The following is a 57,671-nucleotide window of genomic DNA, read 5'->3' as shown; positions in this document are numbered from 1 at the left end:
TACGAATCACACCGTCTTTTGTCAACTGTGTACGAGTAGTCACTCCTTCAGTACCATTTGCTTCTATCGAGAAATTTTCACCATTATCAGTACCCCAAGATTCAGGACGTTGTGGTAATCTGATCACTTCTCGCCATGTGACTTCACCTTTGTAGTCTTTCATTTGAATACGCCACCCGTATTTGTTTCCTTCCTCTAGATGCACTTTAGTTGTCGGAATAAAGGTGGTTTTACCATTCTTGTCAACCCGGAAAACCCCGAACTCAGCTTTACTGACAGCGATCGCTCGTCTTGATGCTATAGTAGTACTGACGTAGTTAGAAGCAACATTAACAACTGAATTCGCCTTGAGTGGAGTGATAAGTAGAGAAAATAGCACAACTGTGGTAGCCCAAATCGAGAATTGCATAATATTTCAGCTAAATGTTGCGCTCTTATTGATATCTAATCCAACTCCTTTTTTCAGATACACAAATAACATTTCTCCCTCAGTTAGAGGTCTAGAATTGTTAAGATGAAATGAGAAAGTAGCGAATAAATAGACTCTGGACTAAACAGCGAGTTATAGGATCATGCCCGTAGAAATAGCAGTAGAGAAAAAAAAGTTAAAAAACCCACCCTTAAAACTTCATTATTTGGGCGATCGCGCCCTACGTCAACCTGCTAAGCGCATTGCTAAAGTGGACGATGAAATTCGCCAACTAGTGCGCGATATGCTACAAACCATGTACAGTCAAGATGGCATAGGTTTGGCTGCTCCTCAAGTGGGAATTAACAAACAACTAATTGTGATCGACTGTGAACCAGATAACCCAGCTAACCCCCCACTGGTGTTAATTAATCCTACCATCAAACAGTTTAGCCGAGAAATCTGCGTTGCTCAAGAAGGTTGCTTAAGTATTCCAGGGGTTTACCTAGATGTGAAACGTCCTGTAGTCGTGGAGGTAACATATAAAGATGAGAATGGGCGTCCTAAAACCTTAAAAGCAGGAGATTTACTTGGTCGATGCATTCAGCATGAGATGGATCACCTCAATGGAGTAGTATTTGTAGACAGAGTAGAAAATTCTTTAGTTTTGACGGAAGAGCTATCTAAGCATGGCTTCTCCCATCAAACAGTCAAGCCAATAGTATAGGATGATTTATCGGTGTATACAATAACTCCAAAAAGTGGTTTGTTTCTGCTATGCTCCTGTGTCGCAGCAATAGCAGCGGTTGGATCGGTTTTTGAACTCTCCTACGGACACCCAGATTTAGGTACTCAAACAACTGCGATTATACTAGCACTAAGTATTCCCCTCACAGCATTCTTTTTCTTTGCCGCAGTGAAGGATACTAGAGCTAATATGAAATAAGCATCAGGTGCTAGTAAGGAAAAGGAAAAAGGGCTGATGTGTCCTTTTCCCTTTTACCTTTTTCCCGCTTTTTGGGGGACGGGGAGTCAGAAGAGGGAAATCTGATTGAAAAATTGTAGATTCCCGACTTCTTTAAGAAGTCGGGAATCTGGAGATAGGGGATAGCTCCTAGCTGATTTTTTCCTCAATTAATCCGAAATACTTGATTCAGCTACTGTATTCAAAAAAAGATCTTGCATAAAGAGCAGCAAATAGTTCCTCATCTCGTGAGTGCAGTTGACAGATGTACAAGTCACAAACAATTTGTTTACCTCATTAAATGAAAGCAACTTAAAGCAATAGATAGCTATAGTCGCACTTAAAGATGAAAGCTACAAAAATTACATTTCATCTATCGGCAAAAGCGACTAATGCTGTTAAGATGAATAATTTCGTGCAGGAATTTGAATACAAGTAGAGGGAAAAATGAGACACGAAAAACTATCTCCAGGAATACTATTAGCATATGAAGACTATCAAACAGAAGGAGAACCAGCATTACTCATCCAAAAGCGATCGCTTGGTATAGTCACACCTCAAAGTACACTCAAATCACCCAGAACAGTTGTTTTTATCTACTGCGATCCACAAGCTGACTTGAGTCACCTGTCTCAATACGATATTAGAATCAATCAAGCCACAGGTAGTGTACGCACAGCTTACTTACCCATAGAAAGTTTAGATCCCTTATCTGAAGATCCAGCAGTACAGCGCATCAAACCATCACGTAAACTGCAACTGCGGATGGATGTTGCTACCAAAGCAGTACATGTGCCAGAGTTTAAAAACAACACCGGACTAACAGGCAAAGGAGTAATCATCGGGATTGTAGACAGCGGTATCGATGCAAAACATCCCTCCTTTGCTGGACGCATTTTACGTATTTGGGATCAAACCTTACCTGGTTCTGGAGTACCAGAAGGCGGCTATGGAATAGAATTAACCGGAGAACAACTAAAAACTTCCACCGACACAGTAGGTCATGGAACCCATGTTGCCGGAATTGCCACTGGGGTAGATACTACCTATGGAGGTATTGCACCAGAAGCCCAAATACTAATTATTAAATCAGACTTGCAAGATGCCCACATCGCTGATGGCGTCCGTTACGTTTTCCGCATCGCCAGAGAAATGGGACTTCCTGCTGTAGTAAATTTGAGCTTAGGTGGACATGCCGATGCTCACGATGGTAGCGACTCTTTATCTAAAATTATCGACGCCGAAAGTGGTCCTGGACGAATTGTTTGCTGTGCTGCTGGCAATGAGGGTAATGATAACATTCATGGTCAAATCATTGTCCCTGCTGGTAAAATGGATACCATGCGCTTTCGTGTGCCATCTAACCAAGTGAGCATAGCATGGTTAAACGGTTGGTATCCAGGCAATTCTCAGTTAGAAGTATCACTGCAAAGTCCTAACAGATACGTCACACCCTGGCAAAAAATTGTTACTAATGGCAATCCTGCACAAAATTACACTTTACCAGATGCACGAGTACAGATAGTCACACCAGGACCAGATAAAGCTAACGGCGATTATAACTTCTTCGTGCAAATTCGTAGTAGTGGACCAATGCAAGTAACGGGAGGAGTGTGGCAACTACGGGTAAAAAACACTTCCTCAACTGAAGCACGCCTGGATGTGTGGACTTTAGACGATGCACAAGCAGTATTTTTCAGCGGCAAGAGTATCCAAGACGCAGTTAAAATTGGTTCGCCCGGAGCAGCAAAGAATGCTGTGACAGTTGCTTCCTACACTACCAAAGTCAAGTATACAGATATTGACAACAAGCCGCGAGAATTAGGCTTAAAATTAAATGATATATCTGAGTTCAGCAGTGAAGGTCCTCTGCGCAATAATGCTCAAAAGCCAGATGTAGCAGCACCTGGTGCGATGATTGTTTCCGCCCTCTCTAGTGATGCAGGTTACGATCGTTCCAAAATTGTTAATTCCCAGTTCGTGGTGTTAGCTGGTACAAGTATGGCAGCACCCTTCATCACTGGCTTAGTAGCATTGCTGTTGCAGCGCGATCCAAAACTCGATCCCTCTGGTGTCAAAGACCTACTTCGCAAAAATAGTACCATTCCCGGAAAACCAGCAGGAACTTTTGATAACAAATGGGGCTTTGGACTGATTGATGCACTAAAACTTTAACAAGACTTCAACTCTACACAAGGATAGGTAACAGCATCTAGCAAAATTTGATAAGTTGATTCTATCAAAGGTACACAAGTCTGTGTCACTAGGACTACTTATGAATTATCAAAAGCTAGACGCTGCCCTTGCAATGGCGATGAATGACGTTGAAAACCCTGAAGAACGTAATCTAACCGTCTTCATTCACACCAAAGATGCCAAATCTGTTCAAGAAGCTGAATTTTTGACTAATTTAGGTGTCAGTGGTGTCACTAATGGAAAAGATGTATTTACGGCAACGCTGTCGCCTAATGCAATTTCCCAGTTGTCAGAGCAGCCTTGGGTAGAGCAGCTTAACTTATCACAAAAATTGCGTTTAGTCAATACTAGATGAGGAAAAACCCGGTAACTGTGCCACCGGGTTTTTCTGTTCATTTGAGAGAAACCTGAATGTTTTAAAGCAATAAGTTAGTTTTTGTAAGTTAGTAATTTTCGGTACTTGTAACAATTTAAAGTTATGCAAAACACATTAGTTGACAAAATATTCCGTGACAGCAATGGCGAAATTGTCATAGCTCAGCCGCCAAATCTACCAATTATTGTCTGGGTAACAGCTACTTTACTTAAACTAGTTTTTACAACAGGCGAAATTAATACAGGGTTAGACTTAGTGGCTTTTGGCTCTTTATTTACTTGGGCGTGGCTGGAATTATTTCAAGGCGTTAATTATTTTCGTAGAGCGCTAGGTTTTGTTGTACTGATTGGTGTTATATTATCCAGAACTGTGGGTACTGATTTACTTAACGTTCTGTAATGTGAAGGGCGATCGCATTACACAAATGCTAACTGGAGTCCATACCGAAATGCAAATTGAACCATACGAAGATAGTCAACTTGATGCCATCAAGAACCTTTCAATTCGGGCATGGACTCCCGTATTTGATTCGATTCAGAAAGCGATAGACTTGGACGTGTACCGCTCATTCTATCCAGACGGTTGGCGTGTAAGCCAGCTTCAAGCTGTTGAGTCCGTATGTAATGCAGCAGATACAAAAGTGTGGGTGGCGCGAGACTCTGGTTCAACCGTAGGTTTTGTCGCCGTGAAACTCCACTCAGAAAGCAGTATGGGAGAAGTTTACATGATCGCCGTCGATCCAGACTATCAACGTCGAGGCATTGGCACAGCTCTGATGGAATTTGCTCTTGATTGGATGAAAGTTGCTGGGATGTCTGTGGCGATGGTAGAAACCGGCGGTGATCCCGGTCATGCCCCGGCACGTTATACTTATGAAAAGCTGGGTTTCGGGTTGTTACCGATCGCCAGATACTTCAAGAAGTTGTAGATTAACCTTTAAATCGCAAACTTCAATAATACAAGACACAACATTATTCACAAGAGTTTCCATCGTATCTTGACTGATTGAAGGCTGAGAAAAAACAAAATTCAACAGCATCTTTCCCTGAAAAGTGGAAACATTCGTAGCGAAAACACCTGCATACAAAGAATTAGAACCAGCGTAACTGATTTCTTCTAGTTCAAAAGAGCCGTAAACTTTTGGTATATTTACTTTGCCAATATTAGAGACAGATACAGTGGCAGGAACTTGATTGGGAAAAGCGAGACAAAATTCGATCAACTCCTTCGACACCAATATCATCTTAAAAATATCGCTGTGTTTTGTCACAGCTTCAAGATGTTGTTTCACATTCCGAGCTAATTCCCAGAATGATGTATTAGCATATACGGTGTGAAAACCCATTATAGACGAAGCAAACACACCCATGTGTTCATCGGTGATCGCAGGTTCAAGACGTTTCCTCAAATCAAAATATGACAGGCAAGTCATTCGGACATCTTTTCTCTTACATGGCGCTATTTTTCTTGCTACTGTCAACATCAATGCAGCACACAAAGCACTCTGCACTGTAGTATTTTCTTGCCTGCAACAATTTACTAGCTGTTGAGTTAACTCTGGGTCAAGTTGTCTGTGAACCAAGCCACAACTACGCTTTATAATGGGTGCATACTTTTCAAAACCTAGTGTTTGCGATCGATGCCAAATTTTGTAAAACCCAAGCCGTAACAACAGAAGCACCCCACTTAACCTACCTCTAAAACCCTTTGTCCATTTGGGTAGTAGTTCCTCAATAGGTGGAAGCGCTTTTAAGCTATCCACTGAATTGATTAACTCACCAGAGGCAATTTGATCACAGTAAACCAATATTTCCGAGTGAAGTCGAACGCACGATAATGCATCCGAAACCGCGTGGTGCGCTGTTGTAATCAAGTAACTTACATAGTCTTCACTTGATATTTGAACAAGCACAGCTCGCAGCAAACCAATACTTGTATCAATTTGCTCGTTCAGTTCTTCACGAGCAACTTCTTGCCAATGGCAATTGTGTTTCACCACACGCAAAGCAATCTTGGGTGTCCCTTCAGTTTGAAAGCGGAGATGATTAGGAGAGCCAACAATCAGAGAATTAAGACGGGGGTGACGTTGTTGAATTATATCTAGGGACTGTCTGACCATTTTCTCATTCAGAGGTCCCTTGATCCGACTAATAGTGACTACATTCCAGGTTTTAGCACAGCGATTTAAGATTTCCATCGCTTGCTCGACACGTCCTAGTTTTCTGTTAGCAATCATGAAGTTATCTTTGCCTTAAGAGAAGCAAAATGTTTTCCACCTAGTTCAATTTCTCCTTTTTGACAACCAGTCTTTACTCTTTCAATTAAATATTCCATATCATTGGCGATGATATTCGTGCCATGATCTGGTTCTATCAAACTAGCTAAAGTAATATTTTTGCCTTGTTGTACCAAGTTATAAATACTCAAAAAATTGAATACTCCTGATTCATAGGTTCCACAAGGCACTGAAGGATTATTAACTCCAGCATAATGTTCATTCTCCTGAAACCACTGAACATTTGGGTATCCGTGGAAATGGATCATTGGTAAACCATTTCTAATTAAATCTGGTGCATATAAAGCTGTAGATAAAGCTATTCCCAACATAACATACACATCATAGGAAGGCTTGATATCTACTACTTGAGGATCGACTAAGAGCGGTAACTGTAACAATAACCTCTCTGTTAAACCAATTCTCACTATGTCGTCCAGACTCAAGTTGGTTTTATTTGAGCCAGAACGAGCACTTAAAATCCAGATATCGGGAATTTGCTTAAATCTATATTCAGTTCCGATCTTAGTTTTTAAATACCGTCTACCTATGACATTTTGGCGTACTTCATCACGATTAAATCCTTCAACAGGAGATAGCTCTTCCCAATCCCTATCAGTTATCTCCACTTCTCCAACGTAATGTGGTGGCTCTGCATAAGCAACAAAACCATAAGAGACACCTGTTCTACCATTTACGATGACGTTGACGATATCTCTATAGGACTTTCTTTTAATCAACTCGCTGAGCGAAGTACCAGAAGGAAAGAGATTGGTTTCGGCAAGCTGATTACCCAAGCTAACTAGTTTTTGTGCATAACTGGATTGGCGAGAGTCGAATTGTTCTATTTTAAATTTGCTCAATGGCAAAGGTAATATGGGAACGTAAACCTTGGGAATAAGTGAATTTAAAACAAAACTATCTATCTCATTTCTAGAAAATACAGAATCGGAAAGATTCATATTCAGAATAGAAAAATTGGTATGAGACACTCCAATCACAATTTCGGAAAATGTCCTGATGAGAGTATTCAAACCAATCTTTATCTTCTGTTGATAGGAATCGGAATTAACAAACTCGTTATCTAATTCCGTGAGTACAATTACTTGAGTATTTGTTAGATTTTCAATATATTTTACAGCACAATCTTCAGCCCAACCAATTAACTGACCAATTCTCGCAACTGAGACTTTTTGATTTTTTCCAATAAAAAAGGAATAGATTTGATATAATCTCTCGGCTATAAATTGATTAAATTGAGTAACTATAGAAGGTACTCTATCTACATCTATGACAGCGTTTATACTAGATTTTACTACTCTGGTTTTGATTCCTTTTTTCCAATTTAAAAACGGAATATTAATTTCATAACGAAATTCTGTTGTAGCTTGTTCCCATGGTAAAATTTTCACTCCATATGAGAGGAGCTTCTGTTTTAGTTCTTCTCTAAATGTGAGTATTTCTTCATTTTTGTATTTATTTGGTACAGGTCTAAAGGTGACAGCAAGCCTTTGCGCCATCAGTTTAGGATCGATAATTGGTTGCTTACATTCTGAATTTAATTGATCGCCTACTTCCCCAATTAAACGACCGATTGTTTGTAAACTTAATTCGTGATTTGGCGATGGTGGATGAGAACTTATGGTCACATTACTCTGACGTAGAAATGCCATAATTTCTGGCTTGTGTGCAACTATTTCTGCCTGTATATCTGGTGTTAATATTCCTTTGGGAGAACGGATATTTAGTGTGTCATTCTCAACCCAAATCTGTACAGACTGTTGCGTGAGAGTTGCCAAAATTTCCGATGTATTCATACTTTTTGCAATCTCTTTGTATTGGGGACTGGGGACTGGGGACTGGGAACTGGGAACTGGGAACTGGATCTTCCCAATCCCCAATACCTAATCCCTAATCTCTAATCCCTGTTGTTAAATTTGAAAAAGTTCTGTTTCCACACCCAATTCTTCGGCTAAACGCTGAGAAAGCGATTCAATAGTGGGATAATGCCATACTAGCAGGGGAGACAACTGAAATCCTAGCAAATTCCCTACTTTATGAGCCACGATCATAATCTGTGCTGAATCCAAACCGTAGCTGTCAAAAGGTGCTTGAATGTCTATCTCCACTGGTTGGAGTCCGAGTACTTCAGCAAGAAAAGACGCCAGCCATACTTGAAGATCTTTTGCAGTGTAAGAATGCTGTGGAGTTGAAGCGGGATTGGATAAACTCATAGAGACTCCGAGAATTTAGCAGAAATTCCTTGATAAAGGTGCAGCAAACATGAAGATAGGCAGATATGACGGCAGTAGAGAAAGCTAATCTCACAACCCTTCATCAAAGCTAATTTCCTCATAAGGTAAATATATTTTCACCCAGTTGTGTTGCCAAATTGGCATCTTATTAGCCGAGCGAGAATAGGGCTATATATATCGCAAGTTAGATGACAATTTGACACTTATAATAATGATATATATATGTAAAATTGAGCAAGCGCTACCAGAAAGCGCGATCGCCACTGCTATACAAAAAGCATATTCCCAACTGATCTGGGCAAAATCTACCCTCCCCCCCTAGAAAGCGATCTCACACAGTCCTAAACTTGTAGGTGAGAGCTGAAAGGCAGTAGGGAGAAATTGTTGTGAAAAATGTTCTAGGAATCATTCTTGGTGGCGGTGCAGGAACTCGGCTTTATCCGTTAACCAAGTTACGCGCTAAACCAGCAGTACCAGTGGCGGGAAAGTATCGCCTCATCGATATCCCCGTCAGTAACTGTATTAACTCCGAAATATTCAAAATATACGTTCTCACCCAATTTAACTCAGCTTCTCTGAATCGTCACATTGCTCGTACCTACAGCTTTGCTGGCTTTACAGAAGGTTTTGTCGAAGTCCTAGCTGCACAGCAAACCCCAGAAAACCTCAGTTGGTTCCAAGGTACAGCTGATGCAGTTCGCCAGTACCTGTGGCTGTTGGAAGAATGGGATGTAGAAGAATATCTGATCCTTTCTGGAGATCACTTGTACCGCATGGACTACCGTGATTTTATCCGTCGCCACCGGGAAACAGGGGCAGATATGACTCTCTCGGTGATCCCGATTGACGAACGCCGCGCTTCTGACTTTGGTTTAATGAAAATTGATGGCGAAGGTAGGGTGATCGACTTCAGCGAAAAGCCGAAAGGTGAAGCTTTAAAGAAAATGGCTGTCGATACTACTGTACTGGGATTGTCACCAGAACAAGCCCAAGAGCAGCCCTATATTGCCTCAATGGGGATTTATGTCTTTAAAAAAGATGTTTTGATTAAGTTGCTGAAAGAATCTTCACACAGAACTGATTTTGGTAAAGAAATTATTCCCGAATCAGCAAAGGATTACAACGTTCAAGCCTACCTATTTAATGATTACTGGGAAGATATTGGAACAATCGAGGCATTTTATCATGCAAATTTGGCATTAACTCAGCAACCTACACCACCTTTTAGTTTCTATAACGAAGATGCGCCAATTTATACTCGCGCTCGTTACTTACCTCCCAGCAAACTGCTAGATTGTGAAATTAAAGAATCAATGATTGGTGAAGGTTGTATTCTGAAGAAATGCCGCATTGAACATTCTGTGTTGGGTGTGCGATCGCGTGTTGAGGCAGGCTGCGTCATTCAGGATTCTCTAGTCATGGGCGCAGATTACTATCAACCATTTGCTGAACGTCAATCTGACTGTACACACAAGGACGTACCCTTAGGTATCGGTGCTAATACTACCATTCGTGGTGCAATAGTTGACAAAAACGCCCATATAGGCTGTGATGTGAAAATTATCAATAAAGATAATGTTCAAGAAGCCGAGCGCGAAAGTCAAGGCTTTTACATCCGCAGTGGTATTGTCGTCGTGTTAAAAAATGCTGTCATTAATGATGGAACGATAATTTAGAACTAGATTCCCGACAACTTTTACGAAGTCGGGGATCTGATGGTCAATAAAATGACTAAACTGATTCTCTTAATTGGACTTCCTGGTAGTGGTAAGACAACATTAGCAAAAAAATTGCTGGCAGAATGTCCCCAGCTACGGTTAATTTCTACCGATACTATCCGGGGACAACTGTTTGGCAATGAAGCGATTAAAGGATCGTGGCTGCTGATTGGGCAGGAAGTTGAACGGCAATTTCAGCAAGCCATTTTATCAGGTAATGGAGTAATATATGATGCCACCAACACTCGGCGGGATTATCGTCGTGAAACAATTGCTCTAGCCCGCGAATCAGGTTTTACAGAAATTATTGCCCTTTGGCTAAATACTCCTATATGGTTGTGTTTGGCACGCAACAAAAAGCGAAAACGTCAAGTGCCAGAGGACGTTATTTTTCGGATGCACCGTCAACTACGTGATGCTCCTCCTAGAATAGAAGAAGGAATAGACCTAATCATCTGTAGTTCAGAACAGGAGTACGGAAATTGCGCTGACAGCATCAGCAATAACCGCACACTTATTTAATTTCTTATTTGATAACTTAAGATCAGAGTTTATATGTACAAGTAGGATGTTAATTGCTAACGGCTAATTTTGATTAACCATTAGCTATTATCTTTAATGTAATTTATAGAGGAGGCTGGTAGATGGCTACAACCGACTTCAAAGACTACTACGCAATATTGGGAGTTACTAAGACTGCCACTCCAGAAGAAATTAAACAAGCTTTTCGTAAACTAGCGCGTAAGTATCACCCTGACGTTAACCCCAACAATAAACAAGCAGAAGCACGTTTTAAGGAAGTTAACGAAGCATATGAAGTCTTATCAGATCCTGATAAGCGGAAAAAATACGACCAATTTGGTCAATACTGGAAACAGGCATCTGAAGGCTTTCCGGGGAGTGCTGGTGTCAATGTGGGTGGTTTTGATTTCAGTGAGTATGGTAGTTTTGATGAATTTATCAATGAATTACTAGGACGTTTTGGCGGAAATACTAAAGGTACAAGACAAACTTACTCTTACCGTACAAATACAGGTGCAACAGGTAATTTTAGTAACTTTAGTGATTTTGGTTTTCAAGATGTCGCTGCTGGTGCTGCCCAAGATAGCGAAGCCACAATTACTCTCACTTATGCTGAAGCATTTAATGGTGTACAAAAACACCTTAATTTAGGGAACGAAGTAATTGATGTTCGCATCCCTGCGGGTGCAAAAACCGGAAGTCGTTTGCGGGTGCGCGGTAAAGGACAACTAAATCCTTTGACGAAACAACGGGGTGATTTGTATTTAAAGGTTGAACTTCAACCTCACTCATTTTTCCAATTTGAAGGCGATAACTTAGTTTGTGAAGTAGCGATCGCACCAGATGAAGCAGTGTTAGGAGCCACTATTGATGTACCTACACCTGATGGTATGGTTAATGTGAAAATCCCGGTTGGTGTACGTTCTGGTCAATCTTTACGCTTACGTGGTAAAGGATGGCCTCAAGCTAGAGGGGGACGCGGCGATCAGTTAGTCAAGATCGCGATCGCACCACCAAAAGATCTCAGTCCCGAAGAACGGGAATACTATGAAAAAATTCGCGCTATACGTACTTTTAATCCCCGCAGTAATTTACAGCAAATTAAGTTGTAATTATGAGAAACCCGGTTTCGTAAAAGTTACCGGGTTTCTCATCGCCAGCGTTTGTAACTCAAATATGATTGCTATATAATCTATTAAATTGTTCTAAAAGTGTTTCAACGCTGGCGTTATGGTCGAGGAAAGAAAATAAATGTTTATAACGAAGTTTGCCTTCTTGATCTAATACAAATTGTCCTGGCAAAGGCGCTCCTAGTGCCTGTCCTACTTCATAGGCGCGAAAAGTACGACAACTTGGATCGCTAAGCAAAGGCATTTTTAAATTTAAATCCCTCGCCACTATTTTACTTTGCCTTTCGTCAGTACTAGTAATCATCAAAACTTCAATTCCCCGATTTTTAAACTGCTCGTAGTTCTCATTCAAAGCTTTAATATGAGGAAAGCAGAAGGGGCAGTATTGCTTTTCTGTAAAAATCCGCGTCAAGGCAAGTAACACAGGTTGCTTGCCTTGATAATCAGATAATTTTACTTTTGTTCCAGTCTTAATCTCTGGGAGGTTAAAACCCGGTGTTACCTCTCCCAAACGCAACATATTTGTTGCTGGTACGGGAATAAAATTGCGGAGGAAACGCTCATTAAGTAAGCCGCTAAAATCACTTGAAGTTAACATAAAACTTGGCAAAAGTTAAAGTTTAAACTGCAAAATTCCCGACTTCTTCAAGAAGTCGGGAATCTGAGAGCATCTGAAAAACTGAAGTACTAGACAGCAGCAAAGTAGACTTTAGACTTAACCGGATCGGGAACCATTGTGGCGTCACCAGGCTGCCAACCTGCGGGGCAAACCTCGTCAGGGTGAGACTGGACGTACTGAATGGCTTTTAATGTCCGTAAGGTTTCATCAACGTTGCGTCCAAAAGCTAGGTTGTTGATTGTAGCGTGCTGGATCACACCATCTTTATCGATAATGAACAAGCCACGCAAAGCAACACCAGCAGCTGGATCGAGAACGTTGTAAGCGGCGCTAATTTCTTTTCTAATGTCAGAAACTAGGGGATAATTAAGGTCGCCTACACCACCAGACTTGCGATCTGTTTGAATCCAAGCTAAGTGAGAAAACTCGCTATCAACAGAAACACCAAGGATTTCGGTGTTAATATTTTTAAATTCTTCGTAGCGATCGCTAAAGGCTGTGATTTCGGTAGGGCAAACAAAGGTAAAGTCTAAGGGATAGAAAAACAGGATGACATACTTACCGCGATAGTCGGAAAGTTTAAGATTCTTAAACTCCTGATCAAATACAGCAGTTGCTGTGAAGTCAGGAGCCTGTTGACCTACACGGAGGCATCCTTCTGTTGAGTAAGTGAGGGGCATTAACTTAATTCTCCTTCAACTTATATCCATCAGCGTCGTGGTGGGTTCAGGTCAGTTCTCACTCACCGTCTGCGCCATCACAGTTTAATTACGATCTGTTACGACTATATCATAGTCATAACGATTTTGAGTAGTCAATGGTTGATTTAGATACAAGAGAATGGGTGCTTACCAACGGCTTGGGTAGTTTTGCCAGTGGAACAGTTTGTGATGTCCGTACTCGGACTTATCACGGCTGGCTATTTGGTGCGACAAATTCCTCTTCTGGGCGCACTTTGCTATTTTCGCACCTAGAAGCCAGCTTAGAACTCCCGGCGCAAATTTTAGCGTTAGGAACAAATATTTGGGGTGGTGGTCAAATTGAGCCAACAGGGTATCAACTGCTGCGCTGTTTTGATATTCACAAAGGAACGAAATGGATTTGGGGCGATCAAGAGTGGCAATTAAGCAGGCAAATGATCATGCCTTATACGGGAATAGGGCAAGGGGCAAGGGGCAAAGGGCAACAGAGTAATCACAGTAATGCCCAATTTTGTCATAGTCTGTTAATTCAGTACCGCTATGAAGGCTTTGATGCAGCGATTTTAAGGTTACGACTGCTGATTGGCGATCGCGATTTACACCATCCACAAAAAGCAACTGGGCAATTGCATTTTTCACAAATGCTGGGGCAACAGCAAGTTTGTTTACAAGCGATCAATTCTGGTAATTTTGGTACACCTTGGCACTTACGTTGGAGTAAAGGAAAATATCAAATCGACCCAGTATGGTACTGGAATTACAGTTTACCAGAAGAAACCAACCGGGGATTAAGCGACGAAGAAGACCTTTATAGCCCTGGATACTTGACAATTAATCTTAAACCAGGAGACGCAGTTACTCTAGAAGCAAGGGTGGGTTTTCCAGAAAGATTGTCCATTCTCACAGAAGAAGCTTTTGCAGAAGTGATGGAAACAGAGCATGTAAGGCTTTGTGATATTTTTGCACAGGCTTCGCTTTTGAGAAAGCAGTTTCAAGACAAACAAGCAGGAGAACTGGCAAAAACAGGAGAACAAAAATTTTCCATCTCCCCTACTCACAAACTCACAAACTCCCCTACTCACAAACTCCCCTACTCTTCAATCTGCCAAAAACTACTAAAAGCGGCAGATCAATTTATCATCACCTCATCTACCGAGCCTCGCATCATTGCTGGTTATCACTGGTTCAATGATATAGGACGGGATACCCTAATTGCTTTACCTGGACTAGCTCTGGTTCCACAACGCTTTGACTTGGCAAAGGGATTGCTGCGAACTTTGGGAGCTTCATGCCGCTATGGTTTAATTCCTAATGCCGAACCTGCGATTGGTGAACCGTTTTACAACAATATGGATGCGTCATTATGGTGGATTGAAACTTTGGGACTTTACTTAGAAGCTACCCAAGATTGGCAGTTTTTAATCGAGCAATACCCCATAGTACAGCAAATATATAAAGCTTTGATTGGTGGCACAAGATATAATATCCAGGTTGATTCAATTGATGGGCTGGTGAGTGGGTTTGCGCGTGGTTTAGCCCTCACTTGGATGGATGCGGTAGTAGAGGGGCAGCCCGTGACTCCTCGTCGTGGTAAGCCAGTGGAAATTAATGCTTTGTGGTATTCGGCTTTGTGTTGGGCAAGTCGATGGGCAGAAATTTTGAGCGAATACCAAGCCGTGGCTGATTCGGCACGTTTGATTAAACAAGCGCAGCGCTATACCCAACATGCACAACAAGTGAAAGCCTCGTTGCAAAAGTTTTGGAATTCCGATCTTGGCTACTTGTACGATACTATTGACCCTGATGATTATCGTAATACCCAAATTCGCCCCAATGCAGTTTTGGCGCTTTCATTCTCACATTGTGGGTTTTCTCAACACCAGGGGCGTCAAATACTCACTAAAGCTGTGACTAGTTTGCTTACTCCTTATGGTTTGCGCAGTTTAGCTCCGAGCGATCGAGAGTATGTAGGTAAATACGTGGGTGATTCTATTCAACGCGATCGCGCTTATCATCAAGGTACTGTGTGGTGTTGGCTGATTGGTCCTTTTGTTCGTGCGTGGCAGCGTTTCTATGCTGATGAACCATTACCCTTCGATTGGCAAAGACTGCTGAATCATTTTCTTGCTGAAGCTTGTCTTGACTCAATTTCCCAGATTTTTGATGGTGATGAGCCACATACACCCAGAGGTGCGATCGCACAAGCTTGCTCTGTTGCTGAAGTTTTGCGCCACTTTGTTGATTAAATATTGAGAATTCTGAATTCTGTTTTCTGAATTCTCAATCCTTTTTCATGGCTCAGGTCGGATTTGAACCAACGACCCCAGGCTTATGAGTCCCGTGCTCTAACCAACTGAGCTACTGAGCCACAACAAATGCTGTCGCTTCTAAATTTAGCACAATAATTTCGTGCTTGGCTACCCCTACATAAAATTATTTTGAGATTAACTAGAGTGTAGACGAAACTCCACTCTTGACAGCCATTTAGGTGCGACAGCCAGTAACTAAATGCGTGGTTGTGGTAACAAAGCTATGGGGTTAACTGCTCCTTGACCTGAGGGATGGATTTCAAAGTGGCTATGAGGGCCGGTGCTGAAGCCTGTGCTACCCATTGCGGCGATGGTTTCGCCTTGGCGTACTTGTTGACCCACTTGTACCATAACTTTACTGTTATGACCATAACGAGTCAAGGAGCCATCAGGATGGCGGATATCTACTAGATTGCCATAACCACCACTATTCCATCCAGCTTTTTCCACCACACCATCAGCTGCCGCGTAAATTGGTGTACCTGTGGGACCGGCAATATCAATGCCCTTGTGCATTCTTCCCCAACGCCAGCCGTAGCCGGAAGTCAGGACACCTTTTGCGGGCCAAATATAACTTCCGGTAGATGCTGTTGTCTCATCAATTGGTCTAGGTAAATATCTATCCACTGCTGCCAGAGGTGGTAAATCTGGAGCGACTGGAGTGCCGCGCATAGTGCTCAGGGATTGTGAAGCATCTACATTCCGAGCAGGTATTGTGACAGTAGTACGGTTGGGTAAGTATTCTGGATTAATTGGTTCTTCAGTATTTTGATTTGTACGGGAACGGCTAGAAGGCTTACTGTACTCGTACATCGGTTTGGGAACCGAAATCGGTACTGGCTGATTATTTAAACTGGGAACGGGAATGGTTACGCTAGAATTGTTAATAGCTTCATCATTCCTTTGAATACCTTCTGACACAACTACGTTACCAGAGGAACTTCCTGACTGTTGAGTGCGGTACTTTTCCCGTAGTCTTTCAATTTCTGCTTGTAAGCTGCGTAGACGTTGGTTTTTCAGTTTCGTCTTTTTCACCGTAGCACCTTGTTGTGCTACTAACTGCTGAGTTAATGCTGGTGGAATTGGGCTATCACCACCTATACCGTGAGATACTTCTGGTGTTGTTGCCAATGTCGGCGCATTTGCAGCGGCAGTTGGTTCTGTGACTGGTTTAAATTGAGTATTTGTGCTGATTGGTGTTGAAACACTAACACTGCTGTGTTCAGTTTTTGTGCTTGTGTTGTTGATATCAACAGTCGCTGAGGGGGTAACAACATTGGAGTTACTTGTCAAAGGCATTTGGGTAACAGTGCCAACTCTTGTGGCAGTTGCAGGGATTTGCGTTTGACTGCTTGGCAGTTGCGGATTCCCTTGACTGTTTGCCTTGATTAGTTCTGATACTGTACCATAGCTACTAGCTGTAACTGCTTGTGTTTCTTCTGTAGCATCAGCTATTGGTGTGCTTGTGGCATTATCCACTGATGTCACTGGTGTGGCTGAGGCAAGAGGCGCTGGTTGAGCTAGATACCTCTGCTTCAACCTTGACACTAACTTTGTTCTGCTCGTACTGGGTTGTGATTGCTGTGGGATTTGACTAGTTTTTTCCACAGTAGTCATCGGCATCATTGGCGTTACCTTTGGTAACTCATCTTGGTTTTCCTTCTGCCGTGACTCAGCTAGAGTTGCTCTCAAACGATTCGACTTTTGCTGTAAGCTGGAGAGCGCAAACTCTTGCTGTGCTTTTAGTTGAACATTGATTGGATTACTAACTGTGCCTGCTTGTGCTGGATTTGAGTCAGCAAGAACGCTTTGATTGCCTGTAAATCCCAGATTTTTGTTGTTTTTGAACTGTGACACATTGGTTTTATCCTCATGGCTCAGTTCTTTTACTTCAGTGGATTTCGAGGCTGTTAGTTTGTTTGAAAGCATTCGAGCTTCTTTATTTGCCTCGACTTGCCATTGAGCCGCCAGCCCTGGCACTTGTGAAACTGCTGTTGGTTCGACTATGGCAGCATTTTCTGGTTTAACAACTGGCGTTGCTTGATTCAGTTGTAATTCTGAATCGTTCGTCGGAATTGTCGAGGCGGCATTTTGATTGCCTACAGTTTCTGCTGCTATGGCTCCATCGCTTTGTCGAGTAACCAGTAGACTGGTTGCTCCCATTGAGATGGCTAAGCCAATCATGGCTACTTTTGTTGGCATTAGGCGGTTAACCCGTGGATTGAGGGATGGCTCCATATGGGCATCTTCGCTGAGAGTGTTTTCTAGCACAGCTTTCTCTTTTTTCTTCAATGCTCGTTTCAAAGACGACCTCCTAATGATCACGCTTGGCTTAATTGAATAACAAGTTTTTCAATCTGATACTAGTCAATGATTTAGATCACTACGAACAATAGATCAAGATCACACCTACCAGAGATACTTAGGCAAGATTAACTTGATTTTGGCTATTTAGACAAGTTCATACCAATTTATAAATCTTAAATTTTTGTACTTAATTTTTCTGTTCCACTCCTCACACCCTAAAGATGTTTCCGTCTTTACAGTTGTTTTCCCAAGTTTACTGAGACTGTTTGCCAGTGTTGCACTGCAACGTTTTTCTTTGTACGTTGTACCCGTATAGTGATATTTTCAGCGTTTTTTCATCTAATCCGATTTCCCAAGACGAGACTTTACGTTGATTATTCCCCAAAAAACAACCGTAATAACTCGCTGGGATTGTTGCACCTTTGTAAAACTTAAACCCGGAACAACAAAGCCCAAATGTCCAATATGACTGTACTTTAAGACTTTTGTTCCTAGAATTAGCACAAGCTAGGTTTATGAAAATCTATCATTCAATTTCACAACTCTTTCAAATCTTATATATGAATTTCTTATATTACTTCATCCATATTTATCAGTATTTTTGGTGAGAATATGCTTTAGGTTCTACTATACTGTATAGTAAATAGCAGTGGTACTACTGAAAAGAAAAAATTCTTTCTCTTCATCAATTATTCACAAAACTTACTTTTCCTTGATATGGGAATCCGGTTTGATTTTGGATGTGATTTCAGCCTTGAAATGCCCACTCTACTGTAAATAGCCTAACTGGCGACGAGCTTCAAATAGCCCCACTGCTACACTTACAGACAGATTTAAGCTCCGCACTCCTGGTTCACTCATGGGTATGTAAAGCGTCGCATCACAACCTGTGACAATTTCTAATGGTAAGCCAGTAGTTTCACTGCCAAATAATAGCCAGTCATCGTCACGAAACTGAAAGTCCACATAACTACAACTACCTCTAACGCTGAATCCTAGCGTTCTTCCCCCACGTAATTGATGTTCGGCTTTGAATGCTTCCCACGATTCGTGATAATGCAGCTTTACATATGGCCAGTAATCTAATCCTGCTCTTTTCAGATAGCGATCGCTGATTTCAAACCCCAACGGTCCTACCAAGTGTAACTCTGTACCCGTAGCTGCACAAGTACGACCAATATTTCCTGTATTGGGAGGAATCAGCGGATTAACTAAAACTACTTGCGGCATTTGCGGATTACCTGTCTACTGGCAATCAATTTAGCGTAGCAAAATTTCAAATCTACCATTAGTTAGAGGTAATCTATAGTTTTTTTTAATAATTCACTTTTTTTTAGATTGATTAGAAATTTAAAACAGCAAAATGTTTCCCAAACTCTCAATTTTATCGTTTAGGGAAACATTATTAAGAAATGTTAATTTTTATGTCAAATAATTGAATTGACAAAAAAAGGCGATCGCCGATCTTGTCAAAACTGTCAAGCTTAGTTTAAGCTTGCTTATACGAACACAATTTGTCTTCTAGTTCTGCTTCGCGCTCATGAGTGGTACTAATGGCTTGAGTAATTACTTGGCTTGTACTAATGCCAAGAGAATGCAGCCGTAACCATTGTTGAGCTTCGTTGCCTTCACGCAAGATTTTTTGTAAAGGAGAAAGGAAACAACTAAACCCGTTTTGTTTGGCAATTCCCCAAACCTCAACCATCATCTCACTAATCCAGTCTCTAGCAGATATATATCGACCATCTTGCCAACGTTGAAGTTGAGCGTCAAGACTTAATTTTGCTGCTGCGGCTTCGTTAAGAGCAGTAAGGGAAATTAATTCGTCAGGGGAAAAGATACTTTGTGAAAGAGGGTCTATAGTGGGATTGGCAATGATTTGCAATAACCGCGCCTCTAGTAAAGCACTAATCGCAAGCAAAGCAATGGGATCTGTAACTAAATCGCAAATTCGCAATTCCAAACGATTTAAATTGTAAGGGCGATTGTCACCATTAGGACGTACTGACGTCCACAAATGACGAACATTTTGCATTGTCCCTTTTTCTAACTGCTCTTGTACCCATTGAATATGGTGGGCGTGGCTAGCAAATAATGGCACATGCGTTGGTGTTTGCGGGAAAACGCCCCACCGAGTAGAGTGATAGCCAGTAGCTTTACCATCTAAGAAGGGGGAAGAAGCACTTAAAGCGAGGAACAAAGGCGCTTCTAATCTAATAATCCGACAAGCCCGCATCAATAATTCCGGATCGCTAATACCGACATTAATATGAACACTAGCGGTGACTACTTTGGTACCGTAGGTTTGTTCGATATAGTCGTGATAGGGGCTATTGGGATTGGAACGAAAAAAGCGATCGCTACCACCTGTAGAAAGGGTACTGCCGGGAATTATGGTGTAATCGCCCAATTGCTGAAGATAATTGCGCAAAACAAACCGAGGGCGCAGTAAGGCACATAATAGTTGATCGTAATCGTGGAAGGGTTCAGTTACATATTCCACATTTCGACTATCTGGTTCTCGCACAAATCCATCTAATGATGCGACAATCTGATCGGATAGACCCACGATCTCACCTTGAGGTGTACCCGTGTACATTTCAATTTCAAAACCTTTTAATAGCACCACCCTGTTCTCCTCGGTCTATATTCTTAAATTGTATCGCCGGCAACGAAATTCTGCATATACAGTTGGGTTTACATAAAAAGAAAGATTTGTGCTATTGTGCTGACTTGTTTTTATAGGAAATTTCATATATCATGACTGATAGTGAAGATACTCCAGAGGTGTCTTTGCGCCCTCTTGTCTGGATGGGAGACTCTCGCAAGAATATCCGTGAGTTTCCTCAAGAAGTGCAAAAAGCAGTAGGCTATGCGCTGCAATTGGTGCAAGCAGGGGAAACACCAATCGATGCCAAGCCTTTTAAAGGGGTTGGAAGTGGAGTGTATGAAATTGTCAAACGCTACGACACCGATACTTACAGGGCGGTTTACGCTGTCAAGATTGGGGACTCGGTCTATGTCCTGCACGCTTTTCAGAAGAAATCGAAGCAGGGTATTAAAACCCCACAACCTGACGTTGACCTAATTAAACAACGTTATAAGGATGCGCTAGCAAGGGAGCAACAACCATGACAGAAGAAACCGTTTTTGAAGAAAGCAGCGGTAACGTATTTGCCGATCTTGGCTTGGAGGATGCGGATGAGCTTTTTACTCGTGGCAAGATAGGGATTCAGGTACTGCGACTACTGAAACAACGTAACTTGAAACAGCGCGAAATTAGTGAGCTTCTCGGCATTCCACAGCCAGAAGTATCCCATTTGATGAAAGGGGAGTTTCAACGGTTCAGCGAGGGTAAATTACTCCTCTTCCTCAAGCGACTCGATACTGAAATTACCTTACATCTTCGCCCCCGTAATGCCGGAAAAGCTGCTGAAACTGTAGTGTCGCTATAGGGAATCCTTTCTACATTAGGCGATACTGCCGATAAATTTCATTCGCCGCACGATGCACGAGGGAATGACGCCAAACTAGGGATTTTAAATCATCAGCGTACCCGCCACCGATGACGCAGGCGACGGGGTAGCCAGCAGCAACACAAGTACTCAAAACCTGCATTTCCCGACGGAAGATGCCAGTGTCAGTTAAAGCTAATTTTCCCAGGCGATCGCCCACATGAGGATCTACACCCGCATCGTACAGCACTAAATCTGGCTTGACATCTGACAACAAATCTGGTAAGTAACTAGCTAAAGTTTGCAGGTAAGCATCATCTTCCATCCCTAGTGGTAAGGGAACATCCAAATCGCTTTTTTGCTTAGTACCAGGAAAATTGACTTCGCAGTGCATTGAGAAAGTGAAAACACTGTCATCGTGTTGGAAGATATAAGCTGTACCATCTCCTTGATGCACATCCAAATCTACAATCAGAATTTTCTGCACAAGCGCGAGTTTTTGCAAGACACGAGAAGCGATCGCTAAATCGTTAAAAATACAAAAACCCGATCCATAATGAGGAAAAGCGTGATGAGTACCACCAGCAGTATTACAAGCTAAACCGCAATTGAGTGCCAGAATACTGGTAAGAATTGTACCACCCACTGCCACACAAGTACGATTCACCAGTTCTGGGCTCCACGGTAAACCGATACGCCGCTGCGCCTTGGCGTCGAGAGTTCCTTCACAGTAAGCTTGAACGTAATCTGGAGTGTGAACTAACTCTATCAAATCTTGTGGTGGAAGTTGGGGAGTATGAAATTGTTCAGGATGCGCCACCCCATCAGCTAACAGCAATTCATAGAGTAGCCGAAACTTTGGCATCGGGAAGCGATGACCTTCGGGTAGGGGTGCAACGTAATTGGGGTGGTAAACTATGGGCAAGTCCATGTTTTAATTTTGAACCACAGCGCAGAGCATTAACTCGTTCCCAGGCTGAGCCTGGGAATGCATTCGTTTTGGCTCTGCCAAAAGCAATTCAGTACACCATTGATGATGGTGCGTTACACTACATTAACGCACCCTACAAGATACTTTTTTACCATGATGGAACAGAAAATTGTCTGGCAACAAGGTAGCGGTAATCCGGAAAATCCTAATAAACTCGCTATCATCCGCGAATGGTGGGCAAACCTGAGTGGCAAAGAAATAACTTGGCAACAGCGAATCAACTCACTCGGAGAATTAGACAAACTTGACTGGGAGCCACAACGGTTTGATGAAGTGTTTGTATTAGCTAACCCTGAACTTCGTGGGATTACTCTCTACTGGCGTAAACCTGATTCTCCTCAAGAAAGGAACACTACACCCCACCAACTAATCTTAGATAACATTCACCAGCATTTGTACATTTTTCCCCAATCACAAAAAGAACTGGTGATTCGTGTAGGGTTGCGATCGCACACCTATCAAACAATTTCCATCATCAATCCGCAATACTCATACAATCAATCAGGACAAAACTTCATTCTTTCCCTCAAGGATACCACACAACAGTTAGAAATAAAAGTGACATTAAGTCCAGAAAATCTCAAACAGCTACTTCGAGAAATCACAAAATAGAATTGTGCTACTAAATCCAAAATCTAAAATCCAAAATCGCTATGGTGGATTTGATTCTGTCACTTGTATTTATTCTAGCTGGCTTCCTGGGTGGAGTAGTTGGAGAGAAAGTTATCTTCAACAAACTGAAAAAATTTGCTGCTAGCAGAAAGTTACCAGGGAGTTCAATATTATTGCTAGCCCTGAACCGGATGACATTCATTTGGTTTGTCATTGGTGGTTTTTATGGGGCAATTCAAACTTACCCGTTTAAACCTGGTGTTGCCAACGTCTTAGAGAAAATCATCACCATTATTTTTCTCTCTACAGTTACATTAGTCGTGGCAAGACTGACTGCTGGTTTTGTTAAATTATATAGTTATAGAAAAGAAGGACTTTCTGCATCACTACTTTCTAATCTTGCTAAAACAATCGTTTTGATTTTAGGCGGATTAATCCTATTACAAACGGTTGGCATTCAAATTACACCGATACTGACAACTTTAGGAATTGGTGGTTTAGCGGTAGGTTTGGCACTTCAAGATACACTGGCAAATTTGTTTTGTGGTTTTTATTTACTTCTTTCTAAACAAGTTAGAACAGGCGATTATGTCAAAATAGATGGTAGTCATGAAGGTTACGTAATAGATATTACTTGGCGAGATACAACTATAAAAGAGCTTTCCAATAACGTCATAGTTGTCCCCAACTCTAAACTTGCTAGTAGCATTTTTACTAATTACCATTTACCAGTTAAGGAAATTACTTTAACGATTGAGGTGGGTGTGGATTATGAAAGCGATCTTGAACAAGTTGAAATAGTGACTGTCGAGGTAGCAAAGGAGGTAATGCAGGAAATAGCACCCCAATTAATCAAAAATGAACCGTTTATTAGATTTCAAAAATTTAATGATTTTAGTATAGACTTTACAGTTTATATCCGAGTGAATGAATTTTTTGACCTACGCATGGCAAGGCATATTTTTATCAAAAAATTGCACAAACGCTATCAGATGGAAGGTATTAAAATTCCGTTTCCCACCAGAGATATTTATTTGCAAAATAATGGGAAGAAAAATGGTGTGTTAAATTTGGAATAATTCGTTGTATGTGCAAAAACCCCCGTAGAGACGTTCCGGCGGAACGTCTCTACAACCGTGTGAAACGACGAAAAATCCTTCTATGAAGGGTGGCATTTATGATTCGCCAACAGCATCATTTATTTCCAGGCGGATGAACACGGGGAATAAAGTTTCAGGGGGTTAGCGATCGCGTCAATACTGCTCGGTTAAGGATTGTTGAGATGCCAGAACCCCGGTTTCTTAAAGAAACCGGGGTTCTAATTTTCGCTTATCCGAGTAGTATTGGATCGCGTAATCTTTCTCTTTCCCCTAACTACCTGCTTTGAGCATGACAATCAAATGTTCGATTCGCTCATACTCATCTAGTTCTCTTTGTTCTTTTGGAGTGAGTTCTCCAGCTTTGTTACGTCTCAGTATTTGCAGTCTTTGCTGCATTTCCGAAGTAGGACGGAAAGCGAGAATTTGTTCTGGAGTAGGGTTACTGGCAAGAAAATCGACAATATATTGATATATACGAGCAGGAAGTGGTGGTTGCTGAAGACTGAGAGCAAGGAGTTCAAAGGAGGCGATCGCCCAAGAGTGCCAGTTGTTCTGATTCGTCAGGTACTTCGAGGATAATTCTTGCCACAGTGCAAATTATGAGGAGAGATTGTTTTCTCTAATTTACAACAATTGTGAGAAACCGGGTTTCTCGAACAATACATCTTTTAATCAAGTACTGATACAGTTAATAATGTAATCATCCTCTATACCAACGTTTGCACAGGCATTTTGGCGATAATACAGGAGCTATGATAACTGAGAAAATTACTCCACCCAACCTTCAAGAAGCTGAAAGTCTATTGGCTTCGTCGGTTGTTCTGTCAACTTGACTTTGTTCTTACGTCGTCAACAGTAGACAATCATTGAAATCCATTGGTTTAGAAATACTCAGACTATTCAAGATGTTGAATTTAAAATCAAACGGACTTATCCCAAAACATCTCCTAAAAACCAATGAGGAAATCGGACTATGAAAATTCGTTGTATTGCCAATACAGGAGAGATTATTCCGGAAAATTACCTCAATCCCGCTGTCTTTCTTACCAAAGAAACCAAATTTCAATTGATAGTTGGTAAAGAATACACAGTATATGCTCTCTACAAATGGCAGCAAGAAGTGTGGTACTATATTTGTGATGAGAGATACACCTATTATCCTATTCAAAATCCTGCGCCTCTATTTGAAATTGTTGATGGCAGGCTATCTAAGTATTGGAGATTACAGATAGACTGTAACGGATTGTTAACTTTGGCATTTGAACAGTGGTTTTTTGATTCTTATTATTATGACAAGCTAACAAATCAGGAAGAGCATGAGGTTTTAATTTTTGAGCAGATTAAAGAGCTTATGGATAAAGAAGCTTTATCTCCCTACCCCAGTCCATCTGTACTAGATGAATCGCTGAAAACCTCTAAATTTTGAGAAATAGTGGATTTGTTGAAATCCACCTACGAGGAATCCAGTTTCTCAAACAATACATCTTTTAACAAAGTACTGATACAGTTAATAATGTAATCATTCTCTATACTAAAGTTTGCACGGGCATTTTGGCGATAATATAGGAGCTAAAGTAATGACTGAGAAAATTACTCCACCCAACCTTCAAGAAGCTGAAAGTCTATTGGCAGATTTATTTGAGGAAGTGAAAGTAAAGGAAGGTACACTGGCTGGTGGCGAAAGACTAGGTATAGGTGCAACAGCGGTTCAAAGTTTGAAGGAAACCAAAGTTAGCTTTGGCAACCCTAGAGATAAGTTGATATTACTAAAAGAAGAAACCTTCAAAGAAATAGGCATTGAATTAACCAGCAGTTATCGGCAACAGATGCGTAATGCTGACTTCTATTACATGACAGTTCCCGTCGATTTGCGTCCTAAACCAGGAGTGCAGTTTTGGCGGTTATACTGCCAGCTTGACTTCAGCCCTAAAGGAGAGCAGGAGCCAATTGTCCGAACCATTTTCCCACAAAGTAAATGGGAAACTTTGATGAAATGGGGGATTGGCATGGATTTGGGTTTAAATGAAAACCTAGATTGGAGTGTTGGGGTTGATGCAACTAAAATCGCTGAAATTGTCAATCTTCCTGGTAATCTCAAAGCTAATATAGCCAGTAAGAACGAGTTTAAGGCATTCATTGTTATACCTGACTATGCTTATGAAGTCGGTTGCTTTGAAATTACTGCCCAGGGGGAAGGCAATTCCACTTGTTACTGGCGCATTGAAGAACCAGTCATCCAGAAAATGGTGACAGTCAAATTTGCCATTGTCTTCCAAGTTCCCAAGGGATGTCAATCTATTAATTTAGAAGGTACTGCATGGGCTGAAGCAAATATGGACTGGCTTTTTGCCGACATCCGCGATGTGTTTAGCGAGTTGGCAGATAGATTCAAGAATCTGCTAAAAAGTAAGAATGAGGCTGCTAGTCAGTTTGCCCTTGGCGACAAAGAGAAATGGACATTAACTTTACCGAAATAAGATCACCGGATTCTTATTCTTTTCTCAAATTGTTCGGAATGCAAGAATACAGCGGTGTAGAAAAAACATGGTACTACTAAAGAATCACGGTTTCGCATGAGTTACTGGGTTTGTGCAGTTCATCAAACAGTCATCTATGCCTAAAAAGTATTATACCTACCACATCCGTGTTGCTAACTACGAGTTTGTGCAGGTTGAAAAGTGGAATGACCAAAATCAATCCCTTGGTCAACCTTCTGGTAAATTTCGTTACCAAGAAAAGCTGACTGAACAAATCAAGGAACTCCTGCAAATCAGTCGTGAAAATCAGCTAAATGACGCCAGCCAGTCAAGATTGCTGGGAGAAGCTTTGTTTGATATGCTGTTTGATGATGTTCTTCTCCACGATTTTGTTGTTTTTTACAATGAAGTTGTTCAAGCAAAACAGCAACTACTGCGGGTTGAACTGGATATTGATGAACGAATCATGCCTGAAGTAGCGGCGCTACCTTGGGAATTTATGTGTGTGCCGCAAAGGGCTAATTTAGGCACGATTTGGATAGCTACTGTACCCCAGTTGGTTTTTTCGCGCCGTCGTTCGCAGTGGATTCCAGCCAAACCAATTCAACTAAACAAAAATGAAAAACTGCGGATTGCTTTGGTTGTTTCTGCACCTGCAAATTTAGGTTCAGTTGACTATCAGCCAGTAGAAACGGCTTTAGAAAAACTAGCTGCTGAAGCACAACAGGTTGAGTTGCTACCAGTAGTTAATCCCGCGAATCCTGAAACTATTGATGCTGTCTTGACTAAAAAACCACATATTTTTCATTTCATTGGGCATGGTTGTTTAAAGAATGAAAACAATCAGCAAGTTGGGAAAATAGCACTTGTCGAAGACTGGGGTGACGCAATGTGGGTTGATGCGGACTACTTTGGCGAACTATTTAACCAGCATCGTCCCGGTGTTGTTATGCTACAAGCTTGTGAAGGGGCAATGTTATCTGCATCACAGGCTTTTGTTGGTGTTGCTTCCTCTGTTGTGCAGCAAAATATTCCGGTTGTGGTGGCAATGCAGTATGAAGTTTCTAATAGCACAGCCAGTCGTTTTGCCCGCCGCTTCTACGCACAACTTGCTCAAGACGATCCTGTGGATATAGCTGCACAGTATGGACGCCGAACTATAGCCTTGAATGCAACTCAATACCGCAAACGTGATTTTGCTACGCCTGTCATCTTCATGCGTGTACCAGATGGTTACTTGTTTAAAGCGGAACGGGAAAACGAGAATGTATCCCCGTCGAATGATAGCCATAACCTGGAGTTAACAGGTTCTGTAAGGAAACAATTACGTGAGGCTCTCCTGGATGCTTTTCCAACTGAGGGTAACTTTGAAATGATGCTGAAAGAAGAATTAGATCAAGATTTTAATCAAATTGCTAGAGGTGAAAGTTATGAGCAAAAATTATTTTATTTAATTCAAGATTTGAAGGCTAAAAATCAAATTAGAGAACTTATAAATGCCGTAAGGAGAGCTAATCCAGGCAATATAAAATTACTAAATTTTAGCAAAAATTATTCAAATCATTTTACAGATGATAATTTAAGTAAGCTGAAATTGATTTTAGATAAAATAGATTTTAAATTAGTTAAAGATGCTTATTTAAAAACTTTGCCTAAAGGCGCAGCAATAGATAATAGAGAAGTAAGTAATCCAAAAGATATAGAAAGTATCATCCAGATTTTATTAAAGGATTATCCTAAAACCAATAGTGATATTCCTACTAGTATTATAGAGTTGGCACAGAGACTTGCCAATCAAAAGCAAGGAGATGATAGAAAATATCAAGACTTAGAGAATTGGCTAGAGCAAGTCATAGCAAAATTGGATATTAAACTTCCCGACATTTCCAAAGAAGAATATGATTATAAACAATTACAGTCTTATCTATTAATTATAGTTTATCCTGAGAGTAAGAATTTTCGTCTGGAAGCAGAATTTATTCTAGATGAGAGACAAAAACCTCAGCCAGAACCTGTGCATTTAGAAGAACTATTAAATTTTGCTCATGAAGATAATGACAGAAAAGGAATTTTGTGTGATTCTTTTGAAAAAATTTCTGAGCAATTAGACAGGATTATTCGTGCTTTTATCGACAAACATCCTGAAGTATTGGACTTAACAATCGAAATATTCTTATCCTACAAATATCTGAGTCAAAACATAGACGAATTGTGGAAGATAAAGAATGATTTTAAGTATATAACGATTGTCAGCGAGTTTAATTTTATAGTACATCCAATTGAGCGCATCACCGGAACTTATTCATTGAGGAATTTAAGACAAGGATGGAATAGGTTAATTGTTACTTTAAATGAAAATCATAGTCAAGATATTATTATGAAAAAGATTAAACCAATTAGCAAAAAGGATGAGCGTAATTGGTCGAAAATAGCTAACGATTTAAAAGAGAAAATAGGTTTAAAGTTAACTTCACCTCTCTCAAGAAATAGCAAAGACCAAGAAATTTTCTTTCAAACAATTCTTTCTGGAGGAGTACCAATCGCTTTTTGGACAAGAGACGAAACTCCTCCTCATCTTAAGCTAGAAGAACAAATAGATTGTCATTTAACGATAGACTGCTTAAACAATAATTTACGAAAATTAATTGATGAAATTTGTCGGATTCGTAAGGAAGCTTATTGTGAAGAAAATCCTCAAAACTACTTAGGGTATCATTTAGGGTTTTTGTGTGATAATCCTCATCGAATACCAAAAATTAAGAACCTAAAATTGAAATAGCGATCGCTAAGAGTAAAGAGTAGAAAATTATGAAAGAATGGCGGTATTTTTATGGCGATGGGAAGGAACACTCTAATGTTAAGATTGAAAAACTTCCCGAACCTCCTCCTTGGCGGACTTTTCGGAATATCAACACGATGGGAGAGGAAGAAAAGGAGGAAATTGACGCACGCTGGAAAGATATTCAAAAATTAGCTGATGCGCCAGAAAATGAGCGAGGTAAGAAAAAAGGAGCCAATTTCCGTATTTATGAAAATAAAAAAGATGGGACAGAAGAACCAACAGAGGGATGGAAAGACGTTGTGAATGGGGTGAATGCAGCGCTTTATTTACGCAGACCTTTGTTGGTTACTGGAAATCCAGGCACGGGAAAAACCTCTTTAGCTTATGCGATCGCCCACGAACTCAAACTAGGACCAGTTCTCACTTGGTCAATTACAGCGCGGTCTATTTTACAGGATGCACTCTACCGTTATGATGCCATTGCTCGACTACAGGACGCCCAGCTAAAGAACGAAAAAGAAAAAGATATTGGTAATTATATTCAATTAGGTTCAGTGGGAACCGCATTTTTGCCTTCGCGGTTGCCCAGAGTTCTACTAATAGACGAAATTGACAAAAGTGACATCAATTTACCTAACGACCTTTTGCATCTTTTTGAAGAGGGAATGTTTGAGATTTCCGAACTCGTTCGTCAGGTTGACGATGCAGAGGAAAAAGAGAACCACGATGCAGAGGAAAAAGAGAACCACGATGCAGAGGAAAAAGAGAACCACGATACAGATAACCGAGTCAAAGTTCACAGAGTCAAAGTTCACACGCAAGATCAAGGGATAAAAGCTTCTATTTATGAGGGACGGGTACAGTGCGCTGCATTTCCTATCGTGATTATGACTAGTAACGGAGAACGGGAATTTCCTCCAGCATTTATGCGTCGGTGTCTGCGGGTAAAAATGCCAGATCCTAAAGAAGAAGCGCTGAAAACTATTGTAAAAGCTCATTTTGGTGAAGACACTTTTAAAGGTGCTTCAACGGAAATTAACAAACTTGTGGCAGAGTTTGTTGAGAAAGGCGATCGCGCTACGGATCAGTTATTGAATGTCATTTATTTACTAGCAAATCATGTTAGTCCTCAAGCTACTGATAGAGAAGCCATAAAAGCATTATTATTGAAGAGTTTGTCTAATACAGAAGAATTGTAAAGTTGAAATGTGATTGAGAAACCCGGTTTCTCCAAGAAACCGGGTTTCTAGGTAGTTTCTTGGTTTAAAAAAGGAGATACCATGACTGATGAAGCATCACCACAACTCGATCAACTGATTGCAGCACTGGGCAAGAAATTAGAACTCACAACTACAGAAATTGCGGATATTCTCTGGCTAGCGCTGAAATCTCCAGGAGATGGTGAGACTTCTGTCATGCCCTCAGTTTCAAAACCAATTGAAAGTAGAAAACAACCATCCAACCCAGCTACTTCCTCCTCCCCCTCTCCTTCCTCTCACACAGAACCAAGGGCAGAAGTTTATACTGCAACCAGCTCCCAACCCGGAAGCCAAGGTGATTTCTTACCCATCAAACTTTCAGATGCACGATCATTACGTCAACCTCTAAAACTTGCTAGGGCATTACGTCCCTTGATGCAAAAGATTTTTTCTGGGACAAAGGTGGTGATAGACGAACAAGCAACCGCCCAGCGCACTGCTGAAAATCGCATCTGCATTCCCGTTTTCAAACCAGCCCTAGAACCTTGGTTTGATTTAGCGTTAGTGGTTGATGAAAGCAAATCCATGATTTTCTGGCAAAAAACAATTCAGGAGTTGCAAAAACTGTTAGAACATTGTGGGGCGTTTCGAGATGTGCGAACTTGGGGACTGGTAACGAATCAAAAAGGAAAGGTTGTCCTCCAAAGGGGAACAAGTAAAATCCACCATCGCCGTACCTACGATCCCCGCGAACTGATTGATCCCACAGGTCAGCGTCTTATTTTAGTAGTTAGTGATTGTGTTGGTACAATTTGGCGTAATGGGGATGCCATCTCAGTTTTAGAAAAGTGGGTTAAGCAGAATCCTGTCGCCATTGTACAGATGTTACCAGAATGGTTGTGGCTCAGAACAGGGCTGAGTTTGGGAGCAATGGTACAACTAGGAAGTTCAACACCAGGAGTCGCAAATCAAAACTTACGCATCAAAGACGTTTTACTTTGGGATGACATTAATTTTGCCACAGGAATCAAAGTTCCGGTATTTACTCTAGAACCGGAGATGGCAGCGACTTGGAGTGAGATGGTTGTGGGAAAAAGTTACGCTAAGGCGACGGGTTTTGTCTTTCCATCTGAGATTCACCTAATTGATGATGAAGATTCTGAACCAGACGCTGACAGTGAAGAACTAGTCAACAGCTTCCGCCTCACAGCTTCCCCAATGGCGCGAAAGTTAGCGAGTTTACTGTCTGCTGCACCCGTCATTACTTTGCCCATTGTCCGTGTAATTCAGAACGAAATGCTGAAAGAATCGCAACAAGTCCATGTTGCCGAAGTCTTCCTTGGGGGAATCCTAAAACCCTTAGGCGAAATTAAACCAGCAACGAATCCCGATGAGATACAGTTTATTTTCATTGATGAAGAAAGAAGCGATGATCAAAAAATACGCGATATTTTCCTCGAAGCAGCCCCTGAGACACATTCTTTAGAGGTTCTCAATGCTATTTCTGAATATTTCGCTCAACGCCTGGGAAAATCTCTTGTAGAGTTTTACGCCTTGCTCAGAAAGCCACAAGTAGCCCAAATAGATGGGTTTAGTACAAAACCCTTTGCTCTGCTAACAGCAAAAGTGTTAAAACGCTTGGGAGGAGATTACGCTCACATTGCTGAGGAGTTAGAGAAACAGTGGAAGCAAATTGATGAGGGAGAAATCAACGGTAAAAAAGTTCTCCTCAAGACTTTTACATTTGATGTGGCGACGGTGGAGGTAGAGAAGTCAAAAGGGCGTAGGAAACCCCAAATTATCATCAATCGTACCCGTCATGAAGCTAAGTACTTCACAGAAAACCTCCCTAACAACGTCCCCCTAGAAATGGTAGCCATACCTGGTGGTACATTTATAATGGGCGCACCGGAAACTGAAGCGGAAAGCAGTGACTCTGAACGTCCCCAGCATGAAGTAACGGTTCCACCGTTTTTCATGGGTAAGTACACCGTAACCCAGGCACAGTGGAGAGTTGTGGCGAATCTTCCTCAAGTTAACCGTGAACTTGATCCCGATCCATCAAGATTTAAAGGAGATAATCTTCCAGTAGATTCAATTTGGTGGTATGATGCAGAGGAATTCTGTGCTAGACTATCTGTACATACCAAACGCCACTACCGACTTCCTAGTGAAGCAGAGTGGGAGTATGCTTGCCGTGCAGGCACGACTACACCTTTCCACTTTGGCGAAACCATTACGCCTGAGTTGGCAAATTACGACGGTGAGTATACTTATGGATCTGGTTTAAAGGGAGAATACCGGGAAAAAACAACTCCAGTCGGCAGCTTTAATGTAGCTAACGCTTTCGGGTTGTATGACATGCACGGGAACGTTTGGGAATGGTGTGCTGATAATTGGCACGAAGATTATGAAGGCGCTTCTAACGACGGTAGTGCATGGAAAGAAGTAAATGAGAATGATAATCGTCGAATGCTGCGCGGCGGTTCTTGGTACAACGATCCGGGGCTTTGCCGTTCGGCGTATCGCGACTTCAACGCGCCGGACCGCAGGCTCGACTACATCGGGTTTCGGGTTGTGGTTGCCGTTGCGAGGACTTAACAATTCTTTACACTTCAACCCTCTAACCCTTTACTCTATTTCTTTTTTTCCCTTCCCCGCCGAAGGCGGAAAAATTTTTTTTCAATTGCACGACTCCCTATATTATCCGCAAAGCCCCAAAGTTTGTCAAGACATTAATCCAGGAATTTTAGAATCGGCTGGAAAAGTGCTAAGCTAATGAGCATTTAAGTTGTATGTTGGGAAAGGGAAGACAGCCCTTACTACGAACTAATTATCCTTGAAAAATGAATGACGATTAGCTTATTTAACATACTACTACCTCATAGTATAACATATGAGTTTTTCGTTGTTTCATACCAATACGTTTGTATTAGTATGAAAATAATTTACTATTATAATGTAATGGGTACTCGAAGAGTATAGCATTCGATGAGGCTCTGCCTGAAGATCTTTGTTGGGAGGCGGAGCCTCCACAGTAGGCATTCCCAGCCAGAGGCGCTTAACGAGAATACCCGGATGCATCAGAAACCCGGTTTCTTAAAGAAACCGGGTTTCTCGGTGTTAAAGACAGCGACGAATAATTATTTTTTTCATTGTTGCAAAAAATCCATGTTATGTGCCACAATATCTACCTGATGTGGTAGAGACGTTCCGGCGGAACGTCTCTACAAAAACGTAGTTTTCGCGTATTCATATCTTGATTGGGCAACGCTGCTTAATCGCATCCGTCTAATTACCTAATATATAATTTTTACTTCTAACCCCTTGCCGTTTCCGGCGAGGGGTTAGGTGGTAGACCGGGGCAAAAATTTGAATTTGGAACAAAGAGGTTTTTCGCAAAATGCAAAACTTACCGATTATTCAACGAACCTACGACTTCATCAGATGGTATGTACCTATCTTGGAGCGTCTGCCGAGAAATCACAAGTTTATTCTCGGCAATCGGATGATAGAAAGGCTCTACGAATTACTTGAGGGTTTAATTGAGGCGCGATACGCTCCAGAAAAATTAGCTAAATTGGAATCATTGAATGCTAAATTAGACGTTCTGCGTCATCAAACACGGCTGCTCTTTGATTTTCAACTGTTTGATGAGCAACGATATGAATATGTTGGAGAACGAATAAATGAGATTGGTAATGAACTAGGTGGTTGGATTAGACAGCAGCGGCGGGAAAGAGGGAACAATAAATGTACTCCTTAGAAACCCGGTTTCTTAAAGAAACCGGGTTTCTAGAACCCCTTGAGAAGGTTTATATGCCAAGTCGTAGCGTTGAATTTCGATCTGGTCACTACTACCATATTTACAATCGAGGTAATAACCGTCAACTCATTTTCTTTGAGCGAGATAACTACCTATACTTCTTGCGCCAGTTAAGGAATTACCTAGCCAAAGATGCTCTAGAAGTGGTAGCTTACTGTTTGATGCCCAATCATTATCATTTATTAGCTTATTTAAAGATTGACAACCTTTCAGATGTGATGCAACCCTTTACTCTTTCTTACACCAAGGCTATCAACAAACGCTATGGGAGAGTTGGTTCACTCTTTCAAGGACGTTTCCAAGCTATTCATGTAGATAGTAACGAATATTTATTACAGCTATCACGATACATACATTTAAATCCTGTGAGTGCAAAGCTAGTAGAAAAACCAGAAGATTGGGAATTTTCTAGTTACCCAGAATATATTGAATTGCGAGGTGGTAAACTTCCTAAATTAGACGTAGTGCGATCACAGTTTCCTTCTGTAGATTCATATCGTCTCTTTGTTGAAGCCAATCAAGAAATTGACAACCAAATAATTCAACATCTAACATTTGACTAACTTCCACTTCTTAGAAACCCGGTTTCTTAAAGAAACCGGGTTTCTAGGTTGTCCGTTTCTATAAATATGAAAAGAGTAGGTAACCTTTATCCCGCAATTACCGATTTTGCCAACTTGATTGAAGCAGCATGTCAAGCACAAAAGGGCAAACGACTTCGAGACAATGTTTTACAATTCCACTACAACTTAGAAACAGAATTGGTCAAGCTTAAAAGCCAATTAGAGTCAAAAACTTATCAACCAGGTCGTTACAAAACCTTTGAGATTTGTGAACCTAAACCACGCTTGATTTCCGCCGCACCTTACCGCGATCGCGTGGTACATCATGCTTTATGCAATATTATATCACCTATTTTTGAGAAAACTTTTATTGCCGATTCTTATGCCAATCGCTTAGGATTTGGTACTCACCGTGCTTTGCGTCGCTTCACTACCTTCGCTCGTTCTAGCCGCTACGTTTTGCAGTGCGATATTAAGAAATATTTCCCCAGCATCGACCACGCCATTCTCAAAACACTCCTGCGGCGCAAAATTAAATGTAAAGATACCCTGTGGTTAATAGACAGAATTATTGATAACAGCAATCCTCAAGATTCTCCGATTGAATATTTTCCAGGTGATGATTTACTCTCACCATTACAGCGACGAAAAGGGCTACCAATTGGCAACCTCACCAGTCAATGTTTTGCCAATGTCTATCTTAATGGTTTAGACCACTTTGTTAAAGAACAACTTAAAGTTAAAAAGTATGTCCGTTATGTAGATGATTTTGCCTTATTTTCTGATGATAAAGACTTTCTGGCAGAGGCGCGAGTAGCGATAGAAGAATACTTAGTTGGTTTCAGGCTGAAACTTCATCCTGTAAAAAGCCAACTATTTGAAACTTGGTATGGTGCAGATTTTCTGGGGTTTCGCGTCTTACCAGATCGGATTCGCGTGAGAACAGAAAACCTCAGGCGAGCGCGGCGCAGATTAAGGCGATTGCAAAAAGACTACGCTCAAGGTAAAATTAAAATTAAAGACGTATCTTGCTCAATTAAAAGCTGGGTTGCTCACATCAAGCATGGAGATACTTGGCGGTTACGTCAAAAGATATTCACAACTCTTGTATTTACGAGAGGGTGAAGATGGGGCAGACACTTCCGAATGCTGCGCGGCGGTTCTTGGAACAACAATCCGAGGAATTGCCGTTCGGCGTATCGCGACTACAACGCGCCGGACAACAGGAACGACAACATCGGGTTTCGGGTTGTGGTTGCCGTTGCGAGCGCTCTTCACTAGTCAGAACTAGCAGATGGGAATCTGTTGGGCGTACAGAAGAAGAGTCCAGATCTGGCTCCAGAGATGTAGGTAACGACATCCAAAAATCAAACTCGATCGGGTAGCCTGGTAAGCTTTTGCTGAACGGTTGCTCGATCTAATACAATTCTAGAAACCGGGTTTCCAAGCGATCGCAAAAATCTTGATACTCTATAATAGAGAGCCACCACAGAAAGATATGGGTGTCGATGAGATAGCTCATTCCCATTGTTGGAGTTCCTCTTCTGGTAATGGTTCAAAGAAAGCATCGCCGAGTTTTCCTTTCAATAAACCAGGGGTGCGGGGTTGTGTACGTTCTTGACTTAAACAAGCGTCGAAAGTAGTGAATTAGGTCATAAAGTTCTGCTAGTTAGTCTTCAGGAATGTCTTGCAGTTCCTGAACAATCTTCTGGATTAGCATAAGTCAAATGTTGTTAAGCTTACTGGTATTATATTCCTAATTTATAAAGATGGGTATAGTGGAGGAGATAGAGTTTCTATTCATTATTTCCAAAGTAGATCTGGAAAAGTATTTAATGTCAAAGTTAAATTAGGAATGAATCAATTTTTAGGAGGTTTGCCACGCTCTATAGCTTTGAATGCTGGAGGTGGAGAACTTGGTGGTTCTTGGAGAATTTCTATGATCGCAGTGATAACTTCGTCAATTTTTTCATCTTTTAGGCTACCTACTTTTCGTTGAACTGTATTTTTTTAGTAGTATATAGCGCATGAGGATGTATATAAGAAATTAAATCTAGTTTCCCAATATGAAAGTCTCCATCTTCTAATTTAATTTCTTTTTCTCTACCAGATTTACTAGTAATGACGCAAACAATTATATTGCCACCAGACTCAGCGACAATTAAAGCAGGTCTTTTTTTGCTATCTGAACCATCGGAAAAAGGATAATTAATTACAATTACATCACCTTTGCTCAAATACTCTATAGATTTTTCCAAGCTTCGTCTTCCTCTTCATCAAGCCAATATTCATTCAGTGCAGATTCACTGATTTTCAGAAAATCTTTTATAAGAGTATCATCTGAATCATCTTGTACCATCTGACTTCCATTTTTTTTTTGATGCAATTCTTCAAGCTGTTTTTCTTTCTCTTCTAATACTTTAAAAGCAGCAGTAATCACCTCATAAGCATCGGTATATTTACCTTTTTCAATTTGAGTTTTTATAAATTCCTCCTGAGCGAGATTTAGCGAAATGTTCATTTGCTAGTACCTTTGTTCTTTTCTGCATTTTACTATGTAGTGATGGCAAAGTGCATTAGACATCTCCACCAAAAGAATTATGCGTTACCCAAACTTTGTAGAGACGCGAAATTTCGCGTCTCTACGTAATTTTCACTAATCCTTACCTTCCAACGCTCTATTTAAGTTATACGCCGCACTAATTAAAGACAAATGCGTCAAAGCCAAAGGGAAATTTCCTAATGCTTTACCACTAGGATCGGTTTGCTCTGCATAAAGCCCAACATGGTTAGCATAACCCAGCATTTCTTCAAACATCAATCGGGCTTGATCGAGTCTGGTGCTATCAATTTTTCCGGCACGGGCAAGTGCTTCCACTAACCAAAATGTACAGAGATTGAAAGTACCCTCGTTTCCTGTCAAACCATCAGGTGATGTTTCCACGTTGTAGCGATACACCAAGCTATTGTAGACTAACCCTCCTTGTTCAGGAGATTGATTAATGGCATCAATAGTATTTAGCATTCTTGGATCTACTGGTGAGACGAAGAATACCAAAGGCATAATTAAGTTAGAGGCATCTAGGGTTTCACTACCGTAATATTGGACGAAACTTTGACGAGAATCATTCCATCCCTGCGTCATTATTTCTTCGTAAATGCGATCGCGTACCGAATGCCACCGTTGTCTATCTGCTGGGAACGAGCGTTTATCAGCTAAACGTAAACCGCGATCGATTGCTACCCAACACATCAGCTTTGAGTAGACAAAGTTTTGCTTTTCACCACGCACTTCCCATACACCGTGGTCTTGTCGCTGCCAATTGTCACAAACCCAATCAACTAAATCGCGTAGTTGACTCCACATCCCATAAGAGATCGGTGCTACATACTTATTATATAGATATATGGAGTCCATCAACTCACCATAAACATCCATTTGCACCTGCGTATAAGCAAGATTACCAATCCGAACAGGACTAGAACCTTGATAACCCTCCAGATGATCTAAAATTTCTTCCTTCAACTCGTGCCGCCCATCAATTCCATACATCGGTTGCAGTGAGCCATCTGGGTTCTGCTTGCTACAAAGACAACCCATCCAATTAATAAAGTTACTTGCCTCATCAGTAAAACCAAGCCGCAGCAAAGCATACACTGTGAAAGCCGCGTCACGTATCCAGGTGTAGCGGTAGTCCCAGTTGCGTTCACCACCAATCATTTCTGGTAAACTACAGGTAGGCGATGCAATGATTGCTCCAGTCGGCTCAAAGGTAAGAAGCTTCAACACCAGTGCTGAGCGGTGAACTACCTCACGCCACCTGCCTTTGTAAATACATTTGTCTAGCCAGCGACGCCAATACTCAACGGTTTGCTTGAACAAATCATCAGCTTCCGACTGAGCAAGAGCGAATTTACAACCATCCTCTTTTTCTGTTTCTCGCAGCACAAAAACTGCTGTTTCTCCGGAATGTAGTGTAAATTTAGCTACTACTCCACCATCTTTATCTTGAAGCGGAATATCGGTGGAGAGTCCTAAACTGAGTGTTGGTGAGTGAAAAACCGCACCATAGGAATTGATTTTTGTTTGATGTTCATCTCTGGCATAGTTAAAAGCAGGAGTACATTCCATCCTGAAATCCATACAACCACGGATTACCTTGACTCGCCGAACTAACCAGTGATATCCTTGTTCTTGCGCTTTCATCCCCACTGGCATAAAGTCCGTAATTTCCCCTACTCCCTCTGGTGTCAGAAAGCGAGTGATTAAGACGTTGGTTTCTGGCCAGTAGAATTGTTTGTGAGTTACCTCGTTTGTCATGGGTGAAATCTGGAAATGTCCGCCTTTCCCAGCATCCAGCATCGCCGCAAATACACTCGGCGAGTCATGAAATGGAAAACAAAACCAGTCAATTGCTCCGTTCAGCCCTACTAAGGCAGTTGTATACATGTTGCCGATGATACCATAGTTTTGGATTGGCTGATATCCCATGACTTACTCCAACAGGTAAACATCTCATCTTAGTCATAGTTTATTTGCTTGTTCATCTGTCTTAAGTAGTTCGACAAAATTAAATTCCCAAAGTGAAGGCAGGAGTCAGAAAAAAGTTTGTGTAATCAATAATGTCTGAGTACTTACACTTGTCACCTGATAGAAAAGTGGGAAACCTGGGAATAATAACCTTGATGTACTAGAGTTAGGCAAATTGAGGGATTATAGCATACTTGATTCAAGTGTCGAATATTTACGCCCATGGGACTACCTCTAGTAGATATTCCCCACAAGGTATTCCTGATGAGTCAACTAAGTAGAGAAGATGTGCGCGAAAGACTTGGTAATATCGACCAAATCCGCGATATTATTTTCGGAGCGCAGCAAAGAGAGTACGAAAACCGCATGAGTAAGCTCGAATCAGACATCTCACTGTTGCAGCAAGAGATGCGATCGCACATTGAGCAACTCAAAGCTAATCTTACAACAGAATTCAAAGCAGCATTTGAAGCACTAGAAAAAAAGCACAAGTCACTCAGCCTGAGCAACCAAGAAGAAGCTGCTGACTTGCGGCAGATAGTTGAACGCTTAAATAAAAAATTCTCTAACACTGTACAATCACTTGATGAGGCATTAGATACTCAAACTACCTCAATTCGCTCTGAACTCGGACAAACTAAAACAAAACTTCAAGATGACGTGATGGGATTGCGAAATCTCATCTTAGAAGAAATAGAACGACGTTTTTCACAATTAAGAGAAACCAAAGTTTCTAAAGATGATATGGCAGAAATTTTGTTTGCCTTGGGAATGGGAATCAAGGGGACTGAATTCATTCCTAAGTTACGGGAAGCAGCTTCGGAAAGCAACGAAGATAGTGATTCTCTCATCATAGAAACTAAATTATCAGAGATATTAGTTCACTCTAACGGCTCTACTGAAGTACATGCTTCATTTTAACTCTTGAAAGCAAGATTTAGGAACATGATATAAGTGGAATCTAGCAATCATTCTTTAGAATTAACCCATGAAGAAACAAGGCAGATGGAGAACTTTCTCAATCTGCTAGTTGAACTTAAAATTCTTACTCCACCTGAGCAAACTAAGAATGCTATAGACGAATTTTCTTTATCTTCTCAAGAAATAACCCCCCAACCCCCCGATATTCGGGGGGCAAGCGCGGATCGTTATGTCCCCCTCACTCACGAAAGTCAGCAGAATCAATCTGCTCCTCTTAGTCAGGAAGGTAAGCCAGATTATTGTGTCCCCCTGAGTCAGGAAAGTCAGCAGAATCAATCTGCCCCCCAAGATAAGGGGGGTTGGGGGGTTTGTGCTCCTCTTGATAAGGGGGGTTGGGGGGATCACTCAGAAGATAAAATTGCTGCATTGCAAACACTACAAGAACTTTTAATAGGGGATGAATTAGCTCAATTACAAAATCTGACAAACACCATTCAGCAAAATCTAACTAAATTAGAACATCAAATATATGAACCAGAAGAATTAATCAACCTACTACTACCCTGGGTGACTGAACTTTTAAAACTTAAAGTTGCCGAGTCAAAACAAGATGAAGTAGCAGAAGCGATCGCACCTACAATGGGGAAAGCCATTAAAAAACAAATTGAAATTGAAGAAGATACAGTTGTAGATGCACTTTATCCGATCATTGGTAGTACAATTGCCAAATATATGGCAGAAACAATCCAATCGATTAATCAAAAGATCGAAGAAACCTTAAGTCCTGAAGGAATCAAACGAAAAATTCGTGCCAAAGTACAAGGAGTTTCTGAAGCAGAGTTAATTCTTCAAGAAGCGCTACCTTTCACTGTCCAAGCCATTTTTCTAATTCACAAAGCATCCGGCTTAGTTATTTCGGACATTCAACGCTCTGATACTGAGCGGTTAGAGTCTGAGATGGTAGCAGGAATGCTCACAGCTATTCGTAGCTTTGTTAATGATTGTATCACACCAGGTCATACTTCAGAACTAGATGCAATTGACTACGGTACATCTAAAATTATTTTGGAAGTAGCAGGCTACTGTTACTTAGCAATTGTAGTACAAGGAAAGCCTTCCAAAACATTCATTGGCAAAATGCGGCAAACTCTGGGCAAAATAGTCAAAGATTACGGTGAGTCAATTGAAAAATTTGATGGCGATCCAGAAACTATTCCTAGTCAAGTTCATACACTGCTAAACAATCTACAGCATAATCCCCAACAAAAGCAACATAAAAATCGACCCTCTCCTCTACTATTATTAAGCTTAACAGCTTTGAGTATCATTTTGATTCCTTGGGGCATCTGGCAATACCGTAGTGGAGTAATTCATGCAATGGAAAATAAAACCTCACTGGCTTTAGCTTCTGCACCGGAATTAGCTGTCTATCGTCTCACGGTAACAGGAGATTACGGCACTCTGAAACTCACTGGGCGAGTACCTAACCAACTTCTGCGTCTCAAAGCCGAACAAATTGCCAGAAATACTGCCCCTAAGTGGTTGATTGACAATCAAATTCTATCAGTTGAAGTACCAGCAGATCCTATACTAGCCACAGCTGAAGTTAAACGAGTTACTCAAGTTTTAAATCAAATTGATGGTACAGCCATATCTGCCGAGTATAAAGATAGTCAAGTTTTTATCCTTGGCAGTGTGAGCAAGATTACAGACGCCAAAACAGTTACTCAAGCATTTGCGCAAATACCTGGTGTAAAATCAGTAACTAGTGCAGTGCGAGTACAACCCTTGCGAATTGAGGTGCGGTTTTACTTTCAAGGCGATTCAGCAACTTTATTACCAAAAGACTTGGGTTACAAACTTGGGCAAATCAAACTTTTCTTGAATCAGCATCCTATGAAGCGTTTGCGCATTATTGGTTATAGTTATTTTACAAAGAGTGCCATCGCAGCTCAAAAGTTAGCACTCGATAGAAGTAAAGCTGTACAACAAGCACTAATTAATCAAGGCATAGATCCGTCTCGTCTTCAAGTGATTGGCAAAACAACTTTACCACCCGGAATTGATTCATCTCAACCCACATGGCTAAGACGCTGTGTTGTTCTCGAACCAATATAAAACTTGTAAGTTTATGTCTATTATATCTAAAAAAATTTGTCTAATTGGTGATTTCGGTGTAGGTAAAACAAGCTTGATCCGCAGATTTGTAGATCGACAATTTAGCGATCAATACCTTTCAACCGTAGGAGTAAAAATTTCTCGTAAAACAATAAAAGCTAGCCAGGAACTACAGATGTTAATTTGGGATATAGAAGGTAGTAATAAATTTAAGGCAATTGCTCCGAGTTATTTTCAAGGTGCGAAAGGACCAGTGATAGTTGGTGACTTAACACGCCCAGAAACCCTTGAAAATATTCCCGAACATATTCAAAGTTTTTTAACTGTTAATCCCCAAAGTAATATTGTTATTGCCCTCAATAAATCAGATATAATTGCAGCAGAGTATTTAGAAAAAATTCAACAAAATTACAATTTTTCCGAGATGTCAGTGATAAATACATATTTAACTTCTGCCAAAACTGGTAATAATGTTGATGAAATCTTTCAAGTTTTAGCTAATTCTCTAATTTAGTGATATGAATCCATTACTGGCGAACTTGTTGTCTATTCGTAGTATTGAATATCTAATTATATCTCAAGACTTGAAGATTCTGGAGATTTCTTTAGGAGTACATCGTCATGCCGATATTCCTGATGAAGTAAAGCCAGGGAAAGATGTTCGGCTCAGTTTTCCTGAACTAGTTGGATATGAAGACATTATTGATGAGATTCATAAGGGAAAGCAAAATAATTTTAACATTAAAGGAATCCTGCGCACAACAGATACTTCCTCTCCTTTGTATATTGATATCTGTATTATTAGAAATCTTCAAGAAAACTTAATAATTCTTGTTGAGAATACAACAGAACGCATGGTTCTGGAAAAATCTTTAGTGCAAAGTGTTAATGAAACAAATCTTTTACTCCGTACTCTGACAGCTTCTAAACAATATATTGAGCAAATTATTACTTCAATGGCAGATGCTTTGTTGGTAACAACATTGTCTGGCAAAATTAAATCAATTAATCAAGCAGCACAAACTTTACTAGAATACGATGAAGCGGAACTAATTAATCAACATATTTCGAAATTCATTATCTACCCTACTCCTTTATTTAAAGAGATAGAAACTGTTTGTCAAACAAAAAGTGGAAAAAAAGTTCCTGTTGCCTTTTCCTGTTCTATAGTTCAAACAGAGATTGAAAACTTCCAAGGTTATGTTTACATCCTCAGAGACATAACTGAACGTAAACAAGCAGAACTTGCTAAACAAGAATTTTTAGCAATGATTAGCCATGAAATTAGAACACCAATTTCATCAGTGATTGGGATGGCTAGCTTAGTGCTAAATACTGAATTGACTCAACAGCAGCGAGACTTTGTCGAAATTATTGAAACAAGTGGAAATGCTTTACTTAAAATTATTAACGATATCCTTGACTTTTCCAAAATTGACTCAGGTAAGTTGGAACTAGAAGCGGAACCTTTCGATTTGCGCAATTGCATTAGCGAAGCTCTTGATATAGTTGCCCACCAAGCAAGGGAAAAAGGTTTAAAACTTACGTTTTTGGATCATCCTCATCTTCCCTCAGTAATTATCGGAGACATCACCCGATTGCGTCAAATTCTCATGAATTTGCTTAGTAATGCAATTAAATTTACTGAAACTGGTAGCATTGAAGTTTCAGCAATTGCACACCAAAATGAAGATACTCATCAAAATTACGAAATACAATTTGCAGTGAAAGATACAGGTATTGGTATTCCCAGCGATCGCCTACAACGTTTATTTAAAGCTTTCAGTCAAGTTAACTCTTCTATTACTAGAAACTATGGGGGTACAGGGTTAGGGCTTGCCATTTGTAAGAAACTAGCTGAGTTGATGGGTGGTAGAATTTGGGTGGAAAGTGAGCCTGGGGCGGGTAGTACATTCTACTTTACAATCACTGCTCCTGTGAGTGATAAATTAGCTCCTCCCATCCCAACGCATCAAGAGGAGTTACCGGAGGATGTTAGTATGGCTGTTGCACATCCTTTAAGAATACTGTTGGTGGAAGACCATATCATTAATCAAAAAATGGTCAAGTTGATGTTGCAGCAAATAGGCTATCAAGCAGATGTTGCTTCTAATGGTTTAGAAGCACTCTTGGCACTGCGTCGTCAACCCTATGACGTGGTGTTGATGGATGTGCATATGCCTCAAATGGATGGAATCACAGCCACCAAGCAAATTAAACAAGAGTGGACACCAGATATCTGCCCTCGCATAGTTGCATTAACAGCAAGCGTCATGTCAGGCGATCGCGAACTTTTTCTCACCGCAGGTATGGATGACTACCTCTCTAAACCAATTCAGATTGAAGAATTAAAGCGGATACTCAGAAGATGTCAGCCTTTGAGAGGGAGAGAGGGAGTGGGGGAGAAAGGGAGTGGGGGAGAGAGGGAGAAAGGGAGAGAGGGAGAAAGGGAGAAAGGGAGAAAGGGAGAATCCAAAATCCAAAATTCTTCCTCTGTTGACAAGAGTGCTTTGCAAGAAATCTTGAGAATAGCTGAGTTCAATTCAGAAATTAATTCTACAGAATTTCTCCTAGAAATCATCACTGATTACCTTGAAGAAGCTCCCAAACTCTTACAAGATATTCGAGATGCCTTTAGTCAAAACAACCCCAAAACCCTGCGACGATTAGCTCATACATTTTCCTCTACCAGTGCTACTCTAGGTGCAACTACTCTAGCAGCCTTGTGTAAAGAATTAGAAGCAATGGCAGTAACCGAAGTAATGGCAGGAGCAGCAGAGCTAATTTCCCAGATTGAATTTGAATATCAACAGGTTCAAATCGCATTACACCAAGAGTGGCAAAGATATCAAGATAGTTAAAATCGCTTAGCTTGGACGTGAAGATATCCCCTAATAGCATCTTTGATATTTTCACTCGCCTCATCCAGCGTTTTGCCTTGGCTCACACAACCAGGAAGTTCAAGAACTTCAGCAACGTAACCTTCATATTCAGAATCAAACGTAAAAATTACTTTGAATTTCATAATTTAACTTTCCATATTTGAAGTCATAGTTCCATTCTTATATATCAGTTAAAGTTTAAGTATATTATAATGAGCATCCGTGGTCAGAGCCGCAAGAATGAAGAAGGCGAACGCCTACCATAACTTTAACAATGCATTAACGAAGAGCGTCCGCTTCGTCAAAGTACACGAGGCAATATGACACAAATAGAAATTTGATCCCATCCTACTTGCCTAACCCTATCCCTAACTAAGTATCGATTACCAAGCCAATAAATACAAGTATCAGTATCAAGCAAATCACAATTGATGTTCCGTGTTAGAAATAGTACGACTCTCATAAATGTCTTTGACAATTTCTTCAGGAGTGCGTTCATCTTCCCAATCTCCAAATTTTTCCATAAATGCTTCAAGCTGATGATATTTCTGTTCTGCTTCAGATGACATGATGATTTCATTAGCTATCAGCTGATCTGCTTCAGTAATACCTAATTTTTTAATCTGTTCTTTAGCTGTCACCATGATTTGCATCATCGTAATTGCCTGACGTAAAACATCGCTTTTGCTTCCACCAATCTTCCTGGCTAGTTCTTATAATATCTCGTTAAGTTCGGGAGACAAATCTAAACTTAAGTGAACTATGTTCTGTGCATCAGTCATGATTTCATCCTGATAAAAAATCTTAGTACATGATAGCGTACAGACGTGGCAAGATACGCAGAAATGCTACTTCTCTTAAAACGATATCTTACAAACAGGCTCCGCAGCCCATAATTACTTGCTAGCTCTACCTACCAAATAGCTAAGAAGACTGCTGACTGTAGAACTAAGAGCAGCAATAGCAAATCTAATTTTGCCTTCAGAAGCATTGTCTTGTAAAAGAATTGTAAAGGCGTAAATATCAATCAGCAAAACTAACAAAGGATTTTAAAACTAAGTTAGGGAATAGTTATTTCAGTAGCTAAAGGTTGATCTGGTTCTGCGATTCCAAATTTCTTACCCTGCTCTTTAGCTATTACCATGATTTGCATTAAGGCGATCGCCTGACGCAGAACATCGCTTTTATTTCCACCAATCTTACTCGCCAGTTCTTCCAACGTCTTGTTGATATCTGGTGACAAATCTAGGTTAAAGTGCAGCAATTCTTGAGTATCAGGCATGGTTCTATCCTTATTTATAAGTCAAACTATAAGTATATTATAGTTTACTGATGACAGGACTAGGGACAAGATAGATAATTGGAATTTACCCAGCCTTCTAACCCATTAATACTTTTATTTGCTCCAGATAAAACGCGCACGTAAGACCAAATACCTTGTTCTGTAATTGGAAGGACTACATTACCATTATTTAATCCTGCTCTAGACTTTCCATTGGGTGAAAAGCGGAGTGCCAATTGTCCTGTTTGGATACCAACTACACTACAAGCCTCGGAAACTTCTCCTGACAGTTGTACTAAAACTTGACTTTGATGGATGTAACCAGAGCTACCGCAAGCATCAGTTTTATACCACCCGTTACTATAACCATAAATACCAATATTTGTTTCTGAATTTACAGAACAAATAATTCTACCATTTGGTTTTACCCTCACGTTTGACGGTGGATCGATCACAACAGCAGACTGTATAGATTGAGCATTAGCTTCATGAGATTTAAACAAGAAAGGAATGACAGCAAGCAATGTAATACCAGCACCAGAAGATACTATTCTTTGGATAATTTTATTCATCTCTTTACATTAATTGTAAATTTATCTAAATTTATTTTTGAGGAAATACTATATTTTTTATATATTAATAAATATAAAAATTTCTTGAGAAATTTTACGGATTTTTCTCAAGCATTGGTCTTTCGCTTTATTGTTTTATAGTGATATCTACTGTAAAAAAATCAGTTTTATATACTAGCGCATCTCTAAAAAAGAATTATGCGTTACCCAAAAACCATCGTAGAGACGCCCCGGCGGGGCGTCTCTACATTGTTCACGGCTATGTCTAATGCACCAACTCCAGCGCCCGGTGCGTCAACGCCTGTGCCGTCAAACCATTAAAAGCCATCAAGTCACCAGCACTCGCCGTTGTCTCCCCACGCTTCCAGGCGAAGGTATCTCGCTTGCAGGTACTGCGTAGCATAATCGGTTCTAGCATCGCCGATGCGCCACCAGTCACACCAATTAAAGCATCCCCAGCAAACAATTCGGCAAATTTCTCATCATCCAAGAAACCACCTTCAGGTTGCGAGCAGGTATCCCATGCAGTATCATGAGGACGATACAAACGACGGGGGTTGATAATAGAAATAATCTTGACGCTAATACCTTCAGTTTCTAAGAAACTAGCTGCTTCAAAAACTGGCATTAAAGTCATATCGCCAATTACGGCAAATACAACTGTCTTACTTCCCCCTTGATTAGATTCGACTTCTTGCAACACCACCGCACCATCACGTAAGCCTTGACGAGTTTGTGCAAAAGTTGTGCGAATTGGCAATGGCGACTTACTCGCAGTAATGACAATTCCCTTATTCTTGGTAGTCAGCGCCCAGTCATAACAAACTTGAATGCTGTTAGCATCAGGTGGGAACAAGGGGAAAACATTGCCATTGCGCATCATGGAGGCAAAATAAGCTTCAATTTCCGGACGTTGGTGAGTCCAACCATTACGCCCTTGCTCTAATGCGCCTGCTGTGAATAAAGTAATAGTTGAGGGAGTAGGACGCCTTAATTCTGCCATTGCTTGCGTCACTGTTTGCCAAATTGGTAAACCGTTAATGGCAAAAGATTCGTAGGAACACCACAAAGTTCTGGCACCCATTAACGATAAACCCACAGCTAAACCAGCACAAGCATCTTCACTCAACGGTTCGTAAACTTGTCCCCCTGGTGCTTGGTTATATAAGTCGTCGGTGGTGGGGTGGATAATTTTGAGTGCTTGGTTGATGTTGGCGATACCAGATGCTTCGTTACCATCAGCGTTAGTGACAAGGAAGTTGCGATCGCTTTCTCCTACTTTTGCCACTAATCTTCCCATCGCTGTAGTGGAAACTTTGGGATCTCCACCTACTGGATATTCTTCCAAAGGCAATTCGCCTAACTCTGGTAATGGTAACTCAAATTCTGTCACAACTGTCTTCGCCGCAGGTCCACCACCAGCACGTTCACAATTTGTCCTTACCAGTTGCCAAGCTTCAACAGGTAAAGCACGTTCACTGAGGGCATTAACAATATGAGGAGCATCTAGGGTATCTTTAGGATAAAGGTTGTGAGATTTTGCACCCCGTGCATGGACTCCTGCACCTTTAAGTTGTTTGATGATGAATACAGTCAGCTTACCACCTAATGCCGATCGCGCTGTAGCATCTACACCTGTTAGTACTGCTTGAGTAAAAGCTAGCCGCTGCTCAAAGGAAAAAGCAGTACTATCTACGTAATCTCCCGGTTGATTTTTGTCGTCAAATTCCTTAGCATCCACTAACACAACTTCGGCAAAACCGTTACCTTGCCAGTATGCGATCATCTGTTCATTAGTTTTCAGTGATACCATACTATGGTGTTCTTGGCTATAACCATTCCATACCAAAACTGGTAAGAAGTTGGTGACATTGGGAAATGCTGTGTGGAAGTGCCCCATTGAACTGATGATATAGGGTTCACCTAATCCACCATCGCCAATTGTGAAAGGGAAAAGTTTGTCTTTATGTAACAGCGCTGCTGCCATAGCAAAGTGTTGCCCTTGCCCCAGAGGACCTGCGGGTGCGAGAATACCAGGAATGTAGCCGGAGAGGTGTCCGAGTAAACCGTGTTTTTCGCGGAAGCGATCGCGCAGTTGTTGTACTGTATAAATTCCCATATCCTCTAGGGAACGATCCAAGAACATCGCACTATAAAAACCTGGAGCATGGTGTCCCACTTCGGTAATAATGTTCTTGTAACCGAGCATCACTAGGGCAGCATAGGCTTCTGCTTGAGAAGCAAACCCCCCTGGGTGTCCGGAAGCTTTACTTCCAGTAATTTGTAGTGTGAGGTAGCGTAGGGCATCGGCAGCAAGTAAAGTTTGGAATACCGCTGCTTTTTCTTTTGGGTTGGCGATCGCTACTTTACCCGATTCTATTGCTGGAGTTGCTCCATAAGTTTCAAAACTTGGGAATGTTTCACTAAAATACTGAATTCCTTGGCAAAAATCGGGTGAAGCTGAAGTTGCCTTTGGAGTTGTTGCTGTCATGCTAAGTACCTGAGATGCTCGTTTAATTTAACAAAAATTTTACAACTTTCAGGTGGTAACAGTTTATTGGCATTTTGCAACGTTAGGATAAATAGATTAAATTTTACTTGACTAAAACGTGATAAATTTCCGTTAGTATCAGTAATATTAAAGATTTTTAGTAAAAAAATTTTATGAAACTACCAAATGGTCCACAAACTCCATCAGTTGTACAGACGCTGCAGTGGATAGTCAGTCCCATGTCATACATGGAAGACTGGCGAGCGCGTTATGGTGACATTTTCACCCTACGGTTAAATGGCACCGATATAGTGTTTGTCAGCAATCCCCAAGGGATGCAGGAGATTTTAACAGGCGATACCAAGGAGTTGGAAGCGCCTGGAGAATTGAATTTGATTTTTGAATCTTTGCTGGGTAAGAATTCTGTCATCACCCTGAGCGGCTTACAACACCAGCGTCAACGCCAGTTGTTAATGCCTCCTTTTCACGGCGAAAGGATGCGAAATTATAGTCAGGTGATTAGCGATGTCACAGAGCAAATCATGAGCCAATGGCAGATAGGTAAACCCTTCAATATCCGTTCTGCTACACAAGCTATTACCTTGCGGGTAATCATGCAAGCAGTGTTTGGGTTATCCTGTGGCGATCGCGCTCAAGAATTGGAACGACTTTTAGCTGTACTCTTAGATAAGGGAAGTTCTAAGTTGGGCGTTACCATGCTTTATTTTCCAGTCCTCCAAAAGGATTTTGGTCCCATGAGTCCTTGGGGACAAGCGCAGCGCCGTCAGCAGCAAGTTGATCGACTTCTTTACGAAGAAATTCGCGAACGTAGAAAGCTACCAGACGCATCTGGCACAGATATCCTTAGTTTACTCATAGCGGCTAGGGATGAAGCAGGTCAACAAATGACTGATGAAGAGTTGCACGATGAATTGATCACTCTGCTGGTAGCAGGGCATGAAACTACAGCGACAGCCTTAGCTTGGGCGTTTTACTGGATTCACAAGTTACCCGCAGTGCGGGAAAAACTACTGCAAGAACTTGACAGTTTGGGTGAAGATCCAGATCCTAGTACCATTTTTAAATTACCATATCTTAATGCTGTTTGCTGTGAAACTTTGCGCATTTACCCAGTTGCTATGCTCACCTTTCCCAGGCAGGTAAAAACATCTATATCACTTTGTGGCTACGAGCTTGAACCAGGTACAGTGGTAATCGGATCTATTTATCTCACGCACCAGCGTGAGGATTTATACCCAGAACCTAAGCAGTTTAAGCCAGAGCGCTTTCTGGAACGGCAATTTTCTGCTTATGAGTATTTGCCTTTTGGGGGTGGTGTCAGGCGCTGTATTGGTTTGGCTTTTGCTCTGTTTGAAATGAAGGTTGCTCTGGCGAAGATTCTTTCTCGTTATGAGTTGGAGTTGGTTGATAATGGTGAGGTGCAAGCTAAACGCCGTGGTTTGGTGACGGGGCAGGATCGTCCGATTCAGTTGGTGGTGAAGGGTAGGCGGGGTGTGATGTCTCGAAGTTTTGAGGCTGTTGCTGGGTGAGGAGGGTTTTAATTTATGGTAGGGTGGGGGTTGTTCACTCTACCAATTGTTTGTGAAGAGTATGAACCGCGAAGGCGCAAAGGACGCGAAGAAAAGAAAACAAAGAAGTGTTTTATGATGTTGTCATTGTTGCAAACGCTAAGGTTGATTGTTAATCCGACGCGGTTTTTGGAGGGGTGTGCGGCGAGGTATGGGGATTTGTTTGTTTTGCGGGTGTTGGGAGTGAATTCGCCGCCTGTGGTGTTTTTTAGTAGTGCGGAGGCGATTGCGGAGTGTTTTGCTATTCCGGCGCAGGAGTTGGATTTTAAGAAGGCTACTCATGTTTTTAAGCCTTTGTTTGGGGAGAGTTCGATTGTGTTGCAGGAGGGGAGGGCGCACAATCGTCAGCGTCAGTTGTTGATGCCGCCTTTTCACGGGGAGCGTTTGAAGGTTTATGGTGAGGTAATTTGTGCGATTACAAATGATGTGACGAGTAGTTGGAGGGTGGGAAGTTCTGTTTCTATGCAGGAGGTGATGCCGGATATTACTTTACAAATTATTTTGCAAGTGGTGTTTGGTATTAGTCCTGGTTCTCGTTATCAAAAGTTAAGAGAACTGTTGAGTTCTTTGTTGGATGATATTACTAAGCCTTGGTATTCTAGTTTGTTTTTCTTTCCTCCTTTGCAACAAGATTTAGGTGCTTGGAGTCCTTGGGGTAATTACAAACGACGGCGCGAGGAAATTGATAAACTGATTTATGCTGAGATTTATGAACGACGTTTGTCTGATGATTCTCGTAATGATATTTTGAGTCTGTTAATGTCAGCGCGTGACGAAGATGGACAGCAGATGACAGATGAAGAGTTACGCGATCAATTAGTTTCTCTGCTACTTTTGGGGTATGAAACTACAGCCGCTGTTTTGGCATGGGTATTTTATTTAATTCACTTTCATCCTCAGGTAAAAGAGCGATTAATGCAGGAATTAGATACAGTAGATACACAAAATCCTGAAGCGCTCTCTCAACTACCTTACCTAACTGCTGTTTGTCAAGAAACACTACGAATTCATCCCATTGCTTTAATTTGCACACCAAGAATGGTGAAAGACACAGTAGAAATTACTGGGAAAAAATTTACATCGGGAACAGTCTTAGTACCCTGCATTCATCTCGCCCATCGCCGTGCCGAAACTTACCCACAACCAGAACAATTTCAACCAGAAAGATTTCTTAACCAAAAATTTTCACCTTATGAATATTTACCCTTTGGCGGTGGTTATCGCGGTTGTATTGGCGCAGCATTTTCTCTGTACGAACTTAAATTAATAGTAGCAACAATATTGTCACGTTTTCAACTAGCACTTGCAGATCCTCGTCCCGTACATCCAGTACGCCGAGGAATTACTATTATTCCTAGTGGTGGTGTACAGATGATTGTTACTAAACAGATAGAGAAAATCTCACACAAAGACGCAAAGACGCAAATTTTTTCTTAGCGCCAGAGCGTAGAGCGTGAAATAATTTTTCTATGTCGTAATGCAGATTACTCCTGAGTTATCTGGCATCTAAATTAGCAGTAATAAGGAGCTAGGAGACAATCACATGCCAGAGGAGCAACGGTTAGAGGAACAACTGCTATCCCAAGAAGCTGAGAAAAGGATATCTAACGAGCTCGATCAAGTAGAAAAAATTGACGTAGATGTGCAAACTAATTTGTTCAAAGTAATGCAAGGAGAGACGGATGGAGTTTCTGTTACAGGAAAAGGGCTGGTAAAAGAAGGCATCCGCGTACAGGAAATAAAACTCAAAACAGATAGTCTTGGTGTCAATCCTTTAAGCGCTCTTTTTGGGCAAATTGAACTTAACCATGCAGTCAATGCCTCTGCTAGAGTTGTCATGACAGAAGCAGATATTAATCATGCTTTGACTTCAGATTATGTACGCAGCAAGTTCCAAAAATTTGATTTAAACGTAGATGGTGAGATTGTCAGTCTCCAGCCACAAGTGATCCAAATTGGCTTACCCGGTGATGGTAAAATGGCATTTGCAGGTAAGGTGCTGCTAACTGAGAAGGGTAACAGTCGTCGCGTGGGTTTTACGGCGATCGCTCGTCCACGTAAAGGACAGCAACCTATTATGTTGGAAAGTTTTACCTGTATTGAGGGCGACGGTTTTCCACTAGAATTTGTTGTTACTTTAATGGAGAAGGTAAAAGAATTAGTTAACCTACCATATTTTCAGTATGAGGGTACGGCTATTCGTGTCCAAAATATGGAGGTAGAAAAAGGAAGTTTAACTCTTTTGGTAGATACCCGTCTTAAAGAAATACCTTCTTTATAAGAAAACTAAATACTTTTTAGTTTGTAGTAAGCGCTTAAGCGCTTATTAAAACTTTATTACTGGCGGTTGATGTAATTTTTTGTAAAAGTATCTTATATATATAATAAGATACATGCGCCAAGTTTCATCTATGCAAGAGTATGATATTGTAATTATTGGGGCAGGACATAATGGGCTAGTTTGTGCAGCTTATTTGCTCAAAGCTGGCTACGATGTTTTGCTACTGGAGAAGCGTTCTGTTCCAGGTGGTGCAGCAACTACAGAAGAATGTTTACCACAAGAAGCCCCTGGATTTAAGTTTAACTTGTGTGCTATTGACCACGAATTTATTCACCTCGGACCAGTGGTTCAAGAGTTAGAATTAGAAAAGTACGGCTTGGAATATCTAGAATGCGATCCAGTTGTATTTTGTCCCCATCCAGATGGTAAGTATTTCTTAGCTCATAAGTCGTTGTCCAAGACTTGTGCTGAAATCGCTCGTTACAGTGAACGCGATGCTAAAAAATACGCAGAATTTACAAACTATTGGCAGCGGGCGATCGGTGCGATGATTCCCATGTTTAACGCACCGCCGAAGTCTGTTCTAGATATTCTTGGTAACTACGATATTGCCAAGATTAAAGATTTATTTTCAGTGATTGGTTCCCCTTCTAAGACGCTGGATTTTGTTCGCTCCATGCTTACCAGCGCTGAGGATACTGTTAACGAGTGGTTTGACTCAGAATTTCTCAAAGCACCTTTAGCAAGACTGGCATCAGAACTTGGTGCGCCTCCCTCCCAAAAGACTCTTGGTATTGGTGCAATTATGATGGCAATGCGTCATGAACCTGGTATGGCAAGACCTCGCGGTGGTACTGGCGCATTGGTGCAAGCTTTGGTAAACTTGGTGACAGCTAAAGGTGGTAAGATTCTTACCGACCAACAGGTTGAGAAAGTTTTGATTGATGATGGTCGTGCTGTTGGTGTCAGAGTAGCGGGTGGTACAGAATATCGTGCTAAACAAGGTGTTATCTCTAACATTGACGCCAAGCGAGTATTTTTGCAATTAATCGATCCTGGGGATCTTGATGCTGCTGATGCAAATTTACGGGAAAGATTAGAACGGCGCATCGTTAACAACAACGAAACTATCCTGAAGATTGACTTGGCGATTAACGAACCGCTGCGCTTTGAACACCACGAACACAAGGATGAATATCTAATTGGCTCTGTGTTGATTGCGGATTCTGTTAGTCATGTAGAACAAGCTCATAGTAGATGTACTTTGGGTGAAATACCAGATTCAGATCCATCAATGTATGTAGTAGTGCCGACGATGTTAGATCCGTCAATGGCACCAGATGGTAAGCATACTGTTTGGATTGAATTTTTCGCCCCTTATCAAATTGCGGGTGCTGAAGGTACTGGTTTGAAAGGTACAGGGTGGACGGATGAACTCAAAAATAAAGTAGCAGATAAGGTGGTTGATAAGTTAGCTTCTTACGCGCCGAATCTGAAGAATTCAATTATTGCCCGTCGCGTAGAAAGTCCAGCGGAACTAGGTGAAAGATTGGGTGCGTATAAGGGGAATTACTACCACATTGATATGACGTTGGATCAAATGGTGTTTTTCCGTCCTTTGCCAGAAATAGCTAATTACAAAACCCCCATCGAGAATCTATTTCTAACTGGTGCGGGAACTCACCCAGGTGGTTCTATTTCTGGAATGCCGGGACGTAACTGTGCGCGGGTATTTTTACAAACAAAGCATCCTATCGCCCAAACTCTCAAAGATGCACGCGATTCGATTAAGTCAACAGTTGGCTCAGTGTTTAAAATTAATTAGGGATTAATGTAGGGTGCGTTAACGCAGTGTAACGCACCGCTATTAATGATAATTAACTATTGCTTGATGGGAATCTCAATGATAAACTCTGTTCCCTGTCCGGGTTCGGAAATACACTTTATATTACCTCCGTGTTTTTCCACTACAATTTGATGACTAATTGATAAACCGATTCCTGTGCCTTTCCCTACGGGTTTGGTGGTAAAGAAGGGGTTAAATAATTTCTGTTGTACTTCTTGGGGCATACCAGAACCATTGTCGGCAATGCGGATAATTGCGCGCTCGCCATGTGTATGGGTACGAATACAAATTTGCCCTTCGACGAATGACTCTTCTAAAGCATCAATTGCATTTGCTAAAATATTCATAAACACCTGATTTAACTGCCCAATAAAACACTCAACTGGGGGCAAGTCGCCATACTCTTTAATCACCTCAATTGCCGATCTATACGTTTGAGCTTTTAGTCGGTGCTGTAAAATCATTAGCGTGCCATCTATACCTTCATGAATGTCTGCTGGTTGCATGGAGCTTGCATCCACACGCGAAAAGTTACGCATGGTGCGCACAATCTCACTAATGCGATTGGTTCCCATCTTCATTGACTGCATCATTTTTGGCAAGTCTTCGCTGAGAAACTCTAAGTCAATGGCTTCTATCTCATCTTTAATCTCGTCTATGGGGTTGGGATAGTACTGCTGGTAAAGGTTGACTAGGGTGAGTAAATCTTGAGTATAATTGCTGGCATGGTTGACATTGCCTTTAATAAAATTGACAGGGTTGTTAATTTCATGGGCGATACCTGCTACCATTTGTCCCAGACTGGACATTTTTTCAGTTTGTACCAGTTGTAATTGAGTATTTTGCAGTTGATGCAAAGCAGTTTCTAGCTGTGTCGCTTTTTCTCGTTCTCGTTCTTCTGATTGTTGCAAATCTTTGTAAAGATTGGCATTTTCAATTGAGATAGAAATTTGGGTACAAAGAAGTGATAATACTTGTAGGCGATCGCGTGTAAAAGCTCCCGCACAAGAACGATTTTCCAAATAGATAATTCCTATCAGCTTACCTTGGTTAATTACAGGCATTGCTAAAATAGATTTTACTTTATGTTGGCTAATGTAGCGATCGCTTGTAAATAATCCCTCTTGTGTCGCATCGTTTAAAACTACCTTTTCCCCAGTTCTTTGGACATAATTAATTAGAGAAACTGGCAAATATTGGCATTCCTCAACTTTGAGTAAAGGCTGGATAACTACCTTTTCTAGTTCAACATTTTCATGAGCCGCTACAACTAATTCACCAGATTCTTTCAATAACAGTATACCTTTTTGCGCTCCAGCATTTTCCATCACAATCTGCATCAACTTATCAAGCAACTTATCAAGAACAATTTCTTGAGAAATTGCGTGTGTTGCCTTCAGCACTGTAGATAAATCTAGAGCCGCCAAACCAGTACTTGTAGTTGTTTTAGTCGTTTGAGTTACAAAAATGTCGCTTACTTGCTTATTAGCAATTTGGTTCATGTATTGAGGATATCTTTCTTCCAAATCTTTTACTTTTGCTACTGCACCCCAGCGGATATATTTATAGTAAGCTTCAATCATGTATGTTTGAGCTATTTTGTGTTTACCCAAAGACAGATAAAACTCAGCAGCCAGTTCATTTGCTAGTGCTTCATCTTGGATATATCCTTGTTCTTTTGCTTCAGCAATAGCGCAGTCATAGTACTCCATTGCTTCTAAAGTTTGTCCCAAAATCCGTGCTTTTTCTGCTTCTACAAGTTCATACTTATGCTGAAAATTGCATGGAGCGTAGGCAGCCCAACTTTTCATTTTTTCCTGATTCGCTACAACTTGACTCAGGTATTCTTGTTGCTCACTGGGCGTAACATTAGGATAATGAGCAAGGAGAGATAGCGAATAGTAAAAGTTGTGTACCGCAAAAGTTATCACCCCAAGTACACCTCCAGATTGCTCTACAGCCAAGCGAGCATTTTCAACAGCACCAGCATAATTTTTAAATAAGTAAAGCAGGAGCATCTTGGCAAAATAGACAGAAAAAAGCGTTATTTGAACATTCGTCTCGCGTAATCGGGGTAACATTTCTACCTCATCAAAGACATCGCCAATTAATAAAGATTTATCTGCCACTTTACCAAGAAGATTTAATGATAGTTGTCTAGAAGTTCTGGCATAGTCAATAATAGGCTGCACCTTAAACTTCAGGACTAAATCCATTAATTGTGCCTGCCGCTGTTCAAGTACATCTAGTCTCTCACCAATGATAAACAAGTAAACAGAAAGAGCATTAGCAGCATAACCAACAGTTTCAATGTCTCCCATTTCCAAACCAATTTGGATTGCCTCACTGCAGCCAAAAATGTTGTCTTTTGC

52 protein-coding genes and 1 tRNA gene (2 of these 53 cut by a window edge) are annotated in these 57,671 nt (G+C 41.0%); 32 read left to right on the top strand and 21 right to left on the bottom strand.

Annotated features, from left to right (window positions below):
• Positions 1–409, bottom strand: partial view of a hypothetical protein gene (locus tag ICL16_RS01630; protein WP_190825141.1) — the 5' portion only. The gene continues 143 nt to the left of window position 1, outside the view; the window shows 409 of its 552 coding nt (coding positions 1–409); its start codon is at positions 407–409; its stop codon lies beyond the left edge, outside the window.
• A 163-nt stretch (positions 410–572) separates the two neighbouring features.
• Between ICL16_RS01630 and def the strand changes: the two genes are divergently transcribed.
• The 6 genes from def (at position 573) to ICL16_RS01600 (ending at position 4,873) form a co-directional block, all read left to right on the top strand.
• Positions 573–1,136, top strand: coding sequence for a peptide deformylase (def, locus tag ICL16_RS01625; protein ID WP_190825140.1), 564 nt, complete (start codon positions 573–575; stop codon positions 1,134–1,136).
• A gap of 21 nt (positions 1,137–1,157) precedes the next feature.
• Positions 1,158–1,355, top strand: a complete 198-nt coding sequence (locus ICL16_RS01620; RefSeq protein ID WP_190825237.1) for a hypothetical protein — start codon at positions 1,158–1,160, stop codon at positions 1,353–1,355.
• A 465-nt stretch (positions 1,356–1,820) separates the two neighbouring features.
• The gene (locus ICL16_RS01615) at positions 1,821–3,548 is read left to right on the top strand and encodes a S8 family peptidase (protein WP_190825139.1); all 1,728 of its coding nucleotides are present in this window, start codon (positions 1,821–1,823) and stop codon (positions 3,546–3,548) included.
• Positions 3,549–3,648: 100 nt separating this feature from the next.
• Complete coding sequence (locus ICL16_RS01610; protein WP_190825138.1) at positions 3,649–3,924, top strand: hypothetical protein; 276 nt, start codon at positions 3,649–3,651, stop codon at positions 3,922–3,924.
• Between the two features lie 123 nt (positions 3,925–4,047).
• Complete coding sequence (locus ICL16_RS01605; RefSeq protein ID WP_190825137.1) at positions 4,048–4,344, top strand: hypothetical protein; 297 nt, start codon at positions 4,048–4,050, stop codon at positions 4,342–4,344.
• Between the two features lie 49 nt (positions 4,345–4,393).
• Positions 4,394–4,873 carry a GNAT family N-acetyltransferase gene (locus ICL16_RS01600; protein ID WP_190825136.1) on the top strand — a complete coding sequence of 160 codons (480 nt, stop codon included), beginning with the start codon at positions 4,394–4,396 and terminating at the stop codon, positions 4,871–4,873.
• Here the strand turns inward: ICL16_RS01600 and ICL16_RS01595 are convergent.
• From ICL16_RS01595 to ICL16_RS01585, 3 genes are all read right to left on the bottom strand, one after another.
• Complete coding sequence (locus ICL16_RS01595; RefSeq protein ID WP_190825135.1) at positions 4,841–6,181, bottom strand: phthiocerol/phthiodiolone dimycocerosyl transferase family protein; 1,341 nt, start codon at positions 6,179–6,181, stop codon at positions 4,841–4,843. The genes ICL16_RS01600 and ICL16_RS01595 overlap by 33 nt on opposite strands.
• Positions 6,178–8,037 carry a TubC N-terminal docking domain-related protein gene (locus ICL16_RS01590; RefSeq protein ID WP_190825134.1) on the bottom strand — a complete coding sequence of 620 codons (1,860 nt, stop codon included), beginning with the start codon at positions 8,035–8,037 and terminating at the stop codon, positions 6,178–6,180. Before ICL16_RS01590 ends, ICL16_RS01595 begins: the two co-directional genes overlap by 4 nt.
• Positions 8,038–8,151: 114 nt before the next feature.
• Positions 8,152–8,454, bottom strand: coding sequence for an acyl carrier protein (locus ICL16_RS01585; protein WP_190825133.1), 303 nt, complete (start codon positions 8,452–8,454; stop codon positions 8,152–8,154).
• 407 nt (positions 8,455–8,861) lie between these two features.
• Here ICL16_RS01585 and ICL16_RS01580 point away from each other — a divergent pair, with 407 nt between their 5' ends.
• From ICL16_RS01580 to ICL16_RS01570, 3 genes are all read left to right on the top strand, one after another.
• Positions 8,862–10,151, top strand: coding sequence for a glucose-1-phosphate adenylyltransferase (locus ICL16_RS01580; RefSeq protein WP_190825132.1), 1,290 nt, complete (start codon positions 8,862–8,864; stop codon positions 10,149–10,151).
• 51 nt (positions 10,152–10,202) lie between these two features.
• The gene (locus ICL16_RS01575) at positions 10,203–10,715 is read left to right on the top strand and encodes an AAA family ATPase (protein WP_190825131.1); all 513 of its coding nucleotides are present in this window, start codon (positions 10,203–10,205) and stop codon (positions 10,713–10,715) included.
• 122 nt (positions 10,716–10,837) lie between these two features.
• The gene (locus tag ICL16_RS01570; protein WP_190825130.1) at positions 10,838–11,827 is read left to right on the top strand and encodes a DnaJ C-terminal domain-containing protein; all 990 of its coding nucleotides are present in this window, start codon (positions 10,838–10,840) and stop codon (positions 11,825–11,827) included.
• A gap of 58 nt (positions 11,828–11,885) precedes the next feature.
• Here ICL16_RS01570 and ICL16_RS01565 read toward each other — a convergent pair whose 3' ends face one another.
• Both ICL16_RS01565 and ICL16_RS01560 read right to left on the bottom strand, forming a co-directional pair.
• Positions 11,886–12,443 (bottom strand): peroxiredoxin family protein, encoded by a 558-nt coding sequence (locus tag ICL16_RS01565; RefSeq protein ID WP_190825129.1) that lies wholly within the window; start codon positions 12,441–12,443, stop codon positions 11,886–11,888.
• A gap of 89 nt (positions 12,444–12,532) precedes the next feature.
• Positions 12,533–13,144: a peroxiredoxin gene (locus tag ICL16_RS01560; protein ID WP_190825128.1), complete on the bottom strand. Its 612-nt coding sequence runs from the start codon at positions 13,142–13,144 to the stop codon at positions 12,533–12,535.
• A 137-nt stretch (positions 13,145–13,281) separates the two neighbouring features.
• On the opposite strand from ICL16_RS01560, the gene ICL16_RS01555 reads away from it, so the two are divergent.
• Positions 13,282–15,411 carry an amylo-alpha-1,6-glucosidase gene (locus ICL16_RS01555; RefSeq protein WP_190825127.1) on the top strand — a complete coding sequence of 710 codons (2,130 nt, stop codon included), beginning with the start codon at positions 13,282–13,284 and terminating at the stop codon, positions 15,409–15,411.
• 48 nt (positions 15,412–15,459) lie between these two features.
• Here the strand turns inward: ICL16_RS01555 and ICL16_RS01550 are convergent.
• The 4 genes from ICL16_RS01550 to gshA form a co-directional block, all read right to left on the bottom strand.
• Positions 15,460–15,533 (bottom strand) — tRNA-Met (locus ICL16_RS01550).
• 136 nt (positions 15,534–15,669) lie between these two features.
• Complete coding sequence (locus ICL16_RS01545; RefSeq protein WP_190825126.1) at positions 15,670–17,778, bottom strand: peptidoglycan DD-metalloendopeptidase family protein; 2,109 nt, start codon at positions 17,776–17,778, stop codon at positions 15,670–15,672.
• Between the two features lie 771 nt (positions 17,779–18,549).
• A complete protein-coding gene (locus tag ICL16_RS01540) occupies positions 18,550–19,011 on the bottom strand; it encodes a tRNA (cytidine(34)-2'-O)-methyltransferase (RefSeq protein WP_190825125.1) in 462 nt (153 codons plus the stop codon).
• A 259-nt stretch (positions 19,012–19,270) separates the two neighbouring features.
• Complete coding sequence (gene gshA / locus ICL16_RS01535) at positions 19,271–20,410, bottom strand: glutamate--cysteine ligase (protein ID WP_190825124.1); 1,140 nt, start codon at positions 20,408–20,410, stop codon at positions 19,271–19,273.
• A gap of 131 nt (positions 20,411–20,541) precedes the next feature.
• Between gshA and ICL16_RS01530 the strand changes: the two genes are divergently transcribed.
• Both ICL16_RS01530 and ICL16_RS01525 read left to right on the top strand, forming a co-directional pair.
• Positions 20,542–20,916, top strand: coding sequence for a type II toxin-antitoxin system RelE/ParE family toxin (locus ICL16_RS01530; protein WP_190825123.1), 375 nt, complete (start codon positions 20,542–20,544; stop codon positions 20,914–20,916).
• A complete protein-coding gene (locus ICL16_RS01525) occupies positions 20,913–21,236 on the top strand; it encodes a helix-turn-helix domain-containing protein (RefSeq protein WP_190825122.1) in 324 nt (107 codons plus the stop codon). Before ICL16_RS01530 ends, ICL16_RS01525 begins: the two co-directional genes overlap by 4 nt.
• Before the next feature lie 10 nt (positions 21,237–21,246).
• On the opposite strand, the gene ICL16_RS01520 is transcribed toward ICL16_RS01525, so the two are convergent.
• The gene (locus tag ICL16_RS01520; protein ID WP_190825121.1) at positions 21,247–22,167 is read right to left on the bottom strand and encodes a histone deacetylase family protein; all 921 of its coding nucleotides are present in this window, start codon (positions 22,165–22,167) and stop codon (positions 21,247–21,249) included.
• A 153-nt stretch (positions 22,168–22,320) separates the two neighbouring features.
• Between ICL16_RS01520 and ICL16_RS01515 the strand changes: the two genes are divergently transcribed.
• Together ICL16_RS01515 and ICL16_RS01510 are read left to right on the top strand one after the other, a co-directional pair.
• The gene (locus tag ICL16_RS01515; protein WP_238360539.1) at positions 22,321–22,839 is read left to right on the top strand and encodes a hypothetical protein; all 519 of its coding nucleotides are present in this window, start codon (positions 22,321–22,323) and stop codon (positions 22,837–22,839) included.
• Positions 22,840–22,880: 41 nt separating this feature from the next.
• Positions 22,881–23,918: a mechanosensitive ion channel family protein gene (locus tag ICL16_RS01510; protein ID WP_190825120.1), complete on the top strand. Its 1,038-nt coding sequence runs from the start codon at positions 22,881–22,883 to the stop codon at positions 23,916–23,918.
• Positions 23,919–24,209: 291 nt separating this feature from the next.
• Here the strand turns inward: ICL16_RS01510 and ICL16_RS46620 are convergent, their stop codons facing one another.
• Entirely contained in the window at positions 24,210–24,335 is a 126-nt protein-coding gene (locus tag ICL16_RS46620) for a hypothetical protein (protein WP_273038043.1), read from the bottom strand.
• Between the two features lie 577 nt (positions 24,336–24,912).
• Here ICL16_RS46620 and ICL16_RS01500 point away from each other — a divergent pair.
• The 10 genes from ICL16_RS01500 (at position 24,913) to ICL16_RS45175 (ending at position 36,785) form a co-directional block, all read left to right on the top strand.
• On the top strand, positions 24,913–25,365 hold the full coding sequence (locus ICL16_RS01500) for a hypothetical protein (protein ID WP_190825119.1): 453 nt from the start codon (positions 24,913–24,915) through the stop codon (positions 25,363–25,365).
• A 151-nt stretch (positions 25,366–25,516) separates the two neighbouring features.
• Positions 25,517–26,416, top strand: a complete 900-nt coding sequence (locus ICL16_RS01495; RefSeq protein WP_190825118.1) for a hypothetical protein — start codon at positions 25,517–25,519, stop codon at positions 26,414–26,416.
• A 334-nt stretch (positions 26,417–26,750) separates the two neighbouring features.
• A complete protein-coding gene (locus ICL16_RS01490; protein WP_202895356.1) occupies positions 26,751–29,195 on the top strand; it encodes a VMAP-C domain-containing protein in 2,445 nt (814 codons plus the stop codon).
• Positions 29,196–29,224: 29 nt separating this feature from the next.
• Positions 29,225–30,397 (top strand): MoxR family ATPase, encoded by a 1,173-nt coding sequence (locus ICL16_RS01485; protein WP_190825116.1) that lies wholly within the window; start codon positions 29,225–29,227, stop codon positions 30,395–30,397.
• An 81-nt stretch (positions 30,398–30,478) separates the two neighbouring features.
• On the top strand, positions 30,479–32,998 hold the full coding sequence (locus ICL16_RS01480; protein WP_190825115.1) for a formylglycine-generating enzyme family protein: 2,520 nt from the start codon (positions 30,479–30,481) through the stop codon (positions 32,996–32,998).
• Positions 32,999–33,800: 802 nt separating this feature from the next.
• Positions 33,801–34,163, top strand: coding sequence for a diversity-generating retroelement protein Avd (avd, locus tag ICL16_RS01475; RefSeq protein WP_190825114.1), 363 nt, complete (start codon positions 33,801–33,803; stop codon positions 34,161–34,163).
• A gap of 53 nt (positions 34,164–34,216) precedes the next feature.
• Positions 34,217–34,786 carry a transposase gene (locus ICL16_RS01470; protein WP_190825113.1) on the top strand — a complete coding sequence of 190 codons (570 nt, stop codon included), beginning with the start codon at positions 34,217–34,219 and terminating at the stop codon, positions 34,784–34,786.
• 66 nt (positions 34,787–34,852) lie between these two features.
• Complete coding sequence (locus ICL16_RS01465) at positions 34,853–35,911, top strand: RNA-directed DNA polymerase (protein WP_190825112.1); 1,059 nt, start codon at positions 34,853–34,855, stop codon at positions 35,909–35,911.
• A 21-nt stretch (positions 35,912–35,932) separates the two neighbouring features.
• Complete coding sequence (locus ICL16_RS01460) at positions 35,933–36,067, top strand: SUMF1/EgtB/PvdO family nonheme iron enzyme (protein ID WP_190825111.1); 135 nt, start codon at positions 35,933–35,935, stop codon at positions 36,065–36,067.
• A 574-nt stretch (positions 36,068–36,641) separates the two neighbouring features.
• The gene (locus ICL16_RS45175) at positions 36,642–36,785 is read left to right on the top strand and encodes a hypothetical protein (protein WP_238360538.1); all 144 of its coding nucleotides are present in this window, start codon (positions 36,642–36,644) and stop codon (positions 36,783–36,785) included.
• On the opposite strand, the gene ICL16_RS01455 is transcribed toward ICL16_RS45175, so the two are convergent.
• The 3 genes from ICL16_RS01455 to ICL16_RS01445 all read right to left on the bottom strand — a co-directional run bounded on the left by ICL16_RS01455 (position 36,772) and on the right by ICL16_RS01445 (position 39,278).
• A complete protein-coding gene (locus tag ICL16_RS01455; protein ID WP_238360537.1) occupies positions 36,772–37,044 on the bottom strand; it encodes a type II toxin-antitoxin system PemK/MazF family toxin in 273 nt (90 codons plus the stop codon). The two genes, ICL16_RS45175 and ICL16_RS01455, sit on opposite strands and share 14 nt — an antisense overlap.
• A complete protein-coding gene (locus ICL16_RS01450) occupies positions 37,029–37,307 on the bottom strand; it encodes a ribbon-helix-helix domain-containing protein (protein WP_190825235.1) in 279 nt (92 codons plus the stop codon). The genes ICL16_RS01455 and ICL16_RS01450 overlap by 16 nt, the downstream gene beginning before the upstream one ends.
• A gap of 135 nt (positions 37,308–37,442) precedes the next feature.
• The gene (locus tag ICL16_RS01445; RefSeq protein ID WP_190825110.1) at positions 37,443–39,278 is read right to left on the bottom strand and encodes a glycoside hydrolase family 15 protein; all 1,836 of its coding nucleotides are present in this window, start codon (positions 39,276–39,278) and stop codon (positions 37,443–37,445) included.
• Between the two features lie 261 nt (positions 39,279–39,539).
• Here ICL16_RS01445 and ICL16_RS01440 point away from each other — a divergent pair, with 261 nt between their 5' ends.
• The 4 genes from ICL16_RS01440 to ICL16_RS01425 are packed head-to-tail and all read left to right on the top strand — an operon-like array spanning position 39,540 to position 45,217.
• Positions 39,540–40,238, top strand: coding sequence for a hypothetical protein (locus ICL16_RS01440; protein ID WP_238360536.1), 699 nt, complete (start codon positions 39,540–39,542; stop codon positions 40,236–40,238).
• A 33-nt stretch (positions 40,239–40,271) separates the two neighbouring features.
• Positions 40,272–42,356: a BON domain-containing protein gene (locus ICL16_RS01435; protein WP_337906882.1), complete on the top strand. Its 2,085-nt coding sequence runs from the start codon at positions 40,272–40,274 to the stop codon at positions 42,354–42,356.
• A 13-nt stretch (positions 42,357–42,369) separates the two neighbouring features.
• Entirely contained in the window at positions 42,370–42,870 is a 501-nt protein-coding gene (locus ICL16_RS01430) for a Rab family GTPase (RefSeq protein ID WP_190825109.1), read from the top strand.
• 4 nt (positions 42,871–42,874) lie between these two features.
• The gene (locus ICL16_RS01425; protein WP_190825108.1) at positions 42,875–45,217 is read left to right on the top strand and encodes an ATP-binding protein; all 2,343 of its coding nucleotides are present in this window, start codon (positions 42,875–42,877) and stop codon (positions 45,215–45,217) included.
• On the opposite strand, the gene ICL16_RS01420 is transcribed toward ICL16_RS01425, so the two are convergent.
• From ICL16_RS01420 to ICL16_RS01400, 5 genes are all read right to left on the bottom strand, one after another.
• Positions 45,214–45,381 carry a type II toxin-antitoxin system HicB family antitoxin gene (locus ICL16_RS01420; RefSeq protein ID WP_190825107.1) on the bottom strand — a complete coding sequence of 56 codons (168 nt, stop codon included), beginning with the start codon at positions 45,379–45,381 and terminating at the stop codon, positions 45,214–45,216. The genes ICL16_RS01425 and ICL16_RS01420 overlap by 4 nt on opposite strands.
• A 279-nt stretch (positions 45,382–45,660) precedes the next feature.
• A complete protein-coding gene (locus ICL16_RS01415; RefSeq protein ID WP_238360535.1) occupies positions 45,661–45,894 on the bottom strand; it encodes a hypothetical protein in 234 nt (77 codons plus the stop codon).
• A 404-nt stretch (positions 45,895–46,298) separates the two neighbouring features.
• The gene (locus ICL16_RS01410) at positions 46,299–46,520 is read right to left on the bottom strand and encodes a ribbon-helix-helix domain-containing protein (protein ID WP_190825106.1); all 222 of its coding nucleotides are present in this window, start codon (positions 46,518–46,520) and stop codon (positions 46,299–46,301) included.
• A 59-nt stretch (positions 46,521–46,579) separates the two neighbouring features.
• Positions 46,580–47,092, bottom strand: coding sequence for an SH3 domain-containing protein (locus ICL16_RS01405; RefSeq protein ID WP_190825105.1), 513 nt, complete (start codon positions 47,090–47,092; stop codon positions 46,580–46,582).
• Positions 47,093–47,357: 265 nt separating this feature from the next.
• Positions 47,358–49,583, bottom strand: a complete 2,226-nt coding sequence (locus tag ICL16_RS01400; RefSeq protein WP_190825104.1) for a phosphoketolase family protein — start codon at positions 49,581–49,583, stop codon at positions 47,358–47,360.
• 173 nt (positions 49,584–49,756) lie between these two features.
• Here ICL16_RS01400 and ICL16_RS01395 point away from each other — a divergent pair, with 173 nt between their 5' ends.
• The 4 genes from ICL16_RS01395 to crtO all read left to right on the top strand — a co-directional run bounded on the left by ICL16_RS01395 (position 49,757) and on the right by crtO (position 55,278).
• Entirely contained in the window at positions 49,757–51,133 is a 1,377-nt protein-coding gene (locus ICL16_RS01395) for a cytochrome P450 (RefSeq protein ID WP_190825103.1), read from the top strand.
• Positions 51,134–51,247: 114 nt separating this feature from the next.
• A complete protein-coding gene (locus ICL16_RS01390; protein WP_190825232.1) occupies positions 51,248–52,609 on the top strand; it encodes a cytochrome P450 in 1,362 nt (453 codons plus the stop codon).
• A gap of 106 nt (positions 52,610–52,715) precedes the next feature.
• Positions 52,716–53,453: an LmeA family phospholipid-binding protein gene (locus tag ICL16_RS01385; protein ID WP_190825102.1), complete on the top strand. Its 738-nt coding sequence runs from the start codon at positions 52,716–52,718 to the stop codon at positions 53,451–53,453.
• A 112-nt stretch (positions 53,454–53,565) separates the two neighbouring features.
• Positions 53,566–55,278 carry a beta-carotene ketolase CrtO gene (gene crtO, locus ICL16_RS01380; RefSeq protein ID WP_190825101.1) on the top strand — a complete coding sequence of 571 codons (1,713 nt, stop codon included), beginning with the start codon at positions 53,566–53,568 and terminating at the stop codon, positions 55,276–55,278.
• A gap of 56 nt (positions 55,279–55,334) precedes the next feature.
• On the opposite strand, the gene ICL16_RS01375 is transcribed toward crtO, so the two are convergent.
• Positions 55,335–57,671 carry the end of a trifunctional serine/threonine-protein kinase/ATP-binding protein/sensor histidine kinase gene (locus ICL16_RS01375; RefSeq protein WP_190825100.1) on the bottom strand. It continues 3,012 nt past the right edge of the window, so only the last 2,337 of its 5,349 coding nucleotides appear in the window; the start codon falls outside the window, past its right edge — the gene reads right to left on this strand; the stop codon is at positions 55,335–55,337.

Origin of the sequence: Iningainema tapete BLCC-T55 (assembly GCF_014698965.1) — a bacterium.
Classification (GTDB): domain Bacteria; phylum Cyanobacteriota; class Cyanobacteriia; order Cyanobacteriales; family Nostocaceae; genus Iningainema; species Iningainema tapete.
Note: the sequence above shows the minus strand (reverse complement) of the source record. Positions and strands in the feature narration are given on the sequence as shown.

Bases quoted from the DNA above. Each gene is read 5' to 3' on its own strand.
- ICL16_RS45175 (WP_238360538.1), top strand. From the start codon at position 36,642: ATGAATCAATTTTTAGGAGGTTTGCCACGCTCTATAGCTTTGAATGCT.
- ICL16_RS01555 (WP_190825127.1), top strand. From the start codon at position 13,282: ATGGTTGATTTAGATACAAGAGAATGGGTGCTTACCAACGGCTTGGGT.
- ICL16_RS01395 (WP_190825103.1), top strand. From the start codon at position 49,757: ATGAAACTACCAAATGGTCCACAAACTCCATCAGTTGTACAGACGCTG.
- ICL16_RS01415 (WP_238360535.1), bottom strand. From the start codon at position 45,894: ATGATGCAAATCATGGTGACAGCTAAAGAACAGATTAAAAAATTAGGT.
- ICL16_RS01520 (WP_190825121.1), bottom strand. From the start codon at position 22,167: ATGGACTTGCCCATAGTTTACCACCCCAATTACGTTGCACCCCTACCC.
- ICL16_RS01480 (WP_190825115.1), top strand. From the start codon at position 30,479: ATGACTGATGAAGCATCACCACAACTCGATCAACTGATTGCAGCACTG.
- ICL16_RS01530 (WP_190825123.1), top strand. From the start codon at position 20,542: ATGACTGATAGTGAAGATACTCCAGAGGTGTCTTTGCGCCCTCTTGTC.
- ICL16_RS01400 (WP_190825104.1), bottom strand. From the start codon at position 49,583: ATGACAGCAACAACTCCAAAGGCAACTTCAGCTTCACCCGATTTTTGC.
- ICL16_RS01440 (WP_238360536.1), top strand. From the start codon at position 39,540: ATGGGACTACCTCTAGTAGATATTCCCCACAAGGTATTCCTGATGAGT.
- ICL16_RS01420 (WP_190825107.1), bottom strand. From the start codon at position 45,381: ATGAAATTCAAAGTAATTTTTACGTTTGATTCTGAATATGAAGGTTAC.
- ICL16_RS46620 (WP_273038043.1), bottom strand. From the start codon at position 24,335: ATGCAGCAAAGACTGCAAATACTGAGACGTAACAAAGCTGGAGAACTC.
- ICL16_RS01425 (WP_190825108.1), top strand. From the start codon at position 42,875: ATGAATCCATTACTGGCGAACTTGTTGTCTATTCGTAGTATTGAATAT.
- ICL16_RS01460 (WP_190825111.1), top strand. From the start codon at position 35,933: ATGCTGCGCGGCGGTTCTTGGAACAACAATCCGAGGAATTGCCGTTCG.
- ICL16_RS01495 (WP_190825118.1), top strand. From the start codon at position 25,517: ATGACTGAGAAAATTACTCCACCCAACCTTCAAGAAGCTGAAAGTCTA.
- ICL16_RS01410 (WP_190825106.1), bottom strand. From the start codon at position 46,520: ATGCCTGATACTCAAGAATTGCTGCACTTTAACCTAGATTTGTCACCA.
- ICL16_RS01595 (WP_190825135.1), bottom strand. From the start codon at position 6,181: ATGATTGCTAACAGAAAACTAGGACGTGTCGAGCAAGCGATGGAAATC.
- ICL16_RS01540 (WP_190825125.1), bottom strand. From the start codon at position 19,011: ATGCCGCAAGTAGTTTTAGTTAATCCGCTGATTCCTCCCAATACAGGA.
- ICL16_RS01590 (WP_190825134.1), bottom strand. From the start codon at position 8,037: ATGAATACATCGGAAATTTTGGCAACTCTCACGCAACAGTCTGTACAG.
- ICL16_RS01405 (WP_190825105.1), bottom strand. From the start codon at position 47,092: ATGAATAAAATTATCCAAAGAATAGTATCTTCTGGTGCTGGTATTACA.
- ICL16_RS01565 (WP_190825129.1), bottom strand. From the start codon at position 12,443: ATGTTAACTTCAAGTGATTTTAGCGGCTTACTTAATGAGCGTTTCCTC.
- ICL16_RS01485 (WP_190825116.1), top strand. From the start codon at position 29,225: ATGAAAGAATGGCGGTATTTTTATGGCGATGGGAAGGAACACTCTAAT.
- ICL16_RS01605 (WP_190825137.1), top strand. From the start codon at position 4,048: ATGCAAAACACATTAGTTGACAAAATATTCCGTGACAGCAATGGCGAA.
- ICL16_RS01470 (WP_190825113.1), top strand. From the start codon at position 34,217: ATGCCAAGTCGTAGCGTTGAATTTCGATCTGGTCACTACTACCATATT.
- ICL16_RS01525 (WP_190825122.1), top strand. From the start codon at position 20,913: ATGACAGAAGAAACCGTTTTTGAAGAAAGCAGCGGTAACGTATTTGCC.
- ICL16_RS01515 (WP_238360539.1), top strand. From the start codon at position 22,321: ATGATGGAACAGAAAATTGTCTGGCAACAAGGTAGCGGTAATCCGGAA.
- ICL16_RS01585 (WP_190825133.1), bottom strand. From the start codon at position 8,454: ATGAGTTTATCCAATCCCGCTTCAACTCCACAGCATTCTTACACTGCA.
- ICL16_RS01575 (WP_190825131.1), top strand. From the start codon at position 10,203: ATGACTAAACTGATTCTCTTAATTGGACTTCCTGGTAGTGGTAAGACA.
- ICL16_RS01610 (WP_190825138.1), top strand. From the start codon at position 3,649: ATGAATTATCAAAAGCTAGACGCTGCCCTTGCAATGGCGATGAATGAC.
- ICL16_RS01430 (WP_190825109.1), top strand. From the start codon at position 42,370: ATGTCTATTATATCTAAAAAAATTTGTCTAATTGGTGATTTCGGTGTA.
- ICL16_RS01510 (WP_190825120.1), top strand. From the start codon at position 22,881: ATGGTGGATTTGATTCTGTCACTTGTATTTATTCTAGCTGGCTTCCTG.
- ICL16_RS01445 (WP_190825110.1), bottom strand. From the start codon at position 39,278: ATGGGATATCAGCCAATCCAAAACTATGGTATCATCGGCAACATGTAT.
- def (WP_190825140.1), top strand. From the start codon at position 573: ATGCCCGTAGAAATAGCAGTAGAGAAAAAAAAGTTAAAAAACCCACCC.
- ICL16_RS01500 (WP_190825119.1), top strand. From the start codon at position 24,913: ATGAAAATTCGTTGTATTGCCAATACAGGAGAGATTATTCCGGAAAAT.
- ICL16_RS01560 (WP_190825128.1), bottom strand. From the start codon at position 13,144: ATGCCCCTCACTTACTCAACAGAAGGATGCCTCCGTGTAGGTCAACAG.
- ICL16_RS01600 (WP_190825136.1), top strand. From the start codon at position 4,394: ATGCAAATTGAACCATACGAAGATAGTCAACTTGATGCCATCAAGAAC.
- avd (WP_190825114.1), top strand. From the start codon at position 33,801: ATGCAAAACTTACCGATTATTCAACGAACCTACGACTTCATCAGATGG.
- ICL16_RS01385 (WP_190825102.1), top strand. From the start codon at position 52,716: ATGCCAGAGGAGCAACGGTTAGAGGAACAACTGCTATCCCAAGAAGCT.
- ICL16_RS01390 (WP_190825232.1), top strand. From the start codon at position 51,248: ATGATGTTGTCATTGTTGCAAACGCTAAGGTTGATTGTTAATCCGACG.
- ICL16_RS01450 (WP_190825235.1), bottom strand. From the start codon at position 37,307: ATGAACATTTCGCTAAATCTCGCTCAGGAGGAATTTATAAAAACTCAA.
- ICL16_RS01465 (WP_190825112.1), top strand. From the start codon at position 34,853: ATGAAAAGAGTAGGTAACCTTTATCCCGCAATTACCGATTTTGCCAAC.
- crtO (WP_190825101.1), top strand. From the start codon at position 53,566: ATGCGCCAAGTTTCATCTATGCAAGAGTATGATATTGTAATTATTGGG.
- ICL16_RS01615 (WP_190825139.1), top strand. From the start codon at position 1,821: ATGAGACACGAAAAACTATCTCCAGGAATACTATTAGCATATGAAGAC.
- ICL16_RS01570 (WP_190825130.1), top strand. From the start codon at position 10,838: ATGGCTACAACCGACTTCAAAGACTACTACGCAATATTGGGAGTTACT.